We start from the raw sequence: 56,335 nt of genomic DNA, 5'->3' as shown, positions 1-56,335 counted from the left end.
GTTCGCGCCGAGGCATTCAGCCGCTTCGGTGAGCGAGCGCACGTCGACGGCGCGCAGGCCGGCGTCGACCGAGCGGTACATGTACGGCAGCGACAGCGTCACGTAGCCGAACACCAGCAGCAGGTCGGTAGCGCGCTCGTTGCCGGTGAGCGGCAGGATCGAGCTGCTGTTATAGATGCGCAGATAGCCGAACACGATCACGATAGCCGGCACCACCAGCGGCAACAGCGTGATGAATTCGACGAGCGGACGCAGCTTGGGCAGCCGCAATTGCACCCAATACGCGGTCGGCACCACCAGCAGCACGCCCACGACAATCGTCAGCAACGCCATCAGGATCGAATAGCCGAACGAGGCCTGAAAGCGCGGATCGCTCAGCACGACGTGGTACGCCTCGAAGCTATAGACGCCGCGCTTCATCCGCATGCTGAACTCGAAAGTTGCGATCAGCGGAATCAGAAAATACAGCGAGCCGACGATCATCGCCGTCCACGCGCCTACACGCGATTGGCTTTTCATCGACGCCCCCTTTCGGCACGCGAGCGCAGCCAGATATAGCCGCCGTTCGACAGGCCGGTCACGAGCACCATGCCGAGCGCGAGCGCGTAGCCGAGGTTCTGGTTGTGCATCACGTCGCCGCGAATTTGCGCATACAGCAGGATCGTGACGATGTTCAGCGAGCTGCCGGTCAGCGCGTAGGCCGTGGCGACCGCGCCGAACGAATTGGCGAACAGCAGCAACGCCGCACCGAGCACGCTCGGCCACAGCACGGGCAGAGCGACGTAGCGCCAGTATTGATACGAGGTGCCGCCCAGGCAGTCGCAGGCTTCGCGCCATTCGCGCTTCAGGCCGTCGAGCGCGGGCGTGACGATCAGCACCATCAACGGAATCTGGAAATACAGATAGGTCAGCGTCAGTCCGGAAAAGCTCAGAATGCTGAAGCCGGTGGAGTAAAGGTTGAAGCCAAGATACTTTTTCAGCAGCACGGTGACGAGGCCGACACGTCCCAATGTGCAGATGAAAGCAAACGCGAGCGGCACGCCGGCAAAATTCGACGCCACGCCGGAAAACGTCATCAGCGTCGGGCGAATCCAGCCGGGCAGTTTGCCCTGCACCGCGGCCCACGCGAGCAGCGAGCCGATCACCGCGCCGCCGAGCGACGAGGCGGCGCTCACCTTGAAGCTGATCCAGTACGCGTCCAGCACGGTGGGCTGCAGCAAATCACGGAAATTGCCGAGCGTGAAATGACCTTGCGCGTCCTGGAATGCGCCGACCATCAGAAAGCCGGTCGGCAGGATCAGGAACAACAGCGCGAAGGTAAAAAACGGCACCACGCCGATCCAGGCAAGAAACTGCGACGCACGGCCCGGACCGTCGACGCGAGGCGTTGGCGTGGGCACAGGCGGAACCAGCAGTTCCGGCTGCACCGCTCCAGCATCCGATGAAGCGCTCATAGCTCACCTTTGAGACTGTCTGGCAAAACGCCAGGCGTGCCGCCCAACTCGAGCAGCACGCCGACGGCAATACTTCGGATTACGCTTCGGCGCCACGGCGAGGAATCTGCCACGCCGCGCGCCGACCCGCGTCGCTTACTTGACGTTCGCGCCGACCGCCTGGTCCCACTGCTTGGTGATGGTGTCCTTATAGGCGTCCTGTTGGGACAGCGTCGGGAACACCACATTCTTGTACGACGACGGCGGCGGCAGCTTGTCGAGCAGCGCTTGCGGCACCTTCTTGCCCGCCACCAGTTCGTTGTAGCGCATCGGGTGGCAGTAACCTGCCAGCCAGCCGATCTGGCCTTCGTCCGAGTACAGGTATTCCATCCACAGCTTGGCAGCGTTCGGATGTGGCGCGTAAGCGCTGATCGCCTGAACGTACACGCCGGCGACGACGCCCGTCTTCGGAATCACCACCTGCACCTTCGGGTTGCCCTTCAGCGTGTCGCGGTCGGCCAGCGCGTTGTAGTCCCAACGCACGACGATCGGCGTGGTGCCTTGCGCGAGCGAAGCGGCCTTGCCGATCACCGGCACGAAGTTGCCGTTCTTGTTCAGATCGGCAAAGTACTTCAGACCTGCTGCGCCGGCCTTGCTCGCGTCGCCCTTGCTTTGCGACAGACCCGCCGCGAAGACAGCCTGGATGGCCTGGTTGGCGGTACGCGGATCGCCCGCGAGCGACACGGCGTTCTTGTAGTCGGGTTTGAGCAGATCGCTCCAATCGGCCGGCGCCTTGTCGATCATGTCGGCGTTCACTTCGAACGACAGCACGCCGTAGTAGTCGCCATACCAGTAACCGTCGGCGTCTTTCGACTCTTTCGGGATCGAGTTCCACGTCGCGACCTTATACGGTTGCAGCAGGCCTTCGGCCTTCGCGGTCGGACCGAACGAGAGACCCACGTCGATCACGTCCGGCGCTTGCGGGCCCTTGTTGCCCTTGTTCGCCTTGATCGCTTCGACTTCGTCGCCCGAACCCGCATCCGGATTCAATTCGTTGATCTTGATGCCGTACTTCTTCTGGAAGCCGGCCACCAGTTCGCCGTAGTTGCACCAGTCGTGCGGCAACGCGATCACGGTGAGCTGGCCTTCCTGCTTCGCGGCGGCGATCAGGGTGTCGAGCGGCGCGGCGCAAGCCATGCTGCTGGCGCCGGCGGCGACGCCCGCCGCTGCCGACATGGAAAGTAAACGGACTAACGCGGTGCGGTTCATGGTCTTCCTCATCCTCTGCCGAAATTGCTACGTTTGGAAAATTTCTGGTTCGAGCTTCAGGGCGTGCGCCGATGCGCAGCAACGCGCGCGCTTCGACATGTTCAGACCGACGTGGAGAACATGTCGTGATGCAGTGTATCGATGCGATCTGTACAAATCATGTCGACGCCCCATTGCGCAAGCAGTTGCGCACGCGCCGCGTCGTTCACGGTGTAGGCCAGCACGCGCAGCCCGGCCGCACGAATCTCGGCGACCAGCGGCTCGCTCAGATAACGGTGGCTCGCATGAAGCGACACGCAGTCGAGTTCACGCACGATTTGCAGCCAATCCGTGGGCACTTCCTCGAACAGCATGCCGCGCTGTAGCGCCGGCGCCGCTTCGCGCGCGGCCGCCAACGCCTCGAACGAAAACGACGACAGCAACGGCGGCGTTTGCCCTTGCCACAATGTCAACGCACCGCTTGCCACCAGCGCGCCGGTGATGCCGTCACGCCCTGGACACGGTTTGATCTCGATGTTCGCGGCGATGCCCTCGCGCGCGCAGCGCCCGGCCGCCTCGGCAAGCGTGGGCAGATGGGTGCCGGCGAATTGCGCGCGGTCGCCGTACCATGCGCCGGCGTCCAGCGTGCTCAGTTGCGCCCACGTGTGATCGGCGGCGGCGCCGTGACCATTCGTGGTGCGCTCGAGCGTGTCGTCATGCATTAGAAAGAGCTGGTTGTCGGCGGACAGCTTGGCGTCGAATTCGACCATGCGGTAGCCGTAACGCACGCAGGCGTCGAACCCGGCCAAAGTGTTTTCCGGCGCCAGCGTGCCGCCGCAGCGATGCGCAACCAGTCGTGGATACGGCCAGTCTGCGCTCAAGGTGCGGCTCATCTCATGATTCCCGTTTGCCACGTCTCGTTACCTTCCCGATAGAGCGGGTTAAATATGCTCTCGACGCGTTACCGGCCGTGACCGCCACGACGGCACATGCCTGCTTCCGGCGGCCTTCACACGCGAGCTCCGCGCGTAGTATCGCGCCAAGCCAGGCGGCGCGATAGCTGGCCGAACGGCCTATGCAAGATCCCCGCGAATCGTATGAAGCGTTGCCGTATCATTGTCAGGATCACGAATCGTGCTGCATCCGGCCGCGCCGGACACCACCGACAATTCGCTCAGCCAGCCGACCCCAAGTTTCATTATGGCAACGGCTTGGGTCAATCAGATTGCCAAAAAACGCCGCAAAATGCTCGAAATCGGACATTTCACTTCCTTTTCGAACATTTGATGTTCGAAACAGCCGTAACGCTTCGATTTGCGAAGGCTAAGGTGAAATACACAAACTTGCAAGCTGCCAAAAAAATACAACACAATCCGACTAAAGTACTACGCTTGACATAGTTTGGACACACATTCGTGTCCACGATATCGCTCTTAAAACCAGGCTGCGTGAACGCGCGTGGGCATTCAAGGAAAAATGCATGTGGCAGGAAGACCGTCATCAGAGAATTCGTGCGCTGCTGTCCACGCTGCAGCGCGTGTCGACCGAACGGATCATGGCGGACCTGGGGGTATCGCGCGAAACAGTGCGGCGCGATCTGCTCGACCTCGAAGCACTCGGAGAACTGCGGCGAGTTCATGGCGGAGCGATCAAACCCGCTGACGAAGCCCCCATCGCCGAACGCGCGCATATGCGCGTCAAATCCAAAACGGCCATCGCGAAAGCCGCGACCGGTTTGATCGCGAGCGGCCAGACGCTGTTCATCGACGCGGGCACCACGACCGCGGCGCTCGCCGAAGAACTGGCGAAGCTGGCGAATCTGACCATCGTCACCAACTCGATCGACGTCGCGCTGAAAATGCGCGGCGGCGTCGAGCAAACCGACGCCGCCAACGAAGTGATTCTGCTCGGCGGCTCGATCAGCGACCGCGCAATGGCGACCACCGGCGCCACCACCGTGCTCGATATCCAACGCTATCGCGCGGACCTCGCGCTGCTGTCGCCGGTCGGCGTCGATCACCGGCATGGCGCGACCAATTACGATCACGCCGAAACCGAAGTAGCGCGCGCAATGGTCGCCAACGCGGACCGCGTGGTGATCCTCGCGGACTACAGCAAGATCGGCCAGCGCAGCCGAATTTCGTACTGCCCGGTCGAGCGGATCGACGTGCTCGTCACCAATAAAAAAGCGGCCGAAGCCGCCGAGTTCACCGCGCTGAAAAAGAAGCTGGAAGAGATCGTTCTGGCTTAAGGTTCAGCGCTTCGGATTGCCGGAACACGTTGCTATTCCTTCACATGCATCGTATCGAGCGCGCGCTTGCGCAAGCGCGTGTCGTGCAGCGCGCCGGCGGCGTCGAGCACCGGATAGGCGGTCGAACAGAACAGTGAGTTGAGCCGCTTCATGTCGCTGATCAGATCCAGGTGGAGCGCGCTGGTTTCGATGCTGCGTAGTGTTTGTCCGGCCAGCCGGTCCAGATGCTTGTACGAATACGCGCGCTCCAGATCGCGAAAACGCTCTTTCTCCGCCAGCAGACGCTCGGCGCATCGCAGGTCGTTATTCAGAAACACCGAGAGCCCCAGTTGCAGGTTGCTGACGAGCCGCGCCTGCAGGTCGTCGAGTTCACCCAGTCCTTCTTCCGAAAACGACAGACGGTGCGCGATCTTCTTTTCCTCGATATCCCTGACGATCCGCTCGATGATGTCGCCTGCATGCTCCAGGTTGATCGTTAAAGAAATGATGTCGGTCCAGCGGCGGCTGTCCGCTTCGTCGAGCTGCTCGCGCGAGATCAGCGTCAGATACGTTTTGACGGCCGCGTAGAGTTCGTCGACGTCGTCGTCCATGCGGACCGTTTCACGGGCTTTGTCCAGACTGTTGTGATGGATCAGGTCCGCGACGTTGTCGAGCATGGTGCGTACGATGTCGCCGATCCGCAGCACCTCGCGCGCGGCATGGGCGAGCGCGAGCGTGGGCGTGGACAGCGCGGCGGTGTCCAGATGCAGCGGCCGCAACTCGCCGTTCGGCAGCGGCCGGTCCGGCAGCACGCGCACGCAAATACGTGCGACCGGATCGATCAGCGACAGACACGCACAACACCGCAGCGTGTTGTAGATCAGGTGAAAACCCACCGTTGCCTCGCGCGGATTTGCGATCAACACCGGCAAGCCGCGCGCCAGCAACGGCGCGAACGGCAGGATCAGCAGCGCGCCGGCCAGCTTGAACGCGAAGCTGCCCAACGCGAGCCGTCGCGCCGCCGCGTTCTGCGCCACGGTGCCGAGCAGCGCCAGCAAGCCGCTGCCGAGGTTCGCGCCAATCACCAGACATAGCGCGACCTTCAGCGAAATCACGCCGGACGACGCCAGCGTCGCGGTCAACAACACCGCCGCGAGACTCGAGTACGACAGCATCGCGAACGCGGCGCCGACCAGGGCGTCGAGCATGGTGTCGCCGGTCAATGCGCCGAACATCACGCGCACGCCGGCGCCTTGCATCATCGGCTGGGCGGCTTCGACGATCAGGTGCAATGCCAGCAGGATCAGCCCGAGCCCGATCAGCGTGCGGCCGGTCTGGCCGATTCGGTCCTGCTTGCGCGACAGGAACAGCGGCACGCCGACCAGAATCAGTATCGGCGAGAGCCACGACAGATCGAGCGTGAGGATTCGCGCCATCAGCGCGGTGCCGACGTCGGCGCCGAGCATGATCGCGAGACCGCTGGTAAGCGGCAGCAGTCCCTGCGCCGCGAACGACGTGACGATCACCGCGGTGGCATTGCTGCTCTGTACCAGACTCGTGACGCCGACACCCGCGAAAAACGCCCGCGAGCGGCTGGCGGTGCTGCGGCCGAGCACGCTGCGCAGATCGGCGCCGAGGACCCGCAGGATGCCGGTACGAACAATGTGAGAGCCCCACACGAGGAGCGCTACACCCGCGAGAAGGTTAAGGAGAATCAACATAAGGTGCTGCCCGTTGCTGCTGCCGTGACCCAACCGCATGCCGCCCTGACGCGTTATGCGAAGCGTATGTGACAGTAGTGTTGCACATTTTTGCCTTATTGTAATTTTGTGCTTTTGACTATACGCTCGTGGCAAACTGTGGATTGCTGTGTGCCGGCTGATGCGCATCGGCCACGCAGTTGATTCGACCCATTAAATAGAAAGGACTCTGGATGAGCCGCAATCTTGCGCTGTTCGACCTGGATCACACGCTGCTGCCGCTCGATAGCGATCAGGCGTGGGCCCACTTCATTGCTGGCTTGGGAATTGAAGGCGCGGCGCGGCACGCCGAGGAAATCGACGGTTACTACCGCCAGTACGTGGCCGGCACGCTCGATATGGCGGCTTACCTGAACTACACGCTAGCGCCGCTGGCCCGTCACTCGCGCGCGCAGCTCGACGCGTGGCACGCGCAGTTCATGCGCGACGTGATCACGCCGGCCATCTTGCCGGCCGCACGCGAACTCGTGCAGCGTCATATCGCGGCGGGCGACCTGTGCTGCATCGTCACCGCCACCAACGTGTTCATCACGACACCGATCGGCAAGGCGCTCGGCTTCGATCATCTGCTGGGAATCGATCTGGGTACCGAAGGCGACGATCCGTCGGCGCGCTTCACGGGCAAGGCCGTCGGGGTGCCGACTTTCCGCGAAGGCAAAATCACGCGCACCGAACATTGGCTGGCGTCGCTCGGGTACCGTCTGCAGGATTTTCCCCAAAGCTGGTTCTATAGCGATTCCATCAACGACGTGCCCTTGCTGGAGCGCGTCACCGATCCCGTCGCGACGAACCCCGATCCGCGTTTGCGCGCCATCGCTAATGATCGTGGCTGGCGAGTGATCGAACTGTTTGGTTGAGCGGTGTCGCGCGGCGCGGTTTGCGGCGGGAACGCTTACACCCGCCCCTTCCACGGCACCAGCCGCCGCTCCAGCGCGCGCATGCCGAGATCGAACAACCACGCGATCAGACCGATCAGTACGATGCCCATCACCACCACGTCGGTACGCAAGAAGCTCGACGCATTGAGCACCATCTGACCCAGCCCTGCGGTGGCCGCGACCATTTCGGCGGCGACCAGCGTGGTCCAGCCGAAGCCGATCGCGATACGCAGTCCCGTCAATATCTCCGGCAACGCCGCGGGCAACACCACGTGGCGCACGACCTGCGAAAAACGACCGCCCAGCGAATACGCCGCGTGAATCTGCTCGACGGTCGCACTGCGCGCGCCGGCGCGTGCCGCCATTGCGATCGGCGCAAAGCACGCGAGATAGATCACGACGATCTTCGCGGTTTCGTCGATACCGAACCAGATCACCACGAGCGGCAGATAAGCGAGCGGCGGTAACGGCCGGTAGAACTCGAGCGGCGGATCGAGCAGGCCGCGCGCAACCCGGCTTACGCCCATCAGAATGCCCATCGGCACCGCCGTGACCGCCGCCAGCGCGAACGCGCCGAATACCCGCAGCGCGCTCCAGGCAAGATGCTCGGAGAGCGGCAAGCCGCCTTGAATGCGACCGTGCCACGCGTCGAGGAAAGCCGCCCAGACGGCTTCCGGCGTCGGCAGAAATAATGGCGGCAACCAATGCAAATGAGTGGCGAACCACCAGAGCGCGGCGAGCGTCGCAACCGAGACCGCGCTCAGTGCAGCAGTCGGTCCTTCGCCCGGCAGGCGCCAGCCTTTGGTGGGTCGCGCCTTGCCTGCGGCGGGTTCGTTTTTCCGGCTCACAGGCACCGTGCTCAATGATTCGCGTGAAGCCGTCACGACACCACCTCTTCCTGATTGCGCTCATGCAGGCAACGCACCAGCCGCTCCCGCCATTCGATGAAATCTGGCGACGACTTCACCGCACGCGCGTCGCGCGTCTCGAGAAAACGGCGCGCGAACGGTAGATCGTAGCTCTCGGCGATGCGTCCCGGACCCGGCGTCATGACCACGAGACGTGTCGCGAGAAACAGCGCCTCTTCAACGCTATGGGTGATGAAAAACACTGTCTTGCGCGTGCGGCCCCACACGTCGAGCACGAGTTCCTGCATCGACTCGCGCGTCATCGAATCGAGCGCGCCCATTGGTTCGTCCATTAGCAGCACCTGTGGGTCGCTCGCCAGCGCGCGCGCAATGCCCACGCGTTGCTGCATGCCGCCCGAGAGTGCATAGACCCGCGAACGTGCATGCTTTTCGAGCCCCACCAGCGCCAGCATCTCGCGCGCGATGCGCTCGCGCTCCGCCTTCGGCACGCGCTGAAACCGCAAGCCGAGCGCGACGTTGTCGAGTACGTCGAGCCAGGGCATTAGCGCGTACTTCTGAAACACCACGCCGCGATCCGCGCCGGGGCCGTGCACGAGTTCGCCGTTCAGGCGCACCTCGCCTGCGGTCGGCGTGATGAAACCGGCGATGCAGTTGAGCAAGGTCGTCTTGCCGCAGCCCGACGCGCCCAACGCAACGACGAACTCACCGGCGCCGATCTGCAGATCGACGTCCGCGAGCGCGACGTGGGGCGCCGCGCCGCGTGCGCTTTCATAAGCGACGTGCAATCGCCGGATTTCAAGACCGCTCATGGCTCGACCTCATACTGCGGATGTGAAACAACCTGCATCGATCAATGCGCCGCACGCTGCACGAACTGCGGATCGACGCCGCTCGAATAATCGGCGAGCACGTTCTGAATCGTACCTTGTGTCTTCAGAAACGCGGCAGTCGCCGCCAGCGACTTCGCCGCGCCCGATTGCGCTCCGCCTCCCAGCCACGCATTCGACGCTTGCTGCGCAGGTGTCGGGAAGGCGTAGAGCGCAAGGCTTGCCGGTACGTCTTGCGCGTTGGCGCCGGATTCCTTCGCGACGGCTTCCACCTGCGGCGACGCCGCACTCCACGCGGACGTGTGATCGCGATAGCTCGCGTCGGTCGAAGCCAGCACCTTCACGAAACGGGCGACAAACTCGGCGTTCTGACTCGCGAACTTACGATCGACGACAAAGCCGTCGAAGGTCGCTTTGCCGGTTTGCTGCGCAACCTGGCCCGACGTGATCAGCACCTTGCCGTTCTTCTTGACCTTAGCCAGCACCGGGTCCCAGATATAAGTCGCGTCGATGTCGCCGCGCGCCCACGCCGCCGCGATTTCAGGCGGCCGCAGGTTGACGATCTTCACGTCGGCCGGATTCACGCCGGCACTCTGCAACGCGACCAGCGTATGGAAGTGCGAGGTCGACACGAACGGCACGCCGATCTTCTTGCCTTTCAATCCGGCTACGCTCGTCACGTCGGCGCCGTCGCGCGCGACCAGCGCTTCGGCGTCGTTGATATTGTCCAGAATCCAGAACAGCGAAATATCGACCCCTTGCGACAACCCCGCCGCGATCGGGCTCGACCCGGCTTCGCCGAGCTGCACTGACCCGGAGGCGAGCGCACGGATCACGTCGGCGCCGCTGCCGAGCTTGCGATACGTCACCTTGTAGCCCGTGGCTTTCTCGACTTCGCCAGTGGCCTGCGCGTAACGCCACGGCACCACCATGTCCTGATACGCGATCACGACTTCTTTGGTGTCGGCGTGCGCCGCGGAAACAAACGTCGCGGACAGGGCGAGCAGCGTGGCGAACGCCGCCAGCGGACGGTGAAAGCGCTTCATCGGGAAACCTCGTGAGTGGAGAGTGTCTGGGAGGATTCCGACTATAGGGAGTTTGTTCACTGACGGTTCTATTTAATCCGCAATTGCTAATGACGCCGTTCAAGCATTGCTTTTCGCGCTCGGTTGGTTACGAGCGACTGCTGCGGCGGGCAGTGAGCCGGTTCCAGCGAATGATGAGGCTTGCCATGCTCGCACGCAAGCTGGCCGTTCGGCATATTGATCGTGCGTTGGTGACTGCGGGATGATTGGCGGATCGTTTTCACCGTCTGGTCCCATGATCGATTTTCTTAGCCGTCTTAGCTGGTTGTTCTTCAATGTCGGTGTGCCGATACTCGCGCCGATCGCGCTGCTGCCTTTGCTCGGTTTCTCGCGCTTCTACCGGCGGGCGTCGAAAGGCATTGCCATACGTTCGGTGCAAGGCGGCCAGCTTCTGTGGGTTGGCATTTCGATGTGCGCGAGCGCGTGTTACGAGATCGGCGGCGCGCTGGGCAATGCGCCGTCTGATGGCGCGCGTGCCTTGCTGTTCGCCGGCTTGGTCTGGCATGGCATGTTCATCGTCACGTCGTCCATCATTGTCTCGTTCGGCACGGCCGATTCGATGCCCCGCGCCGCCGGCGAAAATAGTGAGAAGGTCTCCGAGCGGCTGCTGATGTGGGCATCACTGGTCATCACGACACTCGTCGCAGCCTCCTATTCGATATCCCATTATTCGTTAACCTAACTAAATTAAATTCGCTGCGCTATAATTTCGTCACCGCTACACACAGGGGAGCCAGATGCCCAATCTGATCGACTACGTCATCGAAAATCAAGCTATGCGTCACCGATTCATCGCAGCCATGATTCCCTTCACGATCGTCGGCACCACGATTTCATCGGTTTGCATGGTGCTTGCGCGCTACTATCGCTAGCATGGGTGAGTCGGCCTCAAAAGTCGGCCCACCAAAAACAAAGCCCGCATCGAGTGCGGGCTTTTTTTAATACGGACAGCGAGCTAAAACGCTCAGACCACGCCAGCTCCATGCGCCTGCAAATCGGCGTGATAGCTCGAACGAACCATCGCACCCACCGCGGCATGCGTGAAGCCCATCTTGTACGCCTCTTCCTCGTACATCTTGAACGTGTCCGGGTGCACGTACGAGCGTACCGGCAGGTGGTGTTCCGACGGTTGCAGGTACTGGCCGATCGTCAGCATGTCCACGTTGTGTTCGCGCAGGTCGTGCATCACTTGCAGAATTTCTTCTTCGGTTTCGCCGAGGCCGACCATCAAACCCGACTTGGTGGCAACGTCCGGATGCAACGCCTTGAAGTCTTTCAGCAGCTTCAGCGAATGCGCGTAATCCGAACCCGGGCGCGCCTCCTTGTACAAACGCGGCACCGTTTCGAGGTTGTGGTTCATCACGTCGGGCGGAGCCGCGTTCAGAATGCCGATCGCGCGATCCAGACGGCCGCGGAAGTCCGGCGTCAGAATTTCGATGCGCGTTTCCGGCGAGAGCTCGCGCGTCTGGCGGATACATTCCACGAAGTGAGCTGCGCCACCGTCGCGCAAGTCGTCGCGGTCCACACTGGTGATCACCACGTACTTCAGCTTCAAGGCCGCGATGGTGCGCGCCAGATTGCCGGGTTCCTCGACATCGAGCGGATCCGGACGGCCATGGCCGACGTCGCAGAACGGGCAACGGCGCGTGCACTTGTCGCCCATGATCATGAACGTGGCGGTGCCCTTGCCGAAGCATTCGCCGATATTCGGGCAGCTCGCCTCTTCGCACACGGTGTGCAGGTTGTGCTCGCGCAGAATCTGCTTGATTTCGTAAAAGCGTGAATTGCCGGTCGCCGCCTTGACGCGAATCCAGTCAGGCTTCTTCAGCTTTTCGATCGGAACGATCTTGATGGGGATACGGGCGGTCTTGGCTTGCGCCTTCTGCTTCGCGGTCGCGTCATAAGCAGCGGCGGAAGCCGGCACGGTGTCGGAAGCGGGAGAAGTTGCGAGGTTCGCGGTAACGTCAGTCATTCGTTCGGTCCAGTCAGGCGGTGAGCGCACCGGCCTGCGGTTGGGCGACGGCCGCGGGACTGCCGTCGAGGTTTGCGGTGAGGCGTTCTGCAAAGGTACGGGCCACGTGGTTCCAGTCCGCCGTGACGCCCAGCGTTGCCATGTCGACTGTTTCGAGCCCCGCGTAGCCGCACGGATTGATGGCCAGAAACGGCCGCAAGTCCATGTTTACGTTCAGGCTCACGCCGTGATAGCTGCAGCCGTTGCGGATTTTCAGACCCAGCGCGGCGATCTTCGCACCGGCGTGCAGTCCGGCGTGCAGTTCCGCATCTGACCCGGCGCCCACATAGATACCGGGGGCGCCCGCCTTGCGTTCTCCGGCAAGATTATACGCCGCGAGGGTATCGATCACGGCCTGCTCGATTCGCGTGACCATCTCGCGCACCATCAGCTTGCGGCGTCGCAGGTCGAGCAGCAGGTAGGCGACAATCTGGCCGGGGCCGTGGTAGGTGATCTGACCGCCGCGATCCACCTTGACCAGCGGAATGCCGCTGTCGGCGGCCAGCAGGTGCGCCGGGTCGCCGGCCTGACCGAGCGTGAAAACGGGAGGGTGTTCGACTAGCCAGATTTCGTCGGGAGTATCCGCCGTGCGGGCGTCGGTGAACGCGCGCATGGCTTCGAAACTGGCTTCGTAGGGTTCGCTGCCCAGCCAGCGCAGCGTGAGCTGCGCCGTGGCGGGCAAGGGAGACGGGGAAACCGGGGTGGCGCACATAATCTCGCCAGTTTACCGAAATCTGGGAATCCCCGTTGAACAAGGAAACATGAACCGTGCCGGGCGCAACCGCGTGGCGGCTCGTGCTTCGCTCAAACCGTGCGCCAGCCGCCGCGCATACGGGCCGTAAGGCGTTCGCCGATCCGCGCAAACCAGTTCAGCGCGCGCTGATCGCAGCGCGTCGGCACGGAAAACGTCACCTTCGCCTGCGCGCCGCCCTCGGCGCTCAGCCACAGCCGCTCGCCACAGCGCAGGCGGAGCGTATGGCCGGGCTGCAGCCAGTAGTCTTCGGTATCGTCGCTACGTGTGACCCAGACCGCGCCGCCCTGCACGACCAGCCGGGTGCTGCGTGCTACCTTCATGGGAATGGTTTCGCCGCTACGGATTTCAAACGCGATGCTAGAGGAAATTTCTCGCATGATGCCCTCGCCAAAAATCGTTTCATGGCTACAATCGTAGGCGTAGCAAGGGTTTACGCAAAACGATCAATTTTCACCTCTATGTGAGAAATATTGCGATGGACCTCCGGCAACTCCCCGCACTGAACGCGATCAAGGCGTTCGAAGCCGCCGCCCGCCACGAAAGCTTCTCGCGCGCCGCGGACGAACTCTTCGTCACGCACGGCGCCGTCAGCCATCAGATCCGCGCGCTGGAGGCCGAACTGGGCGTCTCGCTGTTCGCCCGCGACGGCAAACGCGTGCGGCTTACCGACACCGGCCGGCGCTACGCCACGCACGTGCGCGGCGCGCTGATGGCGCTCGCCGACGCCACCCGCGAAATCCGCGCTGGCGACCGCGAGCGGCGCCTGGTGGTGTCGATGTTGTCGTCGTTCGCGGCGCGCTGGGTGACGCCGCGCATCGGCAGCTTTATCGAGGCGCATCCGCAATGGGACCTCGAACTGCTGTCCACCAATGCCCTCACGGACTTCGCACGCGACGACGTCGACGTGGCGATCCGTTTCGGCTTCGGCAAATATTCGGGGTTACACGCGGAGCTGCTGCTGGAGGAGATTTTCTTTCCGGCCTGCGCGCCGGGCTTCAACGGCGGCAAGCTGCCGCAGACACCGGCCGATCTCGCCAAAGTCCCGCTGCTGCGCTCCGACGACGAATTGTGGCGCCCATGGTTCGACGCCGCCGGTCTCACGGATTGGCCGGAGCCGAAACGCGGGGTGCTGTATCAGGATTCGTCGAATCTGCTGCAGGCGGCGATAGACGGTCAGGGCGTCGCGCTCACGCGCCGCTCGCTCGCCATGCACGAAATCGCGGCGGGGCGCCTTGTGCGGCTATTCGATGTGGATGGGCCGAGCCCGTGGCAGTACTACTTCATCTGTCCGCCGCAAATGCTCGAGACCGCGCGGGTCAAGGCGTTTCGCGACTGGGTTTTTGCAGAGGTGGGGCGCTTCAGGCAGCTATTCGAACAGGCCTGCGAGGTGGGGCCCGGCACTGACAGCGACGCTGTTCAGCCGGCGGACGCGTTGCGCGTCACGCCGTAACGACGTCAAACGAACCGCGTGCGAATAACTCGAGCGATGCGAAATCTCAAAGCACCACTTTAACCATCGGATGCCCGGTCAGCGCACGATAGATATCGTCGAGCTGTTCCTGGCTGGTAGCGCGCACGGTGACCGTCAGACCGGTGTAGTTGCCGCCGCTCGATGGCCGCGTTTCGAGGCGCGACGTGTCGACGCCGCTATCGAACTTCCGGACCACCGCGACGATCGTGTCGGCGAACTCCGGATGCGTTTTTCCCATGATCTTGATCGGGAAATCGCAGGGAAACTCAAGCAGTGATGTTTTCTCGGGATTCATTCTCTACTCCTTGCTGCTCTTCTAGTGCGTGTTGCGCGTATTGCGCTTCCTTGGCTTTGGCTCGCTGGTAGCCTGCGTGCAGTGCCGCAAAGACCTCGCCTGGCCGGCCTTCTCCAACCGGCCGGCCGTCGAGCTGCGTGACGGGCAGCACTTCCTTGGTGGCCGAGCTCACGATGATCTCGTCGGCGGCCCGCAATTCGGCCTCGCCGATCTCACGCGCCTCGAAGCGGATGCCGCACTCTTGCGCGAGCGTTTCGACCAGCCCGTAGCGAATCCCTTCGAGAATCTTGTGACTGCGCGGCGGCGCGGCCAGTACGCCGTCCTTCACCACCCACACATTCGACGACGACCCTTCGGTCAGCACGCCGTCACGCAACTGGATCGTTTCGAACGCGTCGTTTTCGGCGGCGTATTGCGCCATCAACACATTGCCGAGCAGCGAAACCGACTTGATGTCGCAATTCAGCCACCGGCGATCTTCCGCCGTCACGCAACGCACACCTAGCGCACGCTGCGTTTCTGACGGCAGATTCAGCGGCGTGACCATGACGAACACGGTAGGTTGAATGCCAGCCGGAAACGCATGACCGCGCTTTGCGACACCGCGTGTCACCTGAATATAGGCAATCGCGTCCTGATCGGCGCGCAAACCGGCATGCGCCTCGTTAGCCGCGACCACGCGCGAAATCAGCGCACGCCAGCCGGCGTCGTCGAACGGATTGGCGATGCCGATCTTGCCGACCGAGCGGGCAAGCCGCGCCAGATGCTGCGCGAAACGAAACGGCGTGCGACGCCCGGCGGGGCCGGCATACAGCGGCGCGACTTCGTAAATGCCGTCGCCGAAAATAAATCCGCGGTCGAGAACCGGCACACGCGCTTCGGACAACGGCACCAGCTCGCCGTTCAGATAAACGATCGGGTCGTGCGAGACTTCTTCGACAGCGGTCATTGCGGGCAAGCTCTTACTTCTTCTTGTTGAACATCAGCATCAGCGAATCCCACACGCGGCCGACCACGCCGGCTTGCGGCACAGCCTGCAGCGCGACGATCGGGAATTGCGCCAGCACCTTGCCGTCGGCGACCAGCTTGGCCGTGCCGACCTGCTGACCGTTCGCGATCGGCGCGATCAGCGGATCGTTCTGCTCGATCTGCGGCTTCACCTTGTCGCCCATGCCCTTCGGCACGGTGATGTACTGATCGCCCTTCACGCCGATCTGCACCGTGTCCTGCGCACCCTTGTAGACACGCGGCGTGCCGACCACCTGGTTCGCCTTGTACAGACGCACCGTGTCGTACGCGGTGTAGCCGTAGCTCAGCATTTTCAGGCTGTCCTGCACCCGGTCGTGCTCTTTGGTTTCGCCCATCATGACCGTGACGAGACGGCGCGAGCCGTCGGTCGTGCCCGGCAGCGGACGCTTCGCGCTCGCGATCAGGCAATAGCCGGCCGCTTGCGTATGGCCGGTCTTCAGACCGTCGACGGTCGGATCGATCCACAGCAGACGGTTGCGGTTCGGCTGCTTGATCTTGTTGTACGTGAATTCCTTGACCGAGAAGATGTTGTAGTAGTCGGGGAAATCGCGGATCAGACGCGCCGACAGCACCGCGAGGTCGCCCGCCGTGGTGTAGTGCTGCGGATCGGGCATGCCGTTCACGTCGGCAAAATGGGTGTGCTTCATGCCCAGCTTTGCCGCTTCGTTGTTCATCATGTTGACGAACTGCGACTCGCTGCCGCCGACCAGTTCGGCCAGCGCGATCGCCGCGTCGTTACCCGACTGAATGATCATGCCGTACACCAGATCGTGCACGGTTACCGGCTTGTTCGCCTCGATGAACATGCGCGATTCGTCGGTTTTCACCCGGCGCACCGCTTCGCTCGGCATCACCGTCTGGTCCATCGTGATCTTTTTCGCCTGCAGTGCCTCGAAGACGAGGTACGCGGTCATCAGCTTGGTCAGCGACGCCGGTTCCACGCGCTCGTCGGCATTGCCCGACGCGAGCACCTGATTGCTGGTGGCGTCGACCAGAACCCACGAACGGGCATTCACCGCGGGCGGCGGCACTTGCGCGAACGCGGTGCTGGCCACGAGCGTGGCCGGCAGCACGACGCCGAGCGTCACGGCACGACTAAGCGAAGAAGGAACGAAGGAAGCAACTGACGGGAAGGACGTGCGGCCGGAAGTGGAGAAACGCATAGGGTCGATTCGTGCAGAAAAATACATCGCGCGCAGGGCGCATAGTTTGGAAGAGCCGGTCGGCGAGCGTCTGGCCGCAAAAACGGCGCGGCGCCCGTTGGACTTCCGGCTACGCGATCGGTTCGCGCAGCACGCCCTGCATCCGGCACCGCTGCGCGCGCAACAACGAGGAGACAACCACGAAACAACCAGGTTACGCGTCGCGCGAACTGCCGGATGGGCGGCGCTGCGCCCAAAAAAGAGCGCTCATTATACGCGCGCTAACCTGGTAACTTTGCGCAAACGGGGACGATTAATTTGCGTTTGTGCGTACCTGTACCCCGGAAAACGCGGCGCGACGCACTGCTTAACGCCACGCGTCGACGATGATCCGCTTGAGCACATGCAGCTTGCGATGCAGAAAATGTTCCGCCCCCGGAATCACGACCACCGGTAATTCCTGCGGCCGCGCCCAGTCGTACACCGATTGAATGGGTACCGTGTCGTCGGTCTCGCCGTGAATCACCAGCGTGTTCTCCGGCACGGGCGCCACCTCCCAGCGGCTCGCCGCGGTCCCTACGAAAACGATCCGCTCGATCGCCTGCTGTTCTTCGCGCAACTTCGCGGCGACGTGCGACAGCACGAACGTGCCGAACGAAAACCCCGCGAGCACGAGGGGTAGATCGGCCTGCCCTGCTTCGGCGCGCATATGATCCAGCACCGCGCGCAGATCGTCGCGCTCGCCGATGCCGGCATCGTGTTCGCCTTGCGTCTCGCCGACGCCGCGAAAATTCGAGCGGTACGTCACGTAGTTCAACTGCACCAGGGTGCGGGCGAGCGTTTGCGCGACCTTGTTGTCCATCGTGCCGCCGAACAACGGATGCGGATGCGCGACCAGCGCGATGCCGCGCGGCGCGGTGCCGTTCTCGCGCACCTCGTCGGGCAGATCCAGCGCGACCTCGATCTTGCCGACCGGGCCGTCGATCAGATATTTCTTCGTGTGTACGTTCATGGCGATGCTTATTGATCGATTTTCAGACGCTCGACAACCTTGCCGTTCACCAGGTGCGAATCGACGATTTCGTCGATGTCGCTCTCATCCACATACGTGTACCAGATGCCTTCCGGATAGACGACGAGCGCCGGTCCGAGCTCGCAACGCTCGAGGCAACCGGCCTTGTTGATGCGCACCTGGCCGGGGCCCGCGAGACCGAGTTGCTTCACGCGTTTTTTCGCGTGCTCCTGCATGGCCTGGGCGTTGCAATTCGCGCAACTCGGACGCTCAGCGCCGGGATCGCGCTGATTCAGACAGAAGAAGACGTGGTACTTGTAGAAGGAGTCCATGATGTCCGGGGACGAAACTGTAAGAGTGGGGAATGGCGTTGTAAGCGCGGCAGTGCGCCGTTTGTGCGAACGATTATAGCGAGCGAGGCCGGCGATCGCCGACGCTGACGGCGCGGCGGCGACACCTCACAGCCGCCTCATGCCCGCTTCGCGCGTCGCTTGAGCCACGCCTGCTCGACGACGAACGCGAGCCACACCAGCGCCGCATACGGCCAGCTCCATGCCAGCCAATGCGCCAAGCCGTTGAAGTGCAGATAACGCCCTTGCCGCCAGTCCGCAAGCACGACGTCGAAATAGGGATTCACCGGCAGCAGATTGACCAGCACCAGCGAAACGACCAGCGCGCCGGCGGCGAGCGCCGCACGCGATCTGCGCCGCAGACGCAGCGCCAGCAGCGCCAGCGCCGCGCCACCTGCCAGCCCCACCAGCGCGCCCGGCGTCGCCCAATTGAACGCAAGCCCCGACTGCGATTGCAGAAACGTCGCGCCGACTTTCACGCACAACGTCGCGACGACAAACACCAGCAGCAGACGCACCAGCGGCGCATGCCGACGCACCGGCAGCGACGCCAGCGCGAGGGCGGCAAACAGGTTGAGCGCGGCGATCAGCGCTTCCCATGTATCGTCGGGCAACCTCGCGGCGAGCAAGGCGGGCCATGCGCCGACGTGCCAGCCGGAGGGCGCCCATGCGAGCAACGCGTCCTGCGTCGTCGAATCGAAACGCAGCCACAGGGTACGCGGCCAGTTGCCGAGACCGAACAGGCGCGGCGCGGGATACATCGTCGCGAACGGCCACGCCGCGACGAGGCAGACGAGCGCCGCGCTATCGCGCTCGAACCACAGCAACCGCAAGCGCCTCAGCAAGCCGCGATCGAGCAGCGCGCCGGTGGCGGGCGACATGATCGCCGCGCCGAGCAGCGCACCGAGCGCATTGGCGGCCAGATCGAGATTGGAGGCGACGCGCGTCGGCAGATAGGTCTGCACGGCTTCCATCGTGCCCGACAGCAAGCCGCCCAGCACGAAGGCCAGCGCCACGGCCAGCGTGCCCCGCCAGCGCGGGTAGACCGCCAGCACCATCAGCGCGCCGAACGGCATATAGCCGAGCACGTTCGTGACGACGTCGAACGCCGTCAGGTACTGCGGCATGGGATCGAACAGATAGGCAAACGGAGCAAGGCCGAGCGAACGCCAGCCGGAAAACGGATACCACGAACCGTACACGATCAGCGCGGCATACAGCAGCAACGCCTGCCGGGCGAGCGCCGAGGGACGGCGCTGCCAGGGTTTCACGCTCATGCAGCGCTCCGTTGCGCGCGCTGCTTGCGTGTCACTGCGCGGCGACCAGCGCCTGCACGCCGAGCCACGCGCCGATCTGCGAGACCAGGTCGTCGCTGGCGACGGCAAGCGCCTGGGCGCCGCCGGCGGCGTCCGCCGAACTGGACGGCGCCCGCGCGATAAACGTGCGCTGGCCGATCACCTTGCCGCTCTGCGTCAGCGTGACACGCGCGGTCACGGCTGCGTGACTCTCGGACTGGCTGTCGAAAACCTGCTCGAACTCGCTCAGATCGACCTTCAGGACCGGCGCGGCGACGCCGTCGGCGCCCGTCAGCACGGTGCCGCGCGAACTGAGCGCGCCGCGCAGACGTTGCGTCAACAGTTGCGCGGGCGTCATGGTCCAGTGGCTGTTCGCATAAGCCGCGGTCTGCTGCGCGTCGGCGTAGCTGAGGCGGTAGATCAGCTTGTCGGACTCGAGCATGTCGGGCGCGCTCACTTCGAGCACCTTCACGGCCGGCGACGTGCCCGCCGACGCCGCCGGATTCGGCGGCCCGAAGTCGTAGCGAATGTCGGCGAGCGCGGCCGGATTGCCGGCGCAGCCCGCGGCTAGCACGCCGAACGCGAGCAACACCGCCAGCGCGGCGCTCGAGGACAACAATCGGTGGGTCAAGCGTGACATGACAATCTTCCTTTCTTCAAACCTGCACATTCGTTAATTCATTTGGCGGCCGCGGCAGTGGGCGCAGCGGCATGCCCGGCGGGCCAGGTGAAACCGGCCTCGCCCGGACCCGGCGCTGCCCGCGGCGAGCCGCCGAACAGCAAACCGCTCGGATTGGTGCTGAACGTGTCGGCGGCACGATCCACCGAGCGGGCCGCGGAGCGCACGTCTTCGGCGAGCGAATTGACGCGCGGCAAGGTGTCGTAACCGACCCGCGACGACAGCTCCTGCAATGAGCCGTTCATCTGTGTCAGCGCGTCGCCGGCCTGCTGGGCCGCCGTGCCGACCTTGTTCAGATTGGTCTCGAACGGGCCGTCCACGCGATTCAGGCTGGTGATCAGCTGATTGGTCGACGCCAGCGTGCGATCCAGCTGGTCGATCGTGCCGGGCAACTTGCCGGCTGCCGGCGCAAATTGCTGGGTCAGCGTGGCGACGCCGTCGGCGGCTTTCTGGATGCTGGCCGCGGTGCCGTGCAACTGCGCGACCATCTCCGGTGACAGCAGATTGTCGACATCTTCCGTGACTTTTTCGAGTTTGCGCAGCAGCACGTCGCCGCGTTGCTGCAGTTGATCGAGCAGGCCCGGACGCATCGGCAACTGCGCGACCTCTTTCGCCGACGACGGCAGCGGCGACGGATCGCGCCCGTTGTCGTCGAGCTGGATGAAAGCGATCCCGGTCACGCCCTGAAAACCCAAACTGCCGAAGGTCGAGCGGGTAATCGGCGCGTGCGTGTCGACCAGAATGCGAATCAGGATTTGCCCCGGATGATCGCGGTCGAATTTGATCGACTGCACCTTGCCGACGTCGAGCCCGCGATAGCGCACCGCCGCGTCGGTATAGAGCCCCGTCACGTTGGTGCGCGCGATCAGATCGTACGGCACCCGCACGGAGCGGTCGACGTTGAACAAAAAAGCCGCCACTGCGATGGCCGCCAGCAGGACTACCGTGAACAGCCCCGCCCAGAAGGCATGTGATTTGTTTTCCATTCTCAGGTTCCCTGGTTCACAGCGGCAATTCGGACGACGCCGGCTCGAGCGCCGCGCGCGGCAGCTTCGCGCGACGTTCGGGCGGCAGCGCCTGCAACGCGCGACGTCCGCGCAGGCCGAGGAAATATTCGCGGATGAACGGATGGTCGACGCCCGCCGCCTCTTCGACCGGCGCGGCCGCCACCACTTTGCGGTCCGCCAGCACGGCGACGCGGGTGGACAGCGCGATCATGGTGTCGAGGTCGTGCGTAACCATCACCACCGTCAGTCCCAGCGCGCGATGCAGCGCGGAAATCAGTTCGACAAATTCATCGGACGCCTGCGGATCGAGCCCGGCGGTCGGTTCGTCGAGAAACAGCAGTTCGGGTTCGAGCGCGATCGCGCGGGCAATGCCGACCCGCTTGATCATGCCGCCCGACAGCGCCGACGGCATTTTCGACGCATGCTTGCACGGTAGCCCGACCATCTCGAGCTTGAGCATCACGATGTCGCGCAGCAGGTCTTCCGGCACCTTGCCGAGTTCGCGCACCGGCTGCGCGATGTTGTCGAACACCGACAGCGACGAGAACAGCGCGCCGCGCTGAAACAGCATGCCGGAGCGGCTGCGCATCAGCAGCGCGGTTTCCGGCGAGATCGTCGCGAGATCCTCGCCGAACAGCTTGATGGTGCCGGACGAGGGTTTCTCCAGCCCGAGAATCTGCCGCACCAGCGTGGTCTTGCCCGAGCCCGATCCGCCGACGATCGACATGATCTCGCCGCGCTTCACCTCCAGATTCAGATGCTGATGGACGATGTTGCGGCCATAACGCTTGGTGATGTCGATCACCTCGATCACCGGCTCGGCGATCGACGGCGCAGGCTGGCCGCGCACGGCCTGGGTGAGTGGCGCGATCATCCGAGCCCCACGTTCTGGAAGAGAATCGCGAACACCGCGTCCGCGAGAATCACGATGGTGATCGAAGTCACCACCGAGGTCGTCGTGCCTTCGCCGAGACTCTGCGAATTCGCCTTGATACGGAAGCCGAAATGACAGCCGACGATCGCGATCAGCATGCCGAACGCGACGCCCTTGCCAAGCCCGATCCACAGATTGGCGACTGGCACCACGCCCGGCAACGCGCGCGCGAAGTAGCTCATGTCGATGCCGAGCACGATCTTGGCGGCCAGCGCGCCGCCGGTCAGCGCGATGATATTGGTCCACATGACGAGCAGCGGCATCGCGAGACCGAGCGCGACCACCCGTGGCAGGATCAGCCGCAGGCCGTGCGGAATGCCCATCACGCGCATGGCGTCGAGCTCCTCGGTCACGCGCATCACGCCGATCTGCGCGGTGATCGCCGAGCCCGAACGCCCCGCCACCAGGATCGCCGACAACACCGGCCCCAGTTCGCGAATCACCGACAAGCCGAGAATATTGACGATGTACTGATTGGCGCCGAACAGCCGCAGTTGCTGCGCGGACAGATAGCTCAACACGATACCGATCAGGAACGCGACCAGCGCGGTGATCGGCAGCGCTCTCGCGCCGGCGTTATAGACGTTCGCGGAAATTTCGGTCCACGGCGCGAGCTTCGGCTTGCGCAGGATCGCCAACAGATCGAGCACGACCCGCCCGAGCATGCCGACGCCGCCGTACAGATGTTCGAAGAACGAGAAGATCGACACGCCCAGCCGCGTGAACGGATCGAGTTTGACCACCGGCTCGGCCGTGTCGCGCACCGTGTCGAGCAACGCAATGCGCTCGAAGATGTCGCGCTGCGTGTCGGTCAACGTGGTGTCCGGCGGCATCTTGTGGCCCCAGAAGCGCCACAGCGCCTGGCCGCCGACGTGGTCCATCCGGTCGATGCGCGATAGGTCCCACTCGCGGATGCCCTCGGCTCCGAGCAGCGAGCGCAACAGCGGGATCACATGGCCGGTCGCCCGGTCGCGGGCAAGCGCGAGCGCCGTCCACTGGCCCGAGAGCCGGACGATCTTGCCCTGGCTGCCGGCCGCGACTTCGAGGCCGGGCGGAGTGTCGTAGTTCAAGGATCGCGAGAATCTGGTTATCGGATTAGGGGCCATTGTAACGAAGGCGCGGCGGATCGGCCCCGCCGGCGGCCCCATCGGGTGCGCTGTCGCTACAATATGAGGCATGAACGCCTCCAAGACTCCCCCCCAAGCCGCCGCGACCGATTGGCGCATCGACCGCGAACGCGCCGTCGCGCTGTTCGGGCCGCAGGCGCACGACTGGCCGATCGAAATCGTCGAGGAAACCGGCTCGACCAACGCCGACCTGATGACTCGCATCAAAGCGTTGCCGCATAGAAGCAATGCGCTGCCGCGGCCGCTCGTCCGGGTCGCCTATCTGCAGACCGCCGGGCGCGGCCGGCGCGGTCGTCCGTGGTATGCGGAGCCGGGCAATGCGCTGCTGTTTTCGGTGGCGTGCGTGCTGCCGCGTCCGCTGGAAGAGCTCGCCGGCTTGAGCCTCGCGGTCGGTGTCGCACTGGTCGACGGACTGCGTTCGCTGCCGGTCGCCGGTCCCGGCCAGATCGCGTTGAAATGGCCGAACGACGTGCTGCTGGAAGGCGACAAGCTGGCCGGCATCCTGATCGAGACCGCATGGAGCACCGACTACGCCAGCGCGGTCGTGATCGGCATCGGTACCAACGTCAAGGGTGCGGACGAACTCGCCGCCAAGGTCGGCGCGCTGAACGCCGGCGTGCCGCCGCAGGCGCGCGGCACGGTGCCGACCGCACTACAGCGCGCGTTGCCCAACGCCAATCTCACCGACACGCTGGCCGCTGAGTTGAACGCGCTCGAACCCGCATTGCAGCGCTTCGGCGCGGACGGCTTCGCGCCGTTCCAGGCGCGCTGGAACGCGATGCATGCGTACGCGGGACGCGAAGTCGTGCTGCTGGAACAGGGCCAGGAAATCACGCGCGGCGTGGCGGCGGGCGTCGACGAACGCGGCCAGTTGCTGCTCGACACGGCGACCGGCCGCCAAACCATTTCAACCGGCGACGTCTCGCTGCGTCTGGCCGACGGTGCGGCATGACGAGCGGTGCACCTTATCTGCTGATCGACGCGGGCAATAGCCGCATCAAGTGGACGCTGGTGACACCCAACGGCGCGCAAATCGCGGCCGGCGCGTTGGCGCACGACGATGTGGATGAGCCATCCTGGTCGAATCTGCCGGCGCCCGGCGGCGCATGGCTCTCGAATGTCGCGGGCGAAGCGGTGGCGGCGCGGATCACCGCATTGCTCGACGCCCATTGGCCAGGTTTGCCGCGCACGACGATCCGCGCCTGCGCCACGCAATGCGGCGTGACCAATAGCTACACCACGCCGCACGCGCTCGGCAGCGATCGCTGGGCCGGCATGATCGGCGCGCACGCCGCGTTTCCGGGCGAACATCTGCTGATCGCGACGTTCGGCACGGCGACCACGCTGGAAGCGTTGCGCGCGGACGGCAACTTTGTCGGCGGTCTGATCGCGCCGGGCTGGACGCTGATGATGCGCTCGCTCGGCGAGCACACCGCACAACTGCCGACCCTCGACGCCAGCGCCGCACGTGGCCTGCTGGATGCCACCGAGGCTCGTCGTGGCCCGTTCTTCGCGACGGACACGCCGCGTTCGCTCTCCGCCGGCTGCACGCTGGCACAGGCCGGCCTGATCGAGCGGATGTGGCGCGATCTGCAGGATGAATGGCAGGTGCCGGTGCGGCTCGTGGTCAGCGGCGGCGCCGTGGACGAAGTGGCGAGCGCGCTGAAAGTGCCGCATACTCGCCACGATTCGCTCGTGCTGTCCGGCCTCGCGCTGATAGCCGCCGAGCGTGCAGTGGCACGCGGCGCGTGACTCGCGGCCATCAGATCGGAATCAAGGCGGCTCAACACTTTCTGGACGGGGAAAACCAATAATGCTGCGCTGGCTGATCGCCATCTTGTTTCTTGCCAACCTGCTGGCATTCGTCGCGGTGCGCGGCGTTTTCGGCCCGACGCCCACGGCCGGCGGGCGCGAACCTAATCATCTGAATCGCCAGATTCATCAGGAATGGTTGAGGGTGCAACCGGTTACGGCCGCTGAGGCCGCCGATCAGGCGGTGGTGGGCGGCCCGGCGCCGGCGGCGCCGATCGCCGCGTCGGCGTTGCCGCAGTGGCCGTCAACTCTGCGTGCGGACTTTCTTCAACAGCGCCGTGGTCGAGCGGTCATGCTCGAACGGAATCGCCAGCGCTTGGCCGCCCCATCCGCGCACAATGGCCGACTCCGGCAACACGTCCATGTCGTAGTCGCCGCCCTTGACGAGCACGTCCGGCCGTAGCGCCGAAATCAGCTCGACCGGCGTCTTCTCGCCGAAGCACACCACGTAGTCGACGCTTTCCAGCGCCGCCAGCAACGCCATGCGATCCGACTCGTTGTTGATCGGCCGGTCGTCGCCCTTGCCGAGCATGCGGACCGACGCGTCGCTATTCACGCCGACGATCAGGCATGCGCCGAGCGCCTTCGCATCGGCCAGATAAGTCACATGCCCGCGATGCAGGATATCGAACACGCCGTTGGTAAACACCACCGGCGCGTTGAGCGTGGGACGCAGCGTCACGAGGGTCTCTCGCGTCAGCATCTTGCGTTCAAAAGTAGCAGCCATGACGGAATCGGAAAGAGAATAAAGAAGTGCCGTCACGATACACGCTGGACGGCATGAAGCAAAACGGCCCGGCAAGCTCACGCTTGCCGGGCCGTTCCTGAAACCGTAAAACCAGATTCGTGGCGCGGGCGGTTAACCTAGGATAAAGCCTGGCATAAAGCCCGGCATGAACCCGCTGACGCGGATCACATGCCTAAGCGCCATCAAGCAGGCTGTTCCGACGACTTCTGCTCTGCCTGCAGGCGCATGACCACTTCCTTGCGGTAGCGGTTCAGTTCCTGCGCGGTGTTGAACGTGCGTTCGAACAGAATGGACAGGTTGTGCAAAATCCGCTCCACGACCTTCTTTTCCCAACCGTCGTCGAAACAGATCTGTTCGTCGAGCCAGCGCTCGAGCCACTCCGGGTCCGGCAGACGCGACTGAATCGTGTCGCGCGGGAACAGCGCCTGATTCACGTGCAGGTTGGTGGGATGCAGCGGCTTTTCGGTGCGACGCGCCGACGCCATCAGCACGCCGATCTTGGCGAACGCAGCACGCGCGATGTCGCCCGTTTGCACCATTGCTTTTTTCATGTAGCGCAGATACGCGCCGCCATGGCGCGCTTCGTCGCGTGAGATGGTTTCGTAGATCTGCTTGATCACCGGCTCGGTATGCCATTCAGCCGCCCGGCGATACCAGTGGTTCAGGCGGATTTCGCCGCAGAAGTGCAGCATCAGCGTTTCGAGCGGCGGCGCCGGGTCGAATTCGAAGCGCACCGCGTGCAGTTCTTCTTCGGTCGGGCACAGCTCAGGCTTGAAGCGGCGCAGATATTCCATCAGCACCAGCGAATGTTTCTGTTCTTCGAAGAACCACACGCTCATGAATGCGGAGAAATCGCTGTCGTGATGGTTGTCACGCAGAAACATTTCCGTGGCGGGCAAGGCCGACCATTCGGTGATCGCGTTCATCTTGATCGTCGCGGCCTGCTCGTCGGTCAATAGCGATGCATCGAACTTGTCCCAGGGAATGTCTTTCTCCATGTCCCATCGAACGGATTCGAGCGATTTATAAAGTTCCGGATAAAGCATGGTGTTCATAGTCCCACCCCTGTTCTGCGCATACTGTGTGTGTCTGCTGCTACGTGTAGCACTCTCGCTGACGACGAACGGATCACGCCGTGCGTCGGCCAACATTCAATTTTACGCGGTAATCAGCCGCCTAGATGCACCTGACAGCAAAGAAGTCGGGCGTTTGCGCGGGCACGCCCTATCTAAGCTACGCGCTGCGCGGCCAACCGTGGGTGAGGGATACCCTATGCCTGAGGTCGAGCCGGTCTGCGGTGAAACCGCACCGTCCAGCCCTGCGCCGGTCTTACCGGCGGCAAATGAAGCAAGGGCGGCACGTTTGGTTGTTTTTGCACACGCCCAAAAATCAACAAAAGCTTACACAATGATAGCACGCTGACTTTACGGAATTCGCACGGTAGCAGACGCCGCGGCACCGTCCGCTTGACCTCTCTCAACAAAGCGCGCGATCCGCGGAGTGTGGCTGAGATTCGAGGTCAAACGCATGACAGACGGCGAACCGCCCCGTATCGCCGGCGCACCGTGTGGTCTTTTTGCCGATGACGGGCGGGTTCACGTCCTCATCGGTCATTCCCAGCTTCAGGTCGACTTTTTCGCCGTGCGCGGTGCGGCGCTCGCGCTAGCCGTGCGTTTCGCAGCGGACGGCGGCCGTTTCGCAGCCGGTCGTCGGGCAGCCGACTCCGCATCTGGCGGCGGCGCTTGCGACGCATCAGCCGCGGCTTCGCCGCCCGATGCCGGCGATGCGTCCGGCGTGGCGTCGCCCGGCGCGGCGGCCGGCTGCGTCATTGCAAACTGGGCGATCTGATTGAACTGCGACTGCAGCAGGTTCCACCATGCGGACGCGTCGAACGGAGGCGTCGACGGCGTTTCCTCGTTGTCAGCGGCGCCGGACGGTTCTTCCGCTGCGGCGGACGCAGCCGCGCCACTGGCCGAAGCCGTTTGCTGCGGATGCGGCCAGCCCGTCGCCGACGCGGGACTCGGTGCTGCGGATGCCGCCGGCTGCGCCATCGACGATTGCGCGAACGCGCCGAACGCACGCAACGTCGCAAGCGTGGCGCGCTGCACTTCGAGCGCCTGAATCGCGGACTGCAGCATGCTCAGATTCAGCTTGAGCCATTGCTCGACGGCCCGCATGTCGGTGATGCGCTTGTCGAGTTCCTCGACATTGGTGAGCGGCGCCATCATGTCGGACATCATCGACAGCGACGGTCCCATGCCTCCGGCCGGCTGCGCGCCGGAGAACGCGGAGCCGAACGGCGACAGCCGCATCATGCCCCACATGCGTTCGAGCATTTCAGCGGGCGGAAAGCCGGGGAAGCCGGGAAACGGCGGCGTGGAATCGGGTGTATCGGTCATGCTTGTCGCCTCGCTGCATAAGTGTAGGAATGCGCGCCGGCCCGCACGCGTCGGAGTCGATCATACCGTGCGGGGGCCGCGCGTCAGGCGCGTTTGAAGAAGGGGACTTGCGTCACCTCATTCACGTCATTTCGCTTCGCCGCGCCACGGGTCCGCACCGCCGAAATCCGGCGCGCGCCGCTCACGCAGCGAATTCACGCCTTCGCGCACGTCCGGTCCGGCGAAGCCCATGAATTCCAGCGCCAGCGACGTATCGAACGCAGGTCCCGCCGAGCGCAGCCAGTTGTTCAACGCGTACTTGGTCCAGCGAATCGCGGTCTGTGAACCGTTGGCAAGTTTGCGCGCCACCTCGAATGCCTTGGGCAGCAGGTCGTTTTCGTCGACGGCGAGCGAGACGAGGCCGATACGCTCCGCCTCTTCGCCGCTCACCGGCTCGCACAGCATCAGGTAGTACTTCGCCTTCGCCATGCCGCACAGCAGCGGCCAGACGATCGCCGCGTGATCGCCCGCCGCAACGCCGAGCCGCGTATGACCGTCGATAATCCGTGCGGTCTTCGCCGCGATCGAGATATCCGCAAGCAGCCCCGCCACCAGGCCCGCACCGACTGCCGGGCCATGCATGGCCGAGACGATCGGCTTGCTGCAATTGATCACGTTGTAGACGAGGTCGCGCGCCTCGCGCCACACCCGCGCGCGCACGTCGAAATCGGTTGCCATGTCTTCGACCAGTTGCAGGTCGCCGCCCGCGGAAAAGCCCTTACCTTCGCCGCGAATGATCGCCACGCGCGTCTGCGGATCGCGGTCGATATCGCGCCAGATTTCGGCGAGTTCGTAATGCATCCGCGCGTTGGCCGTGGCGAGGCCGCTTTTGTTGGCGCCCTCGCCGCTCATCACGACTTCGAGCACGCCGTCGGGATGGCGCGTCAACTGAAGCGACTGGTAATGCGCGTAGAACGCGTCGTTGGTGTGTGAGGTCTGAGACATGGCGAGCAATCCGTGACTTGCGTGAGGTACAGTCAAAAAGCGTTCAAAACGTGTTCAACGATGTTTGCAACGATCCATCCGGCTAGCGCGCGCCGGCAGCAAGCCAACGCGCGGCCTCTTATCTTCACCGCGGCTGATAAACCCACTTCCCGTTCATGATCTCGACCATCACGCGTGCCCGTTGATCGAGCCCGAGGTGATCTGTCGCGCTCATGTTGACGACGCCATTGGTATCTGCCAGACCGCGTGTCGCTTCGAGCGCGTCGCGCAGCGCGCGACGGAATTCCGGCGTGCCGGGCGCGCCCGCTTTCAATGCGACCGGCACGGCGTTGTTGAGCAGCATGCCGGCGTCCCACGTGTACGAGCCAAATGCCGACACGCTGTTCGGACCGCGCAGCGCTTCGAAGCGCTTGATGTAATCCAGCGCGAGACGTTTGGCCGGATGATCCGCCGGCAATTGCGCGGCCACCAGCACCGGACTCGCCGGCAGGAACGTACCGTTGCAATCGGCGCCGCACACGCGCAGGAAGTCGTTATTGCCGACTCCATGATTGTGATAGATCAACCCTTTATAGCCGCGTTCTCGCAACGTTTTCGGCGGCAGCGCGGCAGGCGTGCCGGCCGCGCCGACCACCACCGCGTCGGGATGCGTCGCGAGGATTTTGAGGACCTGGCCGGTCACGCTCGGATCGGTGCGATTGAAACGCTCGCTCGCCACCATGTCCATGTGATGCAACTGCGCGAACTTGGCGACTTCGGCGTAGAAGGTCTCGCCGAGCGCGTCGGCCTGGCCGATGAACGCCACGGTTTTGACGCCGTGCGCGCTCGCGTGCTCGGTAATGGCCGACGCCATCATCGCGTCGGTCTGCGGCGTCTTGAAGACCCAGTGGCGTTTCGCATCGACGGGTTCGATGATTTTCGCCGACGACGCCAGCGAGATCATGGGCGTTTCACCTTCGGCGACCACGTCGATCATGGCAAGCGAATTCGGCGTGATCGACGAACCGATGATCGCGTCGACGTGATTCTCCGAGATCAGCTTCTTGGTGTCCTGCACGGCCTGCGTGGTGTCGGAAGCGTCGTCGAGCACGATGTACTCGACCGGCTGACCGCCGATCTGTTTCGGCAGCAACGTGGCGGTGTCGCGTGCGGGTATCCCGAGCGACGCGGCCGGTCCGGTCAGCGACAGCACGAGGCCGATCTTGACCTGCGCGAATGCCCCGGTGGGTAGCGCAGCGACGCAGGCGAGCGCGGCGCATAGCGCCGTAGCGCGAAATACACGGCCACCTCGCGTGGGACTCACGCGCGCGCCGGAGGTTGTTTCAACCGTTTCGCTACGCCGGGCTCCAGGTTTGATGGATGCGAATCGCGGCATGCTGTCTCCTCACGTTGGTTTTCGTTTTTGTCTTGTTGAACCGGCAGGCCGCCACCCCGGGCGCGCCGCCGCGCCAGTCAGTGTAGCCGCGCGCTGGGGCGGCGGCATCGGGCGAAACCCTTTCGAAAACGCTTTGCAAAACCACCCATCAATCCAGCGGCGCGATGCCCTGATCGATCGAACCGAAAATCGACTTGCCCGCTTCGTCGAACATTTCGATCTTCACGGTGTCGCCGTACTTCATGAATTCGGTTTGCGGCGCACCGTGCTCGATCGTTTCCAGGCAGCGTTTCTCGGCGATACAGCAATAGCCGCGCTTCGCGTCCTTGTTCGAGATCGTGCCCGAACCCACGATCGCACCCGCGCGCAGATTGCGGGTTTTCGCCGCATGCGCGATCAACTGGCCGAAGTGAAACACCATGTCGGTGCCGGCGTCCGGTTGACCGACTTTTTTGTTGTTCCAATGAACGATCATCGGCCGGTGCACGCGGCCGTCGCGCCAATGTTCGCCGAGTTCGTCCGGCGTGACCGCGACCGGCGCGAACGACGTGGCCGGCTTGCTCTGGAAAAAGCCGAAGCCCTTCGCGAGTTCGGCGGGAATCAGATTGCGCAGCGAGACGTCGTTGACGAGCGTGATCAGGCGCACGCTTCTGAGCGCCTGATCGGGCGTGGCGCCCATCGGCACGTCGGTGGTAATCGCGGCGACTTCCGCTTCGAAGTCGATGCCGAATGCCTCCGACGCGCACAGCACGTCGTCTTTCGGACCGATGAAATCGTCGCTGCCGCCTTGATACATCAAAGGATCGGTCCAGAACTCCGGCGGCATCTCGGCGCCGCGGGCGCGCCGCACCAACTCGACATGATTCACGTACGACGAACCGTCGGCCCACTGGAACGCGCGTGGCAGCGGCGCCATGCAGTCTTTGGCGTCGAACGCGAAGCTGTTGCGCGCGCGGCCCTGATTGAGCGCGTCGTACAGATCGTGCAGTTGCGGCGCGTAGAAGGTCCAGTCGTCGAGCACGCGCTGCATGGTGGGCGCGATCGCATCGGCAATCGCCGCGGTGTGCAGGTCGCGGGACACGACGATCAATTGGCCGTCGCGCGTGCCGTCCTTCAGCGTGGCAAGTTTCATAGGGGAATGAGCCGTGTTAGTGACGATAGAAGGAATCTATTCTACGATGGTGAATCGGCGCGGCCCAAGTGCCTGCGGCTTTCCTCCTTTCACACCTCTTCTGAACGCGCTCGTGGCGCCCCGCTCATGCCTCCAACCGCCCGCTCCGGCGCAATCCGTAACGACCAGGGCACGACTGAACCGCTCGATGCCGCCTCCGAACTCACCGACATCGACGAAGAAAGCGGTGAAACCGGGGACGGCGGCGAAGAAAAACTGCGCTCGGGCATCCAGTCGATCGAAGTCGGATTCCGCCTGCTCGACGTGCTGACCCACGAAACCCGCGCGATGATGCTGCGCGACCTCGCGCAGCGCGCCGGCATGAGTCCGGCGAAGGCGCACCGCTATCTGGTGAGTTTTCTGCGCCTGGGCGTGGTGTCGCAAGACCCGCTGTCGGGCCGCTACGAGCTGGGCGGCTTCGCGTTGCAACTTGGGCTCGCGCGGCTTGCGCGGGTCGACGGCGTGAAGCTTGCGCGTATAGCGCTCGCTGAATTGCGTGACCGGCTCGATCTGACGGTCGGCATTGCGGTCTGGGGCAATCAGGGGCCGACCATGGTCCACTGGATGGAATCGAGTCATCCGGCGAAGGCGTCACTGAAACTCGGCGACGTGATGCCGCTACTCAGTTCGGCCACTGGCCTGCTGTTCGCCGCGTATCTGCCGGTTAGCAAGACCGCCGCGATGCTCGAACGCGAACTGGCCGACGCGCGCCGCGCCGCGCACTTGGGCGGACCACGTACCCGCGACGAAGTCGAACAGACGCTCGCGCAAGTGCGGCAACATCAGGCGGCGCGCGTGGAAGGCATGTTGTTGCCCACCATTCACGCGTTCTGCATGCCGGTATTCGACTCGACGGGCGACCTCGCGCTCGGCCTGATCGCGTTGGGCCACGAAGGCGTGTTCGATATCCGGTGGGGCGGCGAGATCGATCTGGCGCTGCGCGACTGCGCGCAAAAGCTGTCGTACGAGCTAGGGTATAGTGCGACGCCCCGCGACGCGCGGAATTGATGTGGCCGCTTTAGTGAACTCGCTTCGCGCGCGTGGGCCTATACATTCCTGGCTCGCACACCTTTAACCGCCGATGGCTTTATCCTCCGTCACGCAACGTTCCGATCGCACGCCGCCTGGCGTACCGCGCGTCGCGCTGCGCGTGGGCCGATGGATCGCCGTGCTGCTGGTCGTGGCGGTTCTGCACTGGATCGCCGCCCAGTGGGTCGAGCGCAACGGCGCCACGCTGAATCCGCCGGACCAGGAGCGTGTCCCCGTGCAGGTGGCGCTGCTGACACCGGAGCGTATCGAACGCAACCCAGTCGCCGCCGCGCCGCCTACGCCCGCACCGGCGCCCGCGCAACGGGCCGCCGCGCGCAAACCGCGCGAGCATGTGCTGACCGCGTTGCAACCGGCGAAGCAGGCGCCACTGGCAGCGGCAGCGTCGGACACCGTCGCGAGCGCAACCGGGGCCACAAGCGCTTCCAGTACGACGACCGCGAACGCCTCCGCGGGAAAGGCTGCCGGCACGGCCAGCGCCCCCGCTGCCGCAAGCGCTTCGCAAGCGGCGCCAGGCGTGAAGTTTTCGGTCCCGCCCTCCGGCGAGTTGCAATACGACACGTTCTACAACGGCGTGCGCAACCAGCCCGGCACAATCCACTGGACCAGCGACGCGCAAAGCTACGCAATGGTGGTGTCGGTGCCCTTGCCGTTCGTCGGCACATTCGTGTATTCGAGCCACGGGCGGATCGACGCATTCGGCCTCGCGCCGGATCAATACATCGAAAAGCGCGGCCGCCGCGCGGAAGACATCGCCATCTTCAATCGCAGCGACAAGAAAATCGCCTTCACCCGCACGCCGGCCAGCTTGCCGCTGCCCGACGGCGCACAGGACCGCTTCAGCATGGTGATGCAGCTCGCCAGCCTCGTGCGCGGCGACCCGGCCGCGTATAAGCCCGGCGTGACGCGGCAATTCTTCGTGGTCGACAACGACAGCGGCGAGAACTGGCCCATCGAGACGATCGGCGACGAGACCATCCGCACGGCGCAAGGCTTCATCGACACGCGTCACTTCAAACGCCTGCCGCGCCACGACGGCGACTTGCGTCGCATCGACGTATGGCTCGCGCCGTCGCTCGGCTGGCTGCCCGCGCGTATCGTTCAGACGGAACCGAACGGCACGCAATTCGAACTGGTGTGGCGCGGCAAGCTCAATCTCGACAATGCCGACGACAACCCTGGCGCTTCACCTGGCCCATCGGCGGCAACGCCCGACGCCGCGCCGTCCCAATCGTCAAATCCTGCCGATCCCGGCAGCCCGCCCGGCATCATCAGGCCCTGACACGCCGGTCTCGAGCGAAGTCTCGATGAATCCGCGAAACTTCTTCGACGCTGCCAACTCGCAACACACTGCTGCAACCATTCGCGCGGATGCTGCGTATATTGTTGAGCCATCAGGTCGATGGCTGGTCGAGGCTGTGCAGCGCGCGTCAATGGATCCTTCCACTGCGATCCCTTCAAGGAGCCCGCATGCAAGTGAACATCAACGGAATCGAGACGCGCTATGTGCTGAGCAACGAGGGCGGCGGCCCGTGGCTCACGTTCATTCATCAGCTCGGTGGCGACCTCTCGGTGTGGGACCAGCTCGCCGGCTATTTCCGCGACGACTACACCGTGCTGCGCTACGACCTGCGCGGCCACGGCAAGACGGCGTTGTCGCGTGAGGCTTTCGGCATGGCCGACCTGTCGCACGATCTCGCCACCTTGCTCGATGCGCTCGGCGCGCCCAGCACGCACGTGGTCGGCATGTCGATGGGCGGCATGATCGCGCAGCAGTTCGCGCTCGACCACCCGTTACGCGTCGACACCCTCACGTTGGCCAATACGTTCGGCGGCACACGGCCCGAAAGCCGCGCACTGTGGGAGCAACGCGCCGCGAGCGTCCGCGAGGGCGGCATGGCGTCGCTGGTACCGTCCACCATGGATCGCTGGCTGACACCTGACTTTCAACGCGAACATCCCGAAGCCGTCGAGCCGATTCGCGAGGTGTTCGGCCATACGTTGTCAGAAGGCTACGCCATGGCGTGCGAAGCGGTGCGCGATTTCGATGTACGCAGTAAGCTGGGAACCATCCGTTGCCCAACATTGACCGTGGCGGGCCGGCACGACACGGGCACGCCGCCTGCTGATACGCAGGCAATTGCAGACGCCATCGAAGGCGCACGTTTCGAACTGCTCGATGCCGCTCATCTCGCGCCCATCGAACAATCTCACCGTTTTGCTGCACTGCTTGAAACGTTTCTTGAAAGGCCGGTCTAACCGGTAGGTTCGGAACTTTTACAAGCGTCAATCCGGACCCACCCCTTGAATTCCACCCTCACGCTCCAACCTATGGCGCAGGAATGGCCAGGAGCCAACGGAAATAAGGAGTGTCGCCATGCAAATGATCTACAACAGCCCCAACTATTGCGTCGTCGAGTTTCCGCCGCAGGAAGGTCCGCTGGCCATGAAGTCGGGTGGCTACGAGATCGTGGACAAAAACATGCAGCGGGAGATCTACATTGATGGCGCAATGGCGGCGCGGTTTCGCGAGCACGTGCAGAAGCTGATCGAAGAGGAACCGTCGCTGGACGAGGTAGACGAATTCCTCGGGCAGTTCGACAGCCTCATGCATCAACCGGTGATCCTTCACTAAGCACAAGCTTCGAATCAACGTTTTTGGCGACCTATCTTCGACCGCGCCGTCCGGCTTAGCAGTCGGCCCACCCGGCGGCCCTTTCAAGGCGGTCAGCAGTTCATGAAGCGGTCCATCAGGCTTTTGGCTTGTTGGGCCGTTTTCTTTTCCGACGGCGAGATCGCCTGTGCGGCCCGCGCCCGGCGTGTGCGCCCGGCAGCGGCTACAATGACAGGTTTCCCGCCAAACCCGGCGCAAGCCCTCGTCCGCCATGAACCAGCCTGCTCAAACCGCCACGCCAGTCCGCTCCGAAGCCGCCTATACGCGCGGTGCGGCGCTGCCCGCGCTGCTCCAGTCGCGCATCCTGATCCTGGACGGCGCAATGGGCACGATGATCCAGCGCTACAAGCTCGACGAAGCCCGTTATCGCGGCGAGCGCTTCAAGGACTACGGTCGCGACATCAAAGGCAACAACGAGTTGCTCTCGATCACGCAGCCGCAGATCATCCGCGAGATTCATGAGCAATACCTCGCGGCGGGGGCGGACATCATCGAGACCAACACGTTCGGTGCGACCACGGTGGCCCAGGCCGACTACGGCATGGAAGAGCTCGCCATCGAAATGAATCTCGAATCGGCCAGGCTGGCGCGCGCCGCCTGCGACAAATATTCGACGCCTGACAAGCCGCGCTTCGTCGCCGGCGCGATCGGACCGACGCCGAAGACCGCGAGCATTTCGCCGGACGTGAACGATCCGGGCGCGCGCAACGTGACCTTCGACGAATTGCGCGCGGCTTATTACGAGCAGGCCAAGGCGTTGCTCGACGGCGGCTGCGATCTGTTCCTGGTCGAGACGATCTTCGATACGCTAAACGCGAAGGCCGCACTGTTCGCGCTGGACGAACTGTTCGAGGACACCGGCGAGCGTCTGCCGATCATGATCTCGGGCACGGTCACCGACGCATCGGGCCGCATTCTGTCGGGGCAAACCGTCGAGGCGTTCTGGAACTCGCTGCGTCACGCGAAGCCGCTCACCTTTGGTTTGAACTGCGCGTTGGGCGCGGCGCTGATGCGCCCGTACATCGCCGAACTGGCGAAGCTGTGCGACACCTATGTGTCGTGCTATCCGAACGCCGGCTTGCCGAATCCAATGAGCGATACGGGCTTCGACGAATTGCCGGCGGATACGTCGGGTTTGTTGAAGGAGTTCGCGCAGGCGGGGCTAGTGAATATCGCGGGCGGGTGCTGTGGGACGACGCCGGAGCATATTGCGGCGATCGCTCAGGCACTGGCTGAAATCAAGCCGCGCAAATGGCCGACCCAATACCGCGACGCAGCGTGAAAGCAGCGGCCTGAGCTTCGGCCGCCTCTCTTCGCCACCGCAACAGAAGCAACTCGCAGACGCACCTTAACCGCACGCAATCGACTCGCACACACGCCATGACCGATCACACCATGCGCCTTTCCGGCCTCGAGCCGTTCAACGTCACGTCCGGCACGCTCTTCATCAACGTCGGCGAGCGCACCAACGTGACCGGCTCGAAAGCCTTCGCGCGAATGATCCTGAACGATCAGTTCGACGACGCCATCGCGGTCGCGCGCCAGCAGGTCGAAAACGGCGCGCAGGTGATCGACGTCAACATGGACGAAGCGATGCTCGATTCGAAAGCGGCCATGGTGCGCTTCATGAATCTGATCGCGTCGGAGCCGGACATCGCACGCGTGCCGATCATGATCGACTCGTCGAAATGGGAGGTGATCGAAGCGGGCCTGAAGTGCGTGCAAGGCAAGGCGATCGTCAACTCGATCTCGCTGAAAGAAGGCGAAGAGGCCTTCCGCCACCACGCGAACCTGATTCGCCGCTACGGCGCGGCCGCCGTCGTGATGGCGTTCGACGAACAAGGCCAGGCCGACACCTACGAGCGCAAGACGCAAATCTGCAAGCGCTCGTACGACTTCCTGGTGAACGAAGTCGGCTTCCCGCCGGAAGACATCGTCTTCGATCCGAACATCTTCGCGATCGCCACCGGTATCGAAGAGCACAACAACTACGCGGTCGACTTCATCAACGCGACGCGCTGGATCAAGGAAAACCTGCCGTACGCGAAGGTGAGCGGCGGCGTGTCGAACGTGTCGTTCTCGTTCCGCGGCAACGACCCGGTGCGCGAAGCGATCCACACCGTGTTCCTCTACCACGCGATTCAGGCCGGCATGGACATGGGCATCGTCAACGCGGGCCAGCTCGGCGTGTATGCCGACCTCGACCCGGAGTTGCGCGAACGTGTCGAAGACGTGGTGCTGAACCGCCGTGAAGACGGCACCGACCGGCTGCTCGAAATCGCCGACAAGTTCAAGACCGGCGCCGCGAAGAAAGAAGAGAACCTCGAGTGGCGCAACCAGCCGGTCGAGAAGCGTCTCGCGCATGCGCTGGTGCTCGGTATCACCAACTTCATCGTCGAAGATACCGAAGAAGTGCGCGCGAAGATCGCGGCCACCGGCGGTCGCCCGATCAACGTGATCGAAGGCCCGTTGATGGACGGCATGAACATCGTCGGCGACCTGTTCGGTCAGGGCAAGATGTTCCTGCCGCAAGTCGTCAAGTCGGCGCGCGTGATGAAGCAGGCGGTCGCGCACCTGATCCCGTTCATCGAGGAAGAAAAACGCCTGCTCGCGGAGGCCGGCGGCGACGTGCGCGCGAAGGGCAAGATCGTCATCGCGACCGTCAAGGGCGACGTCCACGACATCGGCAAGAACATCGTTTCCGTGGTGCTTCAGTGCAATAACTTCGAAGTGGTCAACATGGGCGTGATGGTCTCGTGCAACGACATTCTCGCCAGGGCGAAGGTCGAAGGCGCGGACATCATCGGGCTCTCGGGGCTGATCACGCCGAGCCTCGAGGAAATGGCTTATGTCGCCTCGGAAATGCAGCGCGACGACTACTTCCGCATCAAGAAGATTCCGCTGCTGATCGGCGGTGCGACCACCTCGCGCGTGCACACCGCGGTGAAGATCGCACCGCATTACGAAGGGCCGGTGGTGTACGTGCCGGACGCATCGCGCTCGGTGTCGGTGGCGTCGAGCCTGCTGTCCGATGAAGGCGCGGCGAAGTACCTCGACGAGCTCAAAACCGACTACGACCGCATCCGCCTGCAGCACGCCAACCGCAAAGCCACGCCGATGGTCACGCTCGCCGAAGCCCGCGCGAACAAGACCAAGGTCGACTGGGCGAGCTACCAGCCGGTCAAGCCGAAGTTCATCGGCCGCCGTGTGTTCAAAAACTTCGACCTGAGCGAACTCGCGAACTATATCGACTGGGGTCCTTTCTTCCAGACCTGGGACCTGGCCGGCCCCTACCCGGCGATCCTGAACGACGAGATCGTCGGCGAATCGGCGCGGCGCGTGTTTTCGGACGGCAAGTCGATGCTCTCGCGCCTGATCCAGGGCCGCTGGCTGCAGGCCAACGGCGTGATCGCGCTACTGCCCGCCAATACGGTGAACGACGACGACATCGAAATCTACACGGACGAATCGCGCTCGGAAGTCGCGCTGACCTGGCGCAATCTGCGCCAGCAGAGTGTGCGCCCGGTGGTGGACGGTGTGATGCGGCCGAACCGCTCGCTCGCCGACTTCATCGCGCCGAAAGAATCGGGCGTGGCCGACTACATCGGCATGTTCGCGGTCACGGCGGGGCTCGGCGTCGACGTGAAGGAAAAGCAGTTCGAAAAGGATCACGACGACTACAGCGCGATTATGCTGAAGGCGCTCGCGGACCGTTTCGCCGAAGCCTTCGCCGAAGCGATGCATGCGCGCGTGCGGCGCGATCTGTGGGGCTATGCGAACACCGAAACCCTGTCGAACGACGACCTGATCGCCGAGAAGTATCACGGCATCCGTCCGGCGCCCGGCTATCCGGCCTGCCCGGACCATCTGGTCAAGCGCGACATGTTCGACGTGCTGCAAGCCACCGAAATCGGCATGAGCGTGACCGAATCGCTGGCCATGCTGCCGGCGGCGAGCGTCTCGGGTTTCTATCTCGCGCATCCCGACAGCACCTACTTCTCGGTCGGCAAGATCGGTCAGGACCAACTGGAGGATTACGCAATCCGCATGGCGTTGTCGAAAACGGATGCGGAGCGCGCTCTGGCGCCTTTGCTGTAAGCCTTTTGCATAGCGTGGCGGGAAACCCACTATATCGGGTCTGAAAGGCTGAATATTTGCGGCAGTGTAATTTTCGGCTTTGTAGACTGAATTGGGTTTACCCAGCCAGACGCGGCCAAAACGCGTCGGCTTATCTAATTGCAATCGTCGACGGAGAGAATCGTATGAAGAAGCTGACGCTGTTGTTGACTGCTGTTTCGCTGGCCGTGGGTGCTTCGGCGGCGCTGGCGCAGCCCGCCGCTCCGGCGGGCTCGAGCGCGGTGAGCTCGTATTCGCCGCCCACCGTGAAACACGTCAAGAAACCGAAGAAAAAGAAAGTGAAGAAGGGTGCGTCGGCTCCGGAAGCGGCTCCGGCAGACGCCGCCAGCCAGTAAGCGCTGCGCGACAGGAGCCGGCTAACGCTGGCCTTGAATGACAAAGAGCCCGCTTCGAGCGGGCTCTTTTCTACAGACCCCAGACGATATCCGCGTTTTCCTTCTGCGCCGCGCGCAGCATGTCGAGGAACGGATACGCGCGTTGCGCGAGGCCCGGCGGAATCTCGTGATGCTCGTGACCGTCTTCGCCTTCATGGAAATGGCCGTCGTGTTCGGCGCGTTCCTGCTTGTCGACGTTGATGGCGGCTTCGAGTTTGCCGATGGCCAAACCGAGTTCGTCGTGCGTAATGACGCCGCGTTCACCCAGGCGTTTGCCGACGATACCGACCAGATACTGTGCAAGATTCTCCAGCATCATGACGTCTGGCGCGGCGCGGCATTTGAAAGTAATCAGCATGACTGTTCCCTTTTCTGGTTATGTTGGATTGACGTGCCGGCGGCTCGAAAGCGGCGCCGGCGCGCGTTACGTTGACTCGCCAGGCAGGCGCGGCGGCCACGGCCCTTGCTGGGCATCTCATTGAACATATTAGCACCTGCTAAAATCCGTCTGAACGGAAAAGCGCGCCGCCTCTGGCCGTGCACGGCCAGGCAGGGCGAACGTGGCGCGATCGCTCACCAGGCTGCCGCGCCGGTCGACCGCCGCGAGCCGCTGTGCATCATGCCTGACTGTTGCAGGCAACGTGCCTGACCGCGCGATCGTTGCGAGCGAATTGCCGCAATGGGCGCCGCGCCGCTTTCCACGCTTCTGACGGACCGGCTGCGCCTGCTGCACGGGCACGGCCGACGCCTCTTCCGCATCACCGGATTGCCTCACTGGACTCGCAACAAGCATGCTGCCTGCACACAAACAGACCCTCGAAACCCTGCTCGCCGACACGGTAAAGCAGGTCGCTGAAGCCTCGCAAGGCGCGACCGAAGCCGCTTTCGTCTCGCCCACCATCACGCTGGAACGCCCCAAGGTCGCCGCGCACGGCGACGTCGCGTGCAACGTGGCCATGCAGCTCGCCAAACCGCTGCGCGCGAATCCGCGCCAGCTCGCACAACAGATCGTCGACGCACTGCTCGCGCAGCCGCTCGCCCAAGGTCTCGTCGAAGCCGCTGAAGTGGCCGGCCCCGGCTTCATCAACCTGCGTCTGGCCGCCGCCGCGAAGCAGGCGGTCATCGCCGCCGTGTTCGCCGAGCAGAGCGCGTTCGGCCGCTCGCAGCGCGACGCCGGCAAACACGTCCTGATCGAATTCGTGTCGGCCAACCCGACCGGCCCGCTGCACGTCGGCCACGGCCGTCAGGCGGCGCTCGGCGATGCGCTGTCCAACGTGCTGGCCTCGCAAGGCTGGGACGTGCACCGCGAGTTCTACTACAACGACGCTGGCGTGCAGATCCAGACGCTCGCGCTGTCCACCCAGGCGCGCGCGCGCGGCATCGCCCCCGGCGACGCGGGCTGGCCGGCGTCGGCCTACAACGGCGAGTACATCGCCGAAATCGCCAAAGACTATCTGGCCGGCGCCACGGTCGCCGCGAGCGACGGCGAGCCGGTAACCGGCGCGCGCGACGTCGAGGATTTCGAAGCGATCCGCCGTTTCGCGGTGGCGTATCTGCGCCGCGAGCAGGACATGGACTTGCAGGCATTCGGCGTGAAGTTCGACCAGTACTACCTGGAGTCGTCGCTGTACACGGAAGGCCGGGTCGAAAAGACGGTCGAGGCGCTGGTCGCCGCCGGCAAGACCTACGAGCAGGAAGGCGCGCTGTGGCTGCGCACCACAGACGACGGCGACGACAAAGACCGCGTGATGCGCAAGACCGACGGCACCTACACGTACTTCGTGCCGGACGTCGCCTATCACGTCGCCAAGTGGGAACGCGGCTTCACCAAGGTCATCAACATTCAGGGTTCGGACCACCACGGCACGATCGCGCGCGTACGCGCCGGCTTGCAAGGCTTGGGCATCGGCATTCCGAAGGGCTATCCCGACTACATCCTGCACAAGATGGTCACGGTCATGCGCAACGGCGAAGAGGTGAAGATCTCCAAGCGCGCCGGCAGCTACGTGACGGTGCGCGACCTGATCGAATGGTCGGGCGGCGCGACGCCGGGCTCGGAAACCGCCGTCGACCTGATCGACGAGGAAACGATTCGCCGCGGCCGCGACGCCGTGCGGTTCTTCCTGATCTCGCGCAAGGCGGATACGGAATTCGTGTTCGACATCGACCTTGCGCTCAAGCAGAACGACGAAAACCCCGTGCATTACGTGCAGTACGCACACGCGCGCATCTGCTCGGTGCTCGCCGAATGCAAGTCGCGCTACAACACGGACGAAACCACGCTCGCCTCGGTGGACGTGTCCCCGCTCACCAGCGAACGCGCCATGGCGCTGTTGAACAAGCTCGCCGAATTCCCGGACATGCTGCAACACGCCGCCGACGAACTCGCGCCGCACGCGGTCGCGTTCTATCTGCGCGACCTCGCCGGGGAATTCCACTCGTTCTACAATGACCGGGCCGAGCGCGTGCTGGTCGACGACGCGGCCGAGCGCAACGCCCGCGTCGCGCTGCTCGCGGCCACGCGTCAAGTGCTGGCCAACGGTCTCGCCGTGATTGGCGTCTCCGCTCCCGTCAAGATGTAAGTCCTCCGCCGTAACATGCATGCGGCCGTCGTTATAATCGGCGGCCGTTCCAGGATTCTTTTTGCAGGTGATTCATACGATGGCAAAACCACGCCGCACAACAAAGCAATCGAAACAAACCGGGGGCACTTTTCTCGGCATCGTGCTGGGCCTGATCGTCGGCCTTGCGATCGCGGTAGTGGTGGCGCTGTATATCACCCGTGCGCCTACGCCGTTCGTCTCGAAGGTGGCGCCGCCCGCGGCGTCCGACTCCAGCGCGAGCCAGGCGCAATACGATCCGAACCGTCCGCTGCAAGGCAAGACGCCGGGCCAACCGGTGCCGCAAGCCGCGCAACCGGCGCCGCCGAATACCGCGCCGGGCCAGACCAATTCGCAGACGCAGTCGGGCATGCTGGAAGAGCCGCAGATCGTCGAAGTGCCGCCGGCTAACAGCACGAACGGCACCAACGGCACGAACGCCAACCCGAACGGCGTGGCGGTCGCACCGAAGCCCGCGCAGGACAACGGCAACGGCGCGCCCACCGCACCGGCGAAGAAGCCGCAGGCGTCCAGCGCACCGGCACCCGGCACGGCAACCGCCAACAACGCCAAGCCGGGTTCCAGCGCGACGGCGGCGCCAGCTCCGGGCGACGCGAACACCGGCTACTTCCTGCAAGTGGGCGCGTACAAGACCTCGGCCGACGCCGAACAGCAACGCGCGCGTCTCGCCTTCCAGGGCTTCGAGTCGAAGGTCACGCAGCGCGATGCGGGCGGGGTGACGTACTATCGCGTGCGGATCGGGCCGTTCTCGAAGTTCGAGGACATGAATTCGAGCCGTCAGCGTCTATCCGACGCAGGCGTCGACACCGCCGTGATCCGTTTTACGAAGCAATAAGCCAACCATAAAGACACGGTGATTTGCCGGAACGCGCCGCCGCCGAACCATCGGCGTGCGGCGCGTGTCACAAACACGACGGACGTTTGAAAACGTCCCAACGCCGACAATGAAAAGCGGTGACGGGCATTTGCGTGGCGCCGCCGCTTTACCGCCTACTCTGGGTCAACACGACATGAAAAAACTGCTGAGCATTCTGTTCCTCTCGCTGGGCCTCGTTGCCGCCACAGCTCAAGCGGCGCCGGCCGCACCGGTGTCCGGCAAGGACTACACCGTGCTGGCCACGCCGCAACCGACCGACGAACCGGCCGGCAAGATCGAAGTGACCGAATTCTTCTGGTACGGCTGCCCGCACTGCAACGAATTCAACCCGTACCTCGAAGCATGGGTAAAGAAGCAAGGCCCGGACGTCGTGTTCAAGCGCGTGCCGGTCGCCTTCCGCGACGACTTCGTGCCGCATTCGAAGATGTATCACGCACTCGACGCGCTCGGCCTCGCGCAACAGCTCACGCCGAAGGTCTTCAACGAAATCCACGTCAACAAAGACTATCTGCTGACGCCGGAAGATCAGGCCAAATTCCTCGCGAAGAACGGCGTCGATCCGAAGAAGTACATGGACGCGTACAACTCGTTCTCGACGCAAAGCGCGTTGCAGAAAGACACGAAGCTGATGAACGACTACAAGATCGACGGCGTGCCGACGTTGGCCGTTCAGGGCAAGTATGAAACCGGCCCGGCTCAGACCAACAGCCTGCCGGGCACGATCCAGGTGCTGGACTACCTGGTCGCGCAAATCCGCGCCAAGAAGATGTAAAGGCGAGGCGCCGGAATGAGTTCACCGCTGAAGGTTTTCATTACCGGCGCCTCGAGTGGCATCGGCCTCGCCCTCGCTGCCGAATATGCGCAGCGCGGCGCGATTCTCGGCCTGGTCGCCCGTCGCGGCGACGCCCTCGCCGCGTTCCAGCAGTCCCATCCAAAGAATGCCGTCGCGGTCTATGCCGTCGACGTGCGCGACGCCGAAGCGCTCGCCGAAGCGGCCGCGCAATTCATTGCGCAATACGGCCTACCGGATGTCGTGATCGCCAATGCCGGCATCAGCCGCGGTGCGGTCACCGGACACGGCGATCTGCGCACCTTCCGCGAAGTGATGGACATCAATTACTTCGGCATGGTCGCCACGTTCGAGCCGTTCGCCGCCGCCATGGTCGCCGCGAAGAAAGGGACCCTGGTCGGGATTGCCAGCGTCGCCAGCGTGCGGGGTTTACCGGGCTCCGGCGCGTATAGCGCGTCGAAGTCGGCCGCGCTCAAGTATCTGGAAGCATTGCGCGTCGAGATGCGGCCGCAGGGCGTCGGCGTCGTCACCATCGCGCCCGGCTACATCCGCACGCCGATGACCGACCACAATCCGTACACCATGCCGTTCCTGATGGACGCCGACCGTTTCGCGGTGAAGGTAGCGAACGCGGTCGAACGTCAAACGGCGTTTGCGGTGTTCCCGTGGCAGATGCGTATCGTCGCGATGCTGCTGCATGTCATGCCGCGCTGGCTCTACGACCGCGCGTTCGAGCGCGCGCCGCGCAAGCCGCGCGCCGCTACCGAGTAAGACCGATCACCCCGTGCGGCCGATGCAACCGGCGCCGCACGCTTCCCTTCTGCAATGTCGCTCAAGAGCCCTGGCTCGTGGGCGTCGTCATATCTCGCCACGCCCCGCCGCACGCCTTAGGGCGCCCTCGCACGCGCATTGCGCCGCACGGCTAAACCCCCAGCGCAGCGCCCGCTCCATATGGATATGCGGATTAAGTTGTTGTCGCCGCAACCACCCTTCGATAAGCTTTCGCGCAGGCTCACCCGCGCATGGGCGGCATTATCTGCGTCATGCGCCAGCGCCGGAAACGTATCACAATAAAGACGGCGGCTACGCCGGCCACCCTCGTCAACGGAACATAACCACACAACCAGACGCACTGCCTGACTGCGCTTGTTATGGGAGATCCTATGCGCTTCAAACTGCTCGCTGCCGCCGTACTGTTCACGGCGCCCGCGCTCGTGCTCGCCAAACCGCTGACCGTCTGCACCGAGTCGAGCCCCGACGGCTTCGACGTCGTGCAGTTCAACTCGCTCGTCACGACCAATGCGTCGGCCGACGTGATTTTCAACTCACTGGTCTCGTACGACGAGGCCACGAAGAAGGTGGAGCCGTCGCTAGCCGACAAGTGGGACGTGAGCGCCGACGGCCTCACCTACACGTTCCATCTGCGCCCGAACGTGCAGTTCCAGACCACCGACTACTTCAAGCCCACCCGCGCGCTGAATGCCGACGACGTCGTCTTCACATTCGACCGCATGCTCAACGACAGCAATCCGTGGCATAAGGTGGCGGGCGCGAGCGGCTTCCCGCATGCGCAGTCGATGGGCCTGCCGAAGCTGATCAAGTCGGTCAGCAAGGTCGACGACAACACCGTCAAATTCGAACTGAACGCGCCGGACGCGACCTTCGTGTCGATCCTGACAATGGGTTTCGCGTCGATCTATTCGGCTGAATACGCCGACCAGTTGCTCAAGGCCGGCAAGCAGGCCGATCTGAACGCGAAGCCGATCGGCACCGGCCCGTTCGAGTTGAAGAGCTACACGAAAGACGCGGTGATCCGTTACGACGTCAACCCGACCTACTGGGGGCCGAAGCCGAAGATCGACCGCCTGATCTACGCGATCACGCCGGACGCCACGGTGCGGGCGCAGAAAGTGAAAGCGGGCGAATGCCAGATCGCGCTGTCGCCGAAGCCGCAGGATCTCGCCGACGCGAAGACCGACAAGTCGCTCGCCATCGTGCAAACGCCCGCGTTCATGACGGCGTTCGTCGCGTTGAACACGCAGAAGAAGCCGCTCGACAACCAGAAGGTGCGCGCCGCACTGAACATGGCGTTCGACCGCACCACGTATCTGAAGACGGTATTCGACAACACCGCGACGCCGGCCGTAAACCCGTATCCGCCGAACACGTGGAGCTACGACAAGGCCGTGAAGCCGTGGCCGTACGACCCGGTCAAGGCCAAGAAACTGCTCGCCGACGCGGGCTATCCGAACGGCTTCGAAACGACGATCTGGGTACGTCCGAACGGCAGCGTGCTGAATCCGAACCCGAAGGCCGGCGCCGAACTGCTGCAGGCGGACTTCGCGAAGATCGGCGTGAAGGCGGAGGTGAAGGTGATCGAATGGGGCGAGTTGATCAAGCAGGCCAAACAAGGCCAGCATGATTCGCTGTTCATGGGCTGGGCCGGCGACAACGGCGACCCGGACAACTACCTGTCGCCGCTCTTTAGCTGCAATGCGGTGAAGTCGGGCATCAACTTCGCGCGCTTCTGCGATCAGGACCTGGACAAGCTGATCGCCGACGGCAAGTCGACGCCGGATAAGGCGAAACGCGCGAAAGCGTATGAACAGGCGCAGCAGATCATTCACGATCAGGCGCTGTGGATTCCGCTCGGATATCCGACTGCGTCGGCGATTACGCGCACGAACGTGAGCGGCTATCACGTGAGTCCGTTTGGACGGCAGAACTTTGGGACGGTGGCGGTGCAGTAAGGCTGCTGGTTTTCAGAGGCGAATAAAAGCAAAGCCCGGTTGCGTTCGAAACGCACCGGGCTTTTTTGTCGACTCACTATCGCCTTTAGACCGGCGAAAACCGGATCACCCCATCCCCACCCTGCTCTCGCTTCAACTCGCCCGCGAGCCACAGCAGATGCAAATGCGCGAGCGCCTCGCCCATTGCAAACGTCATCTGGTGGATATCCAACTGGCGCTTGAACATGAGCGGTACGATGTCCGCGGCGCTTTGCGGCTTCTCCGCGCAAGCCTCGCGCACTTCCGTCAGGCGCGCGTCGTGATGCTCGCGCAACTGCTGGATACGCGTGCGCACGCCGCGAAACGGCTTGCCATGCGACGGCAACACCAGCGTGTCTTCCGGCATCGTCTCGTAGCGGCCGAGCGATTCCAGGTACAACGCGAGCGGCGTCCCCTCCGGTTCGATATCGAACACCGACACATTGGTCGAAATTCGCGGCAGCACCATGTCGCCGGAAATCAGCACACCAGTCTCTTCGCAGTACAGCGCGCAGTGTTCCGGCGAATGACCGAAACCCGTCACCACATGCCACGTCTTACCGCCGATCTTCACGCCATCGGCTTCACGCAAGCGCCGATACTGCCCCGGAATCGCCGGCACCAGACTCGCGTAATAGCTTTTGCGGTTGCGCAGTTTGTCGAGCGACTCTTCATCGGTCACGCCGTGTCGCGCGAAGTGCCGTGCCGCGCCGTCGCCGCCCGCGTTGGAGCCGTCGCCGGCCGCCATTACGCGTGCCTGCATGTATTCGCCGAGGGTCATCCACAGCCGCACGTCCCAGCGTTGCTTGTCGCCGCCCGTGCAAATCCAGTGCGCGAGACCGATGTGGTCCGGATGGCAATGCGTGACGATCACGCGCAACACCGGCAGGCCGTCGAGCACCGTGTCGAACACTGTCTCCCAGTTCGCCTTGATCGTGTCCGACGTAATGCCGCAGTCCACCACCGTCCAGCCCTGCTGACCGTCGATCTCGTCGCGCAGCAGCCAGAGGTTGATGTGGTCCAGCGCGAACGGCAGCGGCATGCGTAGCCAGAACACGCCGGGCGCGACTTCCAGCGCGTGGCCGGGGTCCGGCAGCGTGTCGTTGAACGGGTAGTCGAGTTGATGTTCGAGTGCATTCATTGGGGGTGTCTTCCTCCGTCGGTCGTCCAGCATGGCGAGGTGTGCGATGCCGGGCGGCGTGGTTGCGGCACGCTCGTGCCGTAGTGCGCCGTGTTTGCTGCGGGTTATTGCCAGGTTACTGCGGGGTTTCTACCAGGTTTTTACAGGTGTTGCGTTCATCTCAAGTTGACGATAACGTAAACGTCGATTCTATCGTCCAATCCGATTTTCTGCCCGGCCACGGGATGCCCCGATGAACACGCAATTCACGATCACCGAGCTCGCCCGGGAATTCGACGTCACGCCGCGCGCGATCCGCTTTTACGAAGACCAGGGTTTACTCTCGCCGAGCCGTGAAGGATCGAGCGGTCTGCGGCGCGTCTACTCGGCGCGCGACCGCACGCGCCTGAAGCTCACACTGCGCGGCAAACGGCTCGGCTTCACGCTGTCGGAGATTCGCGATCTGCTCGACGTGTACGAATCGCCCACCGACACCGTGCCGCAATTGCACGCGTTTCTCGCCACGGTGGCGCGGCATCGCGACGTGCTCGAACGTCAGCTGGAAGATCTGAACGCAACGCTCGAAGACCTTGCGCAATACGAAGCGCAGGCGCGCGTGCTGCTGGAAAACGGCACACGCGCAACCAGCCGCGCATGAGTGTGGCGATGTATTGCGGGCCCACCCGGTCGAAGTCATCCCGGGTGTCTTCACGACATGAGACGAATGCACGGTCGACATGAATCACTTCCCCAAATTGCTGTCGTCGCAAATCGGCTTTGACGTTGCGCAGACCATGCTCGAAGGATTCGACCGGCACTATCGGATCTTTCGCGACGCCGCGATCCACGCCAAGACGCTGTTCGAAAACGCAGACTGGCATGGCCTGCAAACGCTCGCACGAGAACGCATTACCTCGTACGACGAGCGTGTGGAGGAATGCGTCGAGCTGCTCGAAGACGAGTACGACGCCGAGAACATCGACGACGAAGTGTGGCAGCAGATCAAGCTGCACTACATCGGCCTGCTGACCACGCACCGCCAGCCCGAGTGCGCGGAAACCTTCTTTAATTCCGTGTGCTGCAAGATCCTGCACCGCTCGTACTTCAATAACGACTTCATCTTCGTGCGCCCGGCGATTTCGACCGAATACATCGAGAACGACGAACCGGCCGCGAAGCCCACTTATCGCGCGTACTACCCCGGCAAGGACGGCCTCGCCGCCACGCTCGAACGCGTCGTCACGAATTTCCAGCTGGAGCCGCCGTTCGAAGACCTGAAGCGCGACGTGAGTTGCGTGATGCAGACCATCCACGACGCGTTCGGCGTGTTCGACGAAGCGCCCAATTTCCAGATTCACGTGCTGTCGTCGCTGTTCTACCGAAACAAGTCGGCGTATATCGTCGGGCGGATCATCAACGGCGATCTGCTGCTGCCGTTCGCGGTGCCTTTGCGCCATGTGAAGCCCGGCGTGCTTGCGCTCGACACCGTGCTGCTCAAGCGCGACCAGTTGCTGATCATCTTCAGCTTTTCGCATTCGTACTTTCTGGTCGATATGGAAGTGCCATCCGCGTACGTGGCGTTTCTCGGCACGATCATGCCGGGCAAGCCGAAGGCGGAAATCTACACGTCGGTGGGTCTGCAAAAGCAGGGCAAGAATCTGTTCTATCGCGATCTGCTGCATCACCTGTCGCATTCGAGCGATCAGTTCATCATCGCGCCCGGCATCAAGGGGCTCGTGATGCTGGTGTTCACGCTGCCGTCGTTTCCGTATGTGTTCAAGCTGATCAAAGACCACTTCCCGCCGCCGAAGGAAACCACTCGCGCGAAGATCAAGGAAAAGTATCAGCTCGTCAAACGGCACGATCGTCTGGGCCGCATGGCCGACACGCTCGAATATTCGAGCGTCGCGTTGCCGCGTTCGCGGCTCGACGAAGCACTCGTGCGCGAACTCGAAAAGGAAGTGCCGTCGCTGATCGAATACGACGGCGACAACCTCGTGATCCGCCATATGTATATCGAGCGCCGCATGGTGCCGCTCAACCTGTTCCTGCAGAACGGCACGGACCAGGACGTCGAGCACGGCATCAAGGAGTACGGCAATGCGATCAAGGAACTGATGCAGGCCAACATCTTTCCCGGCGACATGCTGTACAAGAACTTCGGCGTGACGCGTCACGGCCGGGTCGTGTTTTACGACTATGACGAAATCGAATATCTGACCGACTGCAACGTGCGCGCGGTGCCGCCGCCACGTTACGAAGAGGACGAAATGTCGGGCGAGCCGTGGTACTCGGTCGGCCCGCACGACATTTTTCCGGAAACATACGGCACGTTCCTGCTCGGCGACCCACGCGTGCGCCGCTCCTTCATGCAGCATCACGCGGATTTCTTCGAGCCCACGTTGTGGCAACGGCACAAGGATCATCTACTGAAAGGCGAACTGCCCGACTTTTTCCCGTACGAAGGCAGCGAGCGCTTCTGCGTCCGCTATCCGGAGCGCTTCGCCGAGGCGGCCTCGTTCGCACCGGATGCTTCAGCCGACGAACCCAGCGTACGCGTCGCGTAAAACGCACGCGCTGAACGTCGCACCGAATGCCTCGTCCTGATTTCACGCAACGACACCGGCCGGTCCATCGGTCGAGCAAACGCCCAGACACACCATGAACACGAAAGCCAATCCGTCTTCCCACCCGCTCGCGCATCTGTTCGACAACAACGACGCGTGGGTCACCCGCAAGCTGTCCGAAGACCCCGAGTATTTCTCGCGTCTCGCGCATCAGCAAACGCCTGAATACCTGTGGATCGGCTGCTCCGATTCACGCGTGCCCGCCAACCAGATCATCGGCCTGCCGCCGGGTGAAGTGTTCGTGCACAGAAACATCGCCAACGTGGTGGTGCACACCGATCTGAACTGTCTGTCGGTAATCCAGTTCGCCGTCGATCTGCTCAAGGTCAAGCACATCATGGTGGTCGGCCACTACGGCTGCTCGGGCGTCGGCGCGGCGCTGCACGGCCGGCGCGTGGGTCTCGCGGACAACTGGTTGCATCACGTGCAGGACGTGCGCAGCAAGCATGCGGCGCTACTCGAAGACTGGCCGCTCGGCGAGGCGCGCCACCGTCGTCTGGTCGAACTGAACACGATCGAACAGGTGATGAACGTGTGCCGCACCACCATCGTCAACGACGCGTGGGCGCGCGGCCAGGAACTCACCGTGCACGGCTGGGTGTATGGCGTGCACGACGGCAAGGTACGCAACCTCGGCATGGCGATCGGCGACGCAGCCACGCTCGAGGCGACCTACAAGGATTGCATCGCGGCCGTCGCGGCCGGCGGTGCGTACAAGGAAGACAACGACGCGGCCCGGCACGGCGACGTACCGGCGATCGTCGAAGGTGTGATCAAGGAGCTTAAACATGAGTGAGGCAAGCATGAGCGAGACAAATATGAACCCGACGCAGAACGATCCGATCGTCATCGTGGGCGTAGCCCGCACGCCGATGGCGGCTTTCCAGGGCGACTTCGCGTCGCTCACCGCACCGCAACTCGGTTCGATCGCCATCGAAGCCGCGGTGCAGCGCGCGGGACTCAAGCCCGAGCAGATCGACGAAGTGGTGATGGGCTGTGTGCTGCCCGCCGGCCTCGGCCAGGCGCCGGCACGGCAAGCCGCGTTGGGCGCGCACTTGCCGCTGAGCACCGGCAGCACGACTGTCAACAAGATGTGCGGCTCCGGCATGCGCGCGGCGATGTTCGCGCACGACATGCTGGCCGCCGGTTCCGTCGACGTGATCGTGGCGGGCGGCATGGAGAGCATGACGAACGCGCCGTATCTGTTGCCCAAGGCGCGCGGCGGCATGCGCATGGGTCACGGCCAGGTGATCGATCACATGTTCTACGACGGCCTCGAAGACGCCTACGAAAAAGGCCGTCTGATGGGCACCTTCGCCGAGGAATGCGCGGCGTCGTTCGACTTCACGCGCGAAGCGCAGGACGCGTTCGCGATCGAGTCGCTCAACCGGGCGAAGCGCGCGAACGAAGACGGTTCGTTCGACTGGGAAATCGCGCCGGTGAAACTGGAAAGCCGCAAAGGCGAAGTGACCGTCGACCACGACGAACAGCCGTTCAAAGCGAACCTCGACAAGATTCCGACGCTCAAGCCCGCGTTCAGCAAAACCGGCACGGTGACGGCGGCGAATTCGTCGTCGATTTCCGACGGCGCCGCCGCGCTCGTGATGATGCGCGAGTCGACCGCGAAGCGCCTCGGCGTCGAACCGATCGCGCGCGTGGTCGGCCACTCGACCTTCGCGCAGGAACCGGCGAAGTTCACCACCGCGCCGGTCGGCGCGATCCGCAAGCTGTTCGAGAAGAACGGCTGGCGCGCGGAAGAAGTCGATCTGTTCGAAGTCAACGAAGCGTTCGCCGTGGTGACGATGGCCGCCATGAAGGAGCACCATCTGCCGCACGAGAAGGTCAACGTGAACGGCGGCGCCTGCGCGCTGGGCCATCCGATCGGCGCATCTGGCGCGCGGATTCTGGTAACGCTGATCGGCGCGTTGAAGAAGCGCGGTTTGAAGCGTGGCGTGGCGACGCTGTGCATCGGCGGCGGCGAAGCGACCGCGATGGGCGTTGAACTGGTTTAACGCGTGGCTTGCCGCATTCGCTGCGGCATTCGCTGCGGCATTCGCTGCGGCATTCATTGCGGCATTCATTGCGGCATTCATTGCGGCATTCGAAGAATCGAGGTGAGTCGATGAAATCAGTGTTGATCGTCGGTGCGTCGCGCGGCATCGGCCAGGAGTTTGTCCGGCAGTACAAAAAGAGCGGCTGGCGCGTGCTCGCCACCGCGCGCGACGGCGCCGCGCTCGACGCATTGAACGCGCTCGGCGCCGAGACTTTTTCCGTCGACATCACCTCGGAAGAAGACATCGCCGAGCTCGGCGCGCAGCTCGACGGAGAACGACTCGATGCGGCCATCGTGGTGTCGGGCGTGTACGGCCCGAACACCGAAGGCATCGAAGCAATCTCCGCCAAAGACTTCGACCATGTGATGCATACCAACGTGCGTGGTCCGATGCAATTGATGCCGCTGCTGCTACCGCTCGTCGAGGACGCCGGCGGCGTGTTCGCGGTGATCTCCAGCAAGATGGGCAGCATCGGCGACGCGAGCGGTACGGCCGGCTGGCTGTATCGCGCGAGCAAGGCGGCCTTGAACGACGCGCTGAAACTCGCGTCGCTCGAAGCGCGCCGCGCGACCTGCGTCTCGTTGCATCCGGGCTGGGTGCGCACCGACATGGGCGGCGCTCAGGCCGCGATCGAGCCGGCGCGCAGCGTCACCGGTATGCGCGAAGTGCTCGCGCAGGCCGCGGCCATGCACGAAGAGTTCAACGGCCGTTTCTATCAATACGACGGCACACCGCTCGACTGGTGAAGGGACAGATTCATGATGCTGCGGATCAGGTTGAAAGTCTGATGAATAAATCATTGTTGCCGACGCAACGACCGCTCGACTGCCCTTGCGGGGGCACCGCTCCCGATCAAGGCAGCGGCGCCAAAGCGCCCCGCTTCGCGCAGTGCTGCGGTCGCTATATCGACGCTGGCGAAGCAGCGCCGCGCGCGCTCGAACTGATGCGCTCGCGCTATAGCGCGTATGTTGTGGGCGCAACGGATTATCTGCGCGCCACCTGGGCGCCGCAGACCTGCCCCGCCGACCTCGACGTCGACCCGGCCGCGCCCGACGCCCCGCGCTGGCTCGGACTGCAGATCAAGGCGTTCGCCGAGACTGACAACGGTCATGCCACCGTCGAATTCACTGCACGATACAAGGTGAATGGGCGCGCGCATCGGCTACACGAACTGAGCCGCTTTGTCCGTGGCGAGGATAGCCGTTGGCGCTATGTCGACGGCGACGTGAGCGAATAGTCCGTAACCTTTCAGCGCCTTACGCGGCGCAGCAGCGCAGTTTTCACCGTGTTCACATAGGGCCCTGTATGAGGGCCCTTTTTTTTCGTGTTGGCTCAGCACGACAACATACATGACGACTCGGATTGCTTCGCACAGCCAGACACCCGCAAGGACTGCGTTTCGCGGCATCTGGCAGCCCGATTGGCGGGCGGCAATTTTTTCGTCGCGGGTTCTCCTTGATTGCACAAAACAAAATTGTCGTGCCAGGATGAGGTCGTAGCTTCATGACGTCACGTTGCGAGAGAGGATTCATACCACTCCGCAAAATGCGCAGGGCGCTCTGCCGGGCACCAGATAGTGTGGGTCCGGCGGCAGTCTCGGCAGCAACCGTGGCGCTCATCATCGGCGCGTGGGGTCGCGTCGGCCGTTTGGGTTCATCCCGTGCGATCTCGATTAGCGTGCGTGCGCCTGGCGCATAACGTACGCGAGTGTATTTTTGTGTGTCGAAACAAGCTGAAAGGAAACTGTCAGCGGTCAATTCGATAGACAAACACCACGGTGTTCAGGGCAGGATTTTGAGGCAGGTGCGTCAATGGTGTTCGGCAAGATTCTGACGAAGTGTGCGGTGATGTGTGCAACGGCCACGTGCGCGGTTGCACTCGCGCATGCCGACCCGCTCGCCGACACCCAGGCTGGCCCCTTGACCCGCGCGCACGTGCCGCGCATTGCCCTCGACGACGACGTCTATCTGCCCACCGCGGGACTGAACGAACAGATCATTCGCGTACCGGTCGACGCTGCCGGCTCGGTCACGCTCGAAACGACGATTTACAAACCGGACGGCGCAGGTCCGTTTCCGATGATCGTCTTCAACCACGGCAAGATTCCCGGCGATCCGCGCACGCAGGAACGCAGCGACCCGCTGCCGTTCGCGCGCGAGTTCGTGCGTCGCGGCTACGTGGTGGTGGCGCCGAACCGCCAGGGCTTTGGCCATTCGGACGGCGTGTATCAACAGGACGGTTGCGATGTCGAGCGCAACGGCGTTGGCCAGGCCGGCGATGTCGCCGCGACGATCGATTTCATGTCGAAGCAACCGTACGTGGATGCGTCGCATATCGTGGTGGCGGGCACGTCGCATGGCGGCCTGGCGACGATGGCTTACGGCCCCGAGGCCGCGCCGGGCGTGCGGGCGTTGATCAATTTCTCGGGTGGCTTGCGGCAGGATGCATGCAAGGACTGGCAGGGCAATCTGACGCGGGCGTTCGGCGCGTACGGCGAGAAGACCCACGTGCCGTCGCTGTGGATGTACGGCGATAACGATTCGGTGTGGAATGCGCCGCTGGTGGCGGGCATGTATGCCGCGTACGGCGCGCATGGCGCGAGCGCGAAGATGGTGGATTTCGGCAACTACAAGAACGACGCGCATCGACTGGTTGGCGATCGTGACGGCGTGCATGTGTGGTGGCCGGCGGTCGAGGCGTTCCTTGCGCAGGTCGGAATGCCGACGGGGGTGCAATATCGGGTCGAGGATCCTTCTGCGCCTAAGGCGAGTGGGTTTGCTGCGGTCGATGCGGTCGATGCCGTGCCGTATGTCGATGAAGCCGGGCGGAATGGGTATCGGAATTTCTTGCGTCAGTATCCGAGTCGGGCGTTTGCTGTTTCTGATTCTGGGGCGTGGTCGTGGGCTGAAGGTGGGGATGATCCTGATTCGGTTGCTGTGGCTAATTGTCAGAAGCAGAGCGTCGCGCCTTGTCGGTTGTATGCGGTCGATAACTCTGTTGTTTGGGGGGATCGGTCTTCGCAGACGGCTAGTGGGGGTGAGGGTTCCGGTTCCGGGGCGGGGGCGGCTTCTGGCGCTGAGGTGCGGCGGGCTATTGCTAGTCGGGAGTGAGAGCGGTGCCTGCTTGGTGCTTTTTGGTTGGTTGGTCTGACTTGTTGGCCTTTCCTTGATGTCACGGTGGTCTATTAGCGTTGCCCCTGTGCGGGGCGGCACTCACTTTCTTTGCGGCCCTCCATGTCAGGCTAGTTGTCGCCTCAGCCGAACCGATTAGTGTAAAGATGGAGGGCGGACAGCGAATGGAAGATGAAACGCTATTCAGCGG

55 protein-coding genes and 2 pseudogenes (1 of these 57 cut by a window edge) are annotated in these 56,335 nt (G+C 63.5%); 28 read left to right on the top strand and 29 right to left on the bottom strand.

Annotation, left to right across the window (positions count from 1 at the left end):
• The 4 genes from BX591_RS31895 to ugpQ all read right to left on the bottom strand — a co-directional run.
• Nucleotides 1-519: the 5' portion of an ABC transporter permease gene (locus tag BX591_RS31895; protein WP_111935302.1), read on the bottom strand. It extends 273 nt beyond the left edge of the window; the window shows 519 of its 792 coding nt (coding positions 1-519); its start codon is at nucleotides 517-519; the stop codon falls past the left edge of the window.
• Nucleotides 516-1,454, bottom strand: coding sequence for an ABC transporter permease (locus BX591_RS31890; protein WP_111935301.1), 939 nt, complete (start codon nucleotides 1,452-1,454; stop codon nucleotides 516-518). Before BX591_RS31890 ends, BX591_RS31895 begins: the two co-directional genes overlap by 4 nt.
• A 135-nt stretch (nucleotides 1,455-1,589) precedes the next feature.
• Nucleotides 1,590-2,702, bottom strand: coding sequence for an ABC transporter substrate-binding protein (locus tag BX591_RS31885; RefSeq protein WP_111935300.1), 1,113 nt, complete (start codon nucleotides 2,700-2,702; stop codon nucleotides 1,590-1,592).
• Nucleotides 2,703-2,803: 101 nt separating this feature from the next.
• Nucleotides 2,804-3,574, bottom strand: coding sequence for a glycerophosphodiester phosphodiesterase (gene ugpQ / locus BX591_RS31880; RefSeq protein WP_111935299.1), 771 nt, complete (start codon nucleotides 3,572-3,574; stop codon nucleotides 2,804-2,806).
• Between the two features lie 241 nt (nucleotides 3,575-3,815).
• Between ugpQ and BX591_RS36660 the strand changes: the two genes are divergently transcribed.
• Both BX591_RS36660 and BX591_RS31875 read left to right on the top strand, forming a co-directional pair.
• Nucleotides 3,816-3,968: a hypothetical protein gene (locus BX591_RS36660; RefSeq protein ID WP_167444655.1), complete on the top strand. Its 153-nt coding sequence runs from the start codon at nucleotides 3,816-3,818 to the stop codon at nucleotides 3,966-3,968.
• A gap of 193 nt (nucleotides 3,969-4,161) precedes the next feature.
• A complete protein-coding gene (locus BX591_RS31875; RefSeq protein ID WP_111935298.1) occupies nucleotides 4,162-4,932 on the top strand; it encodes a DeoR/GlpR family DNA-binding transcription regulator in 771 nt (256 codons plus the stop codon).
• Nucleotides 4,933-4,964: 32 nt separating this feature from the next.
• Here BX591_RS31875 and BX591_RS31870 read toward each other — a convergent pair whose 3' ends face one another.
• The gene (locus BX591_RS31870) at nucleotides 4,965-6,632 is read right to left on the bottom strand and encodes a Na/Pi cotransporter family protein (RefSeq protein WP_111935309.1); all 1,668 of its coding nucleotides are present in this window, start codon (nucleotides 6,630-6,632) and stop codon (nucleotides 4,965-4,967) included.
• 212 nt (nucleotides 6,633-6,844) lie between these two features.
• Between BX591_RS31870 and BX591_RS31865 the strand changes: the two genes are divergently transcribed.
• Nucleotides 6,845-7,528 (top strand): histidinol-phosphatase, encoded by a 684-nt coding sequence (locus BX591_RS31865; protein ID WP_111935297.1) that lies wholly within the window; start codon nucleotides 6,845-6,847, stop codon nucleotides 7,526-7,528.
• A gap of 35 nt (nucleotides 7,529-7,563) precedes the next feature.
• Here BX591_RS31865 and BX591_RS31860 read toward each other — a convergent pair whose 3' ends face one another.
• Genes BX591_RS31860 through tauA form a run of 3 tightly spaced genes read right to left on the bottom strand, consistent with a single transcriptional unit; the run spans nucleotide 7,564 to nucleotide 10,291 of the window.
• Nucleotides 7,564-8,433 (bottom strand): ABC transporter permease subunit, encoded by an 870-nt coding sequence (locus BX591_RS31860; RefSeq protein ID WP_111935296.1) that lies wholly within the window; start codon nucleotides 8,431-8,433, stop codon nucleotides 7,564-7,566.
• Nucleotides 8,430-9,227 (bottom strand): taurine ABC transporter ATP-binding protein, encoded by a 798-nt coding sequence (locus tag BX591_RS31855; protein WP_111935295.1) that lies wholly within the window; start codon nucleotides 9,225-9,227, stop codon nucleotides 8,430-8,432. Before BX591_RS31855 ends, BX591_RS31860 begins: the two co-directional genes overlap by 4 nt.
• Before the next feature lie 41 nt (nucleotides 9,228-9,268).
• Nucleotides 9,269-10,291 carry a taurine ABC transporter substrate-binding protein gene (gene tauA / locus BX591_RS31850; RefSeq protein WP_111935294.1) on the bottom strand — a complete coding sequence of 341 codons (1,023 nt, stop codon included), beginning with the start codon at nucleotides 10,289-10,291 and terminating at the stop codon, nucleotides 9,269-9,271.
• Nucleotides 10,292-10,613: 322 nt separating this feature from the next.
• Here tauA and BX591_RS31845 point away from each other — a divergent pair, with 322 nt between their 5' ends.
• Nucleotides 10,614-11,012, top strand: coding sequence for a hypothetical protein (locus tag BX591_RS31845; RefSeq protein ID WP_244218702.1), 399 nt, complete (start codon nucleotides 10,614-10,616; stop codon nucleotides 11,010-11,012).
• A gap of 55 nt (nucleotides 11,013-11,067) precedes the next feature.
• Entirely contained in the window at nucleotides 11,068-11,202 is a 135-nt protein-coding gene (locus BX591_RS37195) for a hypothetical protein (protein WP_276330789.1), read from the top strand.
• Nucleotides 11,203-11,294: 92 nt separating this feature from the next.
• Here the strand turns inward: BX591_RS37195 and lipA are convergent, their stop codons facing one another.
• From lipA to BX591_RS31830, 3 genes are all read right to left on the bottom strand, one after another.
• Entirely contained in the window at nucleotides 11,295-12,302 is a 1,008-nt protein-coding gene (lipA, locus tag BX591_RS31840; protein ID WP_111935292.1) for a lipoyl synthase, read from the bottom strand.
• A gap of 13 nt (nucleotides 12,303-12,315) precedes the next feature.
• Nucleotides 12,316-13,053: a lipoyl(octanoyl) transferase LipB gene (lipB, locus tag BX591_RS31835; protein ID WP_111935291.1), complete on the bottom strand. Its 738-nt coding sequence runs from the start codon at nucleotides 13,051-13,053 to the stop codon at nucleotides 12,316-12,318.
• Nucleotides 13,054-13,145: 92 nt separating this feature from the next.
• A complete protein-coding gene (locus tag BX591_RS31830; protein WP_111935290.1) occupies nucleotides 13,146-13,472 on the bottom strand; it encodes a DUF2917 domain-containing protein in 327 nt (108 codons plus the stop codon).
• Nucleotides 13,473-13,570: 98 nt separating this feature from the next.
• Between BX591_RS31830 and BX591_RS31825 the strand changes: the two genes are divergently transcribed.
• Entirely contained in the window at nucleotides 13,571-14,545 is a 975-nt protein-coding gene (locus tag BX591_RS31825) for a transcriptional regulator GcvA (RefSeq protein WP_111935289.1), read from the top strand.
• Nucleotides 14,546-14,591: 46 nt separating this feature from the next.
• Here BX591_RS31825 and BX591_RS31820 read toward each other — a convergent pair whose 3' ends face one another.
• From BX591_RS31820 to BX591_RS31775, 10 genes are all read right to left on the bottom strand, one after another.
• A complete protein-coding gene (locus BX591_RS31820; RefSeq protein ID WP_111935288.1) occupies nucleotides 14,592-14,861 on the bottom strand; it encodes a DUF493 family protein in 270 nt (89 codons plus the stop codon).
• Nucleotides 14,833-15,810, bottom strand: a complete 978-nt coding sequence (locus BX591_RS31815) for a D-amino acid aminotransferase (protein ID WP_111935287.1) — start codon at nucleotides 15,808-15,810, stop codon at nucleotides 14,833-14,835. The genes BX591_RS31820 and BX591_RS31815 overlap by 29 nt, the downstream gene beginning before the upstream one ends.
• Before the next feature lie 13 nt (nucleotides 15,811-15,823).
• Complete coding sequence (locus tag BX591_RS31810; protein ID WP_105510799.1) at nucleotides 15,824-17,053, bottom strand: D-alanyl-D-alanine carboxypeptidase family protein; 1,230 nt, start codon at nucleotides 17,051-17,053, stop codon at nucleotides 15,824-15,826.
• A 346-nt stretch (nucleotides 17,054-17,399) separates the two neighbouring features.
• Nucleotides 17,400-18,044 carry an alpha/beta hydrolase gene (locus BX591_RS31805; protein WP_111935286.1) on the bottom strand — a complete coding sequence of 215 codons (645 nt, stop codon included), beginning with the start codon at nucleotides 18,042-18,044 and terminating at the stop codon, nucleotides 17,400-17,402.
• Nucleotides 18,045-18,052: 8 nt separating this feature from the next.
• Nucleotides 18,053-18,376, bottom strand: a complete 324-nt coding sequence (locus BX591_RS31800) for a (2Fe-2S) ferredoxin domain-containing protein (protein WP_035553765.1) — start codon at nucleotides 18,374-18,376, stop codon at nucleotides 18,053-18,055.
• Between the two features lie 137 nt (nucleotides 18,377-18,513).
• On the bottom strand, nucleotides 18,514-19,671 hold the full coding sequence (locus BX591_RS31795) for a VanZ family protein (protein ID WP_111935285.1): 1,158 nt from the start codon (nucleotides 19,669-19,671) through the stop codon (nucleotides 18,514-18,516).
• Between the two features lie 31 nt (nucleotides 19,672-19,702).
• A complete protein-coding gene (locus BX591_RS31790; RefSeq protein ID WP_111935284.1) occupies nucleotides 19,703-20,329 on the bottom strand; it encodes an ABC-type transport auxiliary lipoprotein family protein in 627 nt (208 codons plus the stop codon).
• Between the two features lie 38 nt (nucleotides 20,330-20,367).
• Entirely contained in the window at nucleotides 20,368-21,354 is a 987-nt protein-coding gene (locus tag BX591_RS31785; protein WP_111935283.1) for an MlaD family protein, read from the bottom strand.
• 16 nt (nucleotides 21,355-21,370) lie between these two features.
• On the bottom strand, nucleotides 21,371-22,249 hold the full coding sequence (locus tag BX591_RS31780; protein ID WP_111935282.1) for an ABC transporter ATP-binding protein: 879 nt from the start codon (nucleotides 22,247-22,249) through the stop codon (nucleotides 21,371-21,373).
• Nucleotides 22,246-23,379, bottom strand: coding sequence for an MlaE family ABC transporter permease (locus tag BX591_RS31775; protein ID WP_111935281.1), 1,134 nt, complete (start codon nucleotides 23,377-23,379; stop codon nucleotides 22,246-22,248). The genes BX591_RS31780 and BX591_RS31775 overlap by 4 nt, the downstream gene beginning before the upstream one ends.
• A gap of 106 nt (nucleotides 23,380-23,485) precedes the next feature.
• Between BX591_RS31775 and BX591_RS31770 the strand changes: the two genes are divergently transcribed.
• The 3 genes and pseudogenes from BX591_RS31770 to BX591_RS37065 all read left to right on the top strand — a co-directional run.
• On the top strand, nucleotides 23,486-24,388 hold the full coding sequence (locus BX591_RS31770) for a biotin--[acetyl-CoA-carboxylase] ligase (protein ID WP_111935280.1): 903 nt from the start codon (nucleotides 23,486-23,488) through the stop codon (nucleotides 24,386-24,388).
• Nucleotides 24,385-25,188: a type III pantothenate kinase gene (locus BX591_RS31765; protein ID WP_111935279.1), complete on the top strand. Its 804-nt coding sequence runs from the start codon at nucleotides 24,385-24,387 to the stop codon at nucleotides 25,186-25,188. Before BX591_RS31770 ends, BX591_RS31765 begins: the two co-directional genes overlap by 4 nt.
• A 61-nt stretch (nucleotides 25,189-25,249) precedes the next feature.
• A pseudogene (locus tag BX591_RS37065) lies at nucleotides 25,250-25,486 on the top strand (hypothetical protein); the annotation flags it as partial.
• A gap of 6 nt (nucleotides 25,487-25,492) precedes the next feature.
• On the opposite strand, the gene rfaE2 reads toward BX591_RS37065, so the two are convergent.
• The 6 genes from rfaE2 to BX591_RS31730 form a co-directional block, all read right to left on the bottom strand.
• Nucleotides 25,493-25,975: a D-glycero-beta-D-manno-heptose 1-phosphate adenylyltransferase gene (gene rfaE2, locus BX591_RS31755; protein ID WP_111935278.1), complete on the bottom strand. Its 483-nt coding sequence runs from the start codon at nucleotides 25,973-25,975 to the stop codon at nucleotides 25,493-25,495.
• 203 nt (nucleotides 25,976-26,178) lie between these two features.
• Nucleotides 26,179-27,051 (bottom strand): ferritin family protein, encoded by an 873-nt coding sequence (locus BX591_RS31750; protein WP_111935277.1) that lies wholly within the window; start codon nucleotides 27,049-27,051, stop codon nucleotides 26,179-26,181.
• Nucleotides 27,052-27,618: 567 nt separating this feature from the next.
• The gene (locus tag BX591_RS31745; RefSeq protein WP_111935276.1) at nucleotides 27,619-28,395 is read right to left on the bottom strand and encodes a PhaM family polyhydroxyalkanoate granule multifunctional regulatory protein; all 777 of its coding nucleotides are present in this window, start codon (nucleotides 28,393-28,395) and stop codon (nucleotides 27,619-27,621) included.
• A 126-nt stretch (nucleotides 28,396-28,521) separates the two neighbouring features.
• On the bottom strand, nucleotides 28,522-29,379 hold the full coding sequence (locus tag BX591_RS31740) for an enoyl-CoA hydratase/isomerase family protein (protein ID WP_111935275.1): 858 nt from the start codon (nucleotides 29,377-29,379) through the stop codon (nucleotides 28,522-28,524).
• Between the two features lie 124 nt (nucleotides 29,380-29,503).
• The gene (locus tag BX591_RS31735) at nucleotides 29,504-30,754 is read right to left on the bottom strand and encodes an ABC transporter substrate-binding protein (protein ID WP_111935274.1); all 1,251 of its coding nucleotides are present in this window, start codon (nucleotides 30,752-30,754) and stop codon (nucleotides 29,504-29,506) included.
• 148 nt (nucleotides 30,755-30,902) lie between these two features.
• Nucleotides 30,903-31,886 carry a fumarylacetoacetate hydrolase family protein gene (locus BX591_RS31730; protein WP_111935273.1) on the bottom strand — a complete coding sequence of 328 codons (984 nt, stop codon included), beginning with the start codon at nucleotides 31,884-31,886 and terminating at the stop codon, nucleotides 30,903-30,905.
• Nucleotides 31,887-32,012: 126 nt separating this feature from the next.
• Here BX591_RS31730 and BX591_RS31725 point away from each other — a divergent pair, with 126 nt between their 5' ends.
• From BX591_RS31725 to BX591_RS31695, 7 genes and pseudogenes are all read left to right on the top strand, one after another.
• A complete protein-coding gene (locus BX591_RS31725; protein WP_111935272.1) occupies nucleotides 32,013-32,933 on the top strand; it encodes an IclR family transcriptional regulator in 921 nt (306 codons plus the stop codon).
• Between the two features lie 73 nt (nucleotides 32,934-33,006).
• Complete coding sequence (locus BX591_RS31720) at nucleotides 33,007-34,254, top strand: DUF3108 domain-containing protein (RefSeq protein WP_111935271.1); 1,248 nt, start codon at nucleotides 33,007-33,009, stop codon at nucleotides 34,252-34,254.
• A gap of 188 nt (nucleotides 34,255-34,442) precedes the next feature.
• Nucleotides 34,443-35,231 carry an alpha/beta fold hydrolase gene (locus BX591_RS31715; RefSeq protein ID WP_111935270.1) on the top strand — a complete coding sequence of 263 codons (789 nt, stop codon included), beginning with the start codon at nucleotides 34,443-34,445 and terminating at the stop codon, nucleotides 35,229-35,231.
• Nucleotides 35,232-35,349: 118 nt separating this feature from the next.
• Nucleotides 35,350-35,607, top strand: coding sequence for a BTH_I0359 family protein (locus BX591_RS31710; protein ID WP_007179533.1), 258 nt, complete (start codon nucleotides 35,350-35,352; stop codon nucleotides 35,605-35,607).
• Nucleotides 35,608-35,857: 250 nt separating this feature from the next.
• A complete protein-coding gene (locus tag BX591_RS31705) occupies nucleotides 35,858-36,928 on the top strand; it encodes a homocysteine S-methyltransferase family protein (protein ID WP_111935269.1) in 1,071 nt (356 codons plus the stop codon).
• Between the two features lie 89 nt (nucleotides 36,929-37,017).
• Nucleotides 37,018-39,744 (top strand): annotated as a pseudogene (metH, locus tag BX591_RS31700) (methionine synthase); the annotation flags it as partial.
• Nucleotides 39,745-39,908: 164 nt separating this feature from the next.
• A complete protein-coding gene (locus tag BX591_RS31695; protein ID WP_111935267.1) occupies nucleotides 39,909-40,118 on the top strand; it encodes an acid-shock protein in 210 nt (69 codons plus the stop codon).
• 70 nt (nucleotides 40,119-40,188) lie between these two features.
• On the opposite strand, the gene BX591_RS31690 is transcribed toward BX591_RS31695, so the two are convergent.
• Nucleotides 40,189-40,515: a DUF1840 domain-containing protein gene (locus BX591_RS31690; protein WP_111935266.1), complete on the bottom strand. Its 327-nt coding sequence runs from the start codon at nucleotides 40,513-40,515 to the stop codon at nucleotides 40,189-40,191.
• Between the two features lie 433 nt (nucleotides 40,516-40,948).
• On the opposite strand from BX591_RS31690, the gene argS reads away from it, so the two are divergent.
• From argS to BX591_RS31665, 5 genes are all read left to right on the top strand, one after another.
• Nucleotides 40,949-42,739, top strand: coding sequence for an arginine--tRNA ligase (argS, locus tag BX591_RS31685; protein WP_111935265.1), 1,791 nt, complete (start codon nucleotides 40,949-40,951; stop codon nucleotides 42,737-42,739).
• 61 nt (nucleotides 42,740-42,800) lie between these two features.
• On the top strand, nucleotides 42,801-43,613 hold the full coding sequence (locus tag BX591_RS31680; protein WP_111935264.1) for an SPOR domain-containing protein: 813 nt from the start codon (nucleotides 42,801-42,803) through the stop codon (nucleotides 43,611-43,613).
• 175 nt (nucleotides 43,614-43,788) lie between these two features.
• Nucleotides 43,789-44,427, top strand: coding sequence for a thiol:disulfide interchange protein DsbA/DsbL (locus tag BX591_RS31675; RefSeq protein ID WP_111935263.1), 639 nt, complete (start codon nucleotides 43,789-43,791; stop codon nucleotides 44,425-44,427).
• A gap of 15 nt (nucleotides 44,428-44,442) precedes the next feature.
• Complete coding sequence (locus BX591_RS31670; protein WP_111935262.1) at nucleotides 44,443-45,216, top strand: SDR family oxidoreductase; 774 nt, start codon at nucleotides 44,443-44,445, stop codon at nucleotides 45,214-45,216.
• A 392-nt stretch (nucleotides 45,217-45,608) separates the two neighbouring features.
• Complete coding sequence (locus tag BX591_RS31665) at nucleotides 45,609-47,195, top strand: ABC transporter substrate-binding protein (protein ID WP_111935261.1); 1,587 nt, start codon at nucleotides 45,609-45,611, stop codon at nucleotides 47,193-47,195.
• An 85-nt stretch (nucleotides 47,196-47,280) separates the two neighbouring features.
• On the opposite strand, the gene BX591_RS31660 is transcribed toward BX591_RS31665, so the two are convergent.
• A complete protein-coding gene (locus BX591_RS31660; protein ID WP_111935260.1) occupies nucleotides 47,281-48,354 on the bottom strand; it encodes an MBL fold metallo-hydrolase in 1,074 nt (357 codons plus the stop codon).
• 232 nt (nucleotides 48,355-48,586) lie between these two features.
• Between BX591_RS31660 and BX591_RS31655 the strand changes: the two genes are divergently transcribed.
• From BX591_RS31655 to BX591_RS31625, 7 genes are all read left to right on the top strand, one after another.
• Nucleotides 48,587-48,991, top strand: a complete 405-nt coding sequence (locus tag BX591_RS31655; RefSeq protein ID WP_111935259.1) for a MerR family transcriptional regulator — start codon at nucleotides 48,587-48,589, stop codon at nucleotides 48,989-48,991.
• A gap of 79 nt (nucleotides 48,992-49,070) precedes the next feature.
• On the top strand, nucleotides 49,071-50,900 hold the full coding sequence (gene aceK / locus BX591_RS31650) for a bifunctional isocitrate dehydrogenase kinase/phosphatase (RefSeq protein WP_111935258.1): 1,830 nt from the start codon (nucleotides 49,071-49,073) through the stop codon (nucleotides 50,898-50,900).
• A 94-nt stretch (nucleotides 50,901-50,994) separates the two neighbouring features.
• Nucleotides 50,995-51,756, top strand: coding sequence for a carbonate dehydratase (gene can, locus BX591_RS31645; RefSeq protein ID WP_111935257.1), 762 nt, complete (start codon nucleotides 50,995-50,997; stop codon nucleotides 51,754-51,756).
• Between the two features lie 7 nt (nucleotides 51,757-51,763).
• Nucleotides 51,764-52,972 (top strand): acetyl-CoA C-acetyltransferase, encoded by a 1,209-nt coding sequence (locus BX591_RS31640; protein ID WP_111935256.1) that lies wholly within the window; start codon nucleotides 51,764-51,766, stop codon nucleotides 52,970-52,972.
• A 110-nt stretch (nucleotides 52,973-53,082) separates the two neighbouring features.
• On the top strand, nucleotides 53,083-53,760 hold the full coding sequence (locus BX591_RS31635; RefSeq protein WP_111935255.1) for an SDR family oxidoreductase: 678 nt from the start codon (nucleotides 53,083-53,085) through the stop codon (nucleotides 53,758-53,760).
• A 41-nt stretch (nucleotides 53,761-53,801) separates the two neighbouring features.
• On the top strand, nucleotides 53,802-54,251 hold the full coding sequence (locus BX591_RS31630; RefSeq protein ID WP_111935308.1) for a YchJ family protein: 450 nt from the start codon (nucleotides 53,802-53,804) through the stop codon (nucleotides 54,249-54,251).
• Between the two features lie 574 nt (nucleotides 54,252-54,825).
• Nucleotides 54,826-56,124 (top strand): dienelactone hydrolase family protein, encoded by a 1,299-nt coding sequence (locus tag BX591_RS31625; protein ID WP_111935254.1) that lies wholly within the window; start codon nucleotides 54,826-54,828, stop codon nucleotides 56,122-56,124.
• Nucleotides 56,125-56,335 lie beyond the last annotated feature (211 nt).

Source organism: Paraburkholderia bryophila (assembly GCF_003269035.1).
GTDB lineage: Bacteria > Pseudomonadota > Gammaproteobacteria > Burkholderiales > Burkholderiaceae > Paraburkholderia > Paraburkholderia bryophila.
The sequence above is the reverse complement of the archived record's forward strand: the minus strand, read 5'-3'. Positions and strand labels throughout refer to the sequence as shown.

Bases quoted from the DNA above. Each gene is read 5' to 3' on its own strand.
- BX591_RS31885 (WP_111935300.1), bottom strand. From the start codon at position 2,702: ATGAACCGCACCGCGTTAGTCCGTTTACTTTCCATGTCGGCAGCGGCG.
- BX591_RS31825 (WP_111935289.1), top strand. From the start codon at position 13,571: ATGGACCTCCGGCAACTCCCCGCACTGAACGCGATCAAGGCGTTCGAA.
- BX591_RS31795 (WP_111935285.1), bottom strand. From the start codon at position 19,671: ATGAGCGTGAAACCCTGGCAGCGCCGTCCCTCGGCGCTCGCCCGGCAG.
- BX591_RS31815 (WP_111935287.1), bottom strand. From the start codon at position 15,810: ATGACCGCTGTCGAAGAAGTCTCGCACGACCCGATCGTTTATCTGAAC.
- BX591_RS31665 (WP_111935261.1), top strand. From the start codon at position 45,609: ATGCGCTTCAAACTGCTCGCTGCCGCCGTACTGTTCACGGCGCCCGCG.
- BX591_RS31695 (WP_111935267.1), top strand. From the start codon at position 39,909: ATGAAGAAGCTGACGCTGTTGTTGACTGCTGTTTCGCTGGCCGTGGGT.
- BX591_RS31625 (WP_111935254.1), top strand. From the start codon at position 54,826: ATGGTGTTCGGCAAGATTCTGACGAAGTGTGCGGTGATGTGTGCAACG.
- BX591_RS31735 (WP_111935274.1), bottom strand. From the start codon at position 30,754: ATGCCGCGATTCGCATCCATCAAACCTGGAGCCCGGCGTAGCGAAACG.
- BX591_RS31890 (WP_111935301.1), bottom strand. From the start codon at position 1,454: ATGAGCGCTTCATCGGATGCTGGAGCGGTGCAGCCGGAACTGCTGGTT.
- BX591_RS31870 (WP_111935309.1), bottom strand. From the start codon at position 6,632: ATGTTGATTCTCCTTAACCTTCTCGCGGGTGTAGCGCTCCTCGTGTGG.
- BX591_RS31725 (WP_111935272.1), top strand. From the start codon at position 32,013: ATGCCTCCAACCGCCCGCTCCGGCGCAATCCGTAACGACCAGGGCACG.
- BX591_RS31855 (WP_111935295.1), bottom strand. From the start codon at position 9,227: ATGAGCGGTCTTGAAATCCGGCGATTGCACGTCGCTTATGAAAGCGCA.
- argS (WP_111935265.1), top strand. From the start codon at position 40,949: ATGCTGCCTGCACACAAACAGACCCTCGAAACCCTGCTCGCCGACACG.
- lipA (WP_111935292.1), bottom strand. From the start codon at position 12,302: ATGACTGACGTTACCGCGAACCTCGCAACTTCTCCCGCTTCCGACACC.
- BX591_RS31670 (WP_111935262.1), top strand. From the start codon at position 44,443: ATGAGTTCACCGCTGAAGGTTTTCATTACCGGCGCCTCGAGTGGCATC.
- BX591_RS31780 (WP_111935282.1), bottom strand. From the start codon at position 22,249: ATGATCGCGCCACTCACCCAGGCCGTGCGCGGCCAGCCTGCGCCGTCG.
- BX591_RS31715 (WP_111935270.1), top strand. From the start codon at position 34,443: ATGCAAGTGAACATCAACGGAATCGAGACGCGCTATGTGCTGAGCAAC.
- BX591_RS31690 (WP_111935266.1), bottom strand. From the start codon at position 40,515: ATGCTGATTACTTTCAAATGCCGCGCCGCGCCAGACGTCATGATGCTG.
- BX591_RS31740 (WP_111935275.1), bottom strand. From the start codon at position 29,379: ATGTCTCAGACCTCACACACCAACGACGCGTTCTACGCGCATTACCAG.
- rfaE2 (WP_111935278.1), bottom strand. From the start codon at position 25,975: ATGGCTGCTACTTTTGAACGCAAGATGCTGACGCGAGAGACCCTCGTG.
- BX591_RS31865 (WP_111935297.1), top strand. From the start codon at position 6,845: ATGAGCCGCAATCTTGCGCTGTTCGACCTGGATCACACGCTGCTGCCG.
- BX591_RS31810 (WP_105510799.1), bottom strand. From the start codon at position 17,053: ATGCGTTTCTCCACTTCCGGCCGCACGTCCTTCCCGTCAGTTGCTTCC.
- BX591_RS31655 (WP_111935259.1), top strand. From the start codon at position 48,587: ATGAACACGCAATTCACGATCACCGAGCTCGCCCGGGAATTCGACGTC.
- BX591_RS31750 (WP_111935277.1), bottom strand. From the start codon at position 27,051: ATGAACACCATGCTTTATCCGGAACTTTATAAATCGCTCGAATCCGTT.
- BX591_RS31635 (WP_111935255.1), top strand. From the start codon at position 53,083: ATGAAATCAGTGTTGATCGTCGGTGCGTCGCGCGGCATCGGCCAGGAG.
- aceK (WP_111935258.1), top strand. From the start codon at position 49,071: ATGAATCACTTCCCCAAATTGCTGTCGTCGCAAATCGGCTTTGACGTT.
- ugpQ (WP_111935299.1), bottom strand. From the start codon at position 3,574: ATGAGCCGCACCTTGAGCGCAGACTGGCCGTATCCACGACTGGTTGCG.
- BX591_RS37195 (WP_276330789.1), top strand. From the start codon at position 11,068: ATGCCCAATCTGATCGACTACGTCATCGAAAATCAAGCTATGCGTCAC.
- lipB (WP_111935291.1), bottom strand. From the start codon at position 13,053: ATGTGCGCCACCCCGGTTTCCCCGTCTCCCTTGCCCGCCACGGCGCAG.
- BX591_RS31830 (WP_111935290.1), bottom strand. From the start codon at position 13,472: ATGCGAGAAATTTCCTCTAGCATCGCGTTTGAAATCCGTAGCGGCGAA.
- BX591_RS31805 (WP_111935286.1), bottom strand. From the start codon at position 18,044: ATGAACGTACACACGAAGAAATATCTGATCGACGGCCCGGTCGGCAAG.
- BX591_RS31660 (WP_111935260.1), bottom strand. From the start codon at position 48,354: ATGAATGCACTCGAACATCAACTCGACTACCCGTTCAACGACACGCTG.
- BX591_RS31710 (WP_007179533.1), top strand. From the start codon at position 35,350: ATGCAAATGATCTACAACAGCCCCAACTATTGCGTCGTCGAGTTTCCG.
- BX591_RS31630 (WP_111935308.1), top strand. From the start codon at position 53,802: ATGAATAAATCATTGTTGCCGACGCAACGACCGCTCGACTGCCCTTGC.
- tauA (WP_111935294.1), bottom strand. From the start codon at position 10,291: ATGAAGCGCTTTCACCGTCCGCTGGCGGCGTTCGCCACGCTGCTCGCC.
- BX591_RS31745 (WP_111935276.1), bottom strand. From the start codon at position 28,395: ATGACCGATACACCCGATTCCACGCCGCCGTTTCCCGGCTTCCCCGGC.
- BX591_RS31705 (WP_111935269.1), top strand. From the start codon at position 35,858: ATGAACCAGCCTGCTCAAACCGCCACGCCAGTCCGCTCCGAAGCCGCC.
- BX591_RS31800 (WP_035553765.1), bottom strand. From the start codon at position 18,376: ATGGACTCCTTCTACAAGTACCACGTCTTCTTCTGTCTGAATCAGCGC.
- BX591_RS31770 (WP_111935280.1), top strand. From the start codon at position 23,486: ATGAACGCCTCCAAGACTCCCCCCCAAGCCGCCGCGACCGATTGGCGC.
- BX591_RS31720 (WP_111935271.1), top strand. From the start codon at position 33,007: ATGGCTTTATCCTCCGTCACGCAACGTTCCGATCGCACGCCGCCTGGC.
- can (WP_111935257.1), top strand. From the start codon at position 50,995: ATGAACACGAAAGCCAATCCGTCTTCCCACCCGCTCGCGCATCTGTTC.
- BX591_RS31875 (WP_111935298.1), top strand. From the start codon at position 4,162: ATGTGGCAGGAAGACCGTCATCAGAGAATTCGTGCGCTGCTGTCCACG.
- BX591_RS31640 (WP_111935256.1), top strand. From the start codon at position 51,764: ATGAGCGAGACAAATATGAACCCGACGCAGAACGATCCGATCGTCATC.
- BX591_RS31675 (WP_111935263.1), top strand. From the start codon at position 43,789: ATGAAAAAACTGCTGAGCATTCTGTTCCTCTCGCTGGGCCTCGTTGCC.
- BX591_RS31790 (WP_111935284.1), bottom strand. From the start codon at position 20,329: ATGTCACGCTTGACCCACCGATTGTTGTCCTCGAGCGCCGCGCTGGCG.
- BX591_RS31730 (WP_111935273.1), bottom strand. From the start codon at position 31,886: ATGAAACTTGCCACGCTGAAGGACGGCACGCGCGACGGCCAATTGATC.
- BX591_RS31785 (WP_111935283.1), bottom strand. From the start codon at position 21,354: ATGGAAAACAAATCACATGCCTTCTGGGCGGGGCTGTTCACGGTAGTC.
- BX591_RS31765 (WP_111935279.1), top strand. From the start codon at position 24,385: ATGACGAGCGGTGCACCTTATCTGCTGATCGACGCGGGCAATAGCCGC.
- BX591_RS31820 (WP_111935288.1), bottom strand. From the start codon at position 14,861: ATGAATCCCGAGAAAACATCACTGCTTGAGTTTCCCTGCGATTTCCCG.